The organism is Martinezella tropici, from assembly GCF_008370325.1.
Classification (GTDB): Bacteria; Pseudomonadota; Alphaproteobacteria; order Rhizobiales; family Rhizobiaceae; genus Rhizobium; species Rhizobium tropici_B.
In genome coordinates this window covers 280,530-337,861 of record NZ_VNIP01000001.1, presented here as the reverse complement: position 1 = coordinate 337,861, position 57,332 = coordinate 280,530, and the positions used below count along the sequence as shown (strand labels likewise).

54 protein-coding genes and 1 pseudogene (1 of these 55 only partly in view) are annotated in these 57,332 nt (G+C 61.3%); 24 read left to right on the top strand and 31 right to left on the bottom strand.

Features of this window, described 5'->3' with window-relative positions:
- Positions 1-73: 73 nt before the first annotated feature.
- The 16 genes from FP026_RS01675 to mutS form a co-directional block, all read right to left on the bottom strand.
- On the bottom strand, positions 74-1,246 hold the full coding sequence (locus tag FP026_RS01675) for a hemolysin family protein (RefSeq protein ID WP_149632900.1): 1,173 nt from the start codon (positions 1,244-1,246) through the stop codon (positions 74-76).
- A gap of 25 nt (positions 1,247-1,271) precedes the next feature.
- Positions 1,272-1,778: an rRNA maturation RNase YbeY gene (ybeY, locus tag FP026_RS01670; protein ID WP_149632899.1), complete on the bottom strand. Its 507-nt coding sequence runs from the start codon at positions 1,776-1,778 to the stop codon at positions 1,272-1,274.
- Between the two features lie 18 nt (positions 1,779-1,796).
- Positions 1,797-2,849 (bottom strand): PhoH family protein, encoded by a 1,053-nt coding sequence (locus FP026_RS01665; protein WP_149632898.1) that lies wholly within the window; start codon positions 2,847-2,849, stop codon positions 1,797-1,799.
- Positions 2,850-2,879: 30 nt separating this feature from the next.
- On the bottom strand, positions 2,880-4,292 hold the full coding sequence (gene miaB, locus FP026_RS01660) for a tRNA (N6-isopentenyl adenosine(37)-C2)-methylthiotransferase MiaB (protein WP_149632897.1): 1,413 nt from the start codon (positions 4,290-4,292) through the stop codon (positions 2,880-2,882).
- Between the two features lie 60 nt (positions 4,293-4,352).
- On the bottom strand, positions 4,353-5,150 hold the full coding sequence (locus FP026_RS01655) for a lysophospholipid acyltransferase family protein (protein WP_149632896.1): 798 nt from the start codon (positions 5,148-5,150) through the stop codon (positions 4,353-4,355).
- A 30-nt stretch (positions 5,151-5,180) separates the two neighbouring features.
- On the bottom strand, positions 5,181-5,609 hold the full coding sequence (locus tag FP026_RS01650) for a Fur family transcriptional regulator (RefSeq protein ID WP_112343661.1): 429 nt from the start codon (positions 5,607-5,609) through the stop codon (positions 5,181-5,183).
- A 120-nt stretch (positions 5,610-5,729) separates the two neighbouring features.
- Positions 5,730-6,224, bottom strand: coding sequence for a GNAT family N-acetyltransferase (locus FP026_RS01645; RefSeq protein ID WP_149632895.1), 495 nt, complete (start codon positions 6,222-6,224; stop codon positions 5,730-5,732).
- Between the two features lie 2 nt (positions 6,225-6,226).
- The gene (tsaB, locus tag FP026_RS01640; RefSeq protein ID WP_149632894.1) at positions 6,227-6,883 is read right to left on the bottom strand and encodes a tRNA (adenosine(37)-N6)-threonylcarbamoyltransferase complex dimerization subunit type 1 TsaB; all 657 of its coding nucleotides are present in this window, start codon (positions 6,881-6,883) and stop codon (positions 6,227-6,229) included.
- Between the two features lie 24 nt (positions 6,884-6,907).
- A complete protein-coding gene (locus tag FP026_RS01635; protein WP_120666417.1) occupies positions 6,908-7,474 on the bottom strand; it encodes a NifU family protein in 567 nt (188 codons plus the stop codon).
- 118 nt (positions 7,475-7,592) lie between these two features.
- Positions 7,593-8,084, bottom strand: coding sequence for a universal stress protein (locus tag FP026_RS01630; RefSeq protein WP_149632893.1), 492 nt, complete (start codon positions 8,082-8,084; stop codon positions 7,593-7,595).
- 185 nt (positions 8,085-8,269) lie between these two features.
- Positions 8,270-9,334, bottom strand: a complete 1,065-nt coding sequence (gene trpS / locus FP026_RS01625; protein WP_149632892.1) for a tryptophan--tRNA ligase — start codon at positions 9,332-9,334, stop codon at positions 8,270-8,272.
- 110 nt (positions 9,335-9,444) lie between these two features.
- A complete protein-coding gene (locus FP026_RS01620) occupies positions 9,445-9,837 on the bottom strand; it encodes a VOC family protein (protein WP_149632891.1) in 393 nt (130 codons plus the stop codon).
- A gap of 270 nt (positions 9,838-10,107) precedes the next feature.
- The gene (gene murJ, locus FP026_RS01615) at positions 10,108-11,715 is read right to left on the bottom strand and encodes a murein biosynthesis integral membrane protein MurJ (RefSeq protein ID WP_149632890.1); all 1,608 of its coding nucleotides are present in this window, start codon (positions 11,713-11,715) and stop codon (positions 10,108-10,110) included.
- Positions 11,712-14,627, bottom strand: coding sequence for a [protein-PII] uridylyltransferase (locus FP026_RS01610; protein ID WP_149632889.1), 2,916 nt, complete (start codon positions 14,625-14,627; stop codon positions 11,712-11,714). Before FP026_RS01610 ends, murJ begins: the two co-directional genes overlap by 4 nt.
- Positions 14,628-14,745: 118 nt before the next feature.
- Complete coding sequence (locus FP026_RS01605; protein ID WP_149632888.1) at positions 14,746-15,039, bottom strand: hypothetical protein; 294 nt, start codon at positions 15,037-15,039, stop codon at positions 14,746-14,748.
- Between the two features lie 28 nt (positions 15,040-15,067).
- Positions 15,068-17,725, bottom strand: coding sequence for a DNA mismatch repair protein MutS (gene mutS, locus FP026_RS01600; protein ID WP_432444081.1), 2,658 nt, complete (start codon positions 17,723-17,725; stop codon positions 15,068-15,070).
- A 196-nt stretch (positions 17,726-17,921) separates the two neighbouring features.
- Between mutS and FP026_RS01595 the strand changes: the two genes are divergently transcribed.
- Together FP026_RS01595 and FP026_RS01590 are read left to right on the top strand one after the other, a co-directional pair.
- Positions 17,922-20,210: an NADP-dependent malic enzyme gene (locus FP026_RS01595; RefSeq protein WP_149632886.1), complete on the top strand. Its 2,289-nt coding sequence runs from the start codon at positions 17,922-17,924 to the stop codon at positions 20,208-20,210.
- A gap of 167 nt (positions 20,211-20,377) precedes the next feature.
- Positions 20,378-21,787: an adenylate/guanylate cyclase domain-containing protein gene (locus tag FP026_RS01590; RefSeq protein ID WP_149632885.1), complete on the top strand. Its 1,410-nt coding sequence runs from the start codon at positions 20,378-20,380 to the stop codon at positions 21,785-21,787.
- Between the two features lie 6 nt (positions 21,788-21,793).
- Here FP026_RS01590 and FP026_RS01585 read toward each other — a convergent pair whose 3' ends face one another.
- The 5 genes from FP026_RS01585 to FP026_RS01565 form a co-directional block, all read right to left on the bottom strand.
- The gene (locus tag FP026_RS01585; protein WP_149632884.1) at positions 21,794-22,672 is read right to left on the bottom strand and encodes a GNAT family N-acetyltransferase; all 879 of its coding nucleotides are present in this window, start codon (positions 22,670-22,672) and stop codon (positions 21,794-21,796) included.
- Positions 22,673-22,903: 231 nt separating this feature from the next.
- The gene (locus tag FP026_RS01580; protein ID WP_149632883.1) at positions 22,904-25,192 is read right to left on the bottom strand and encodes a hybrid sensor histidine kinase/response regulator; all 2,289 of its coding nucleotides are present in this window, start codon (positions 25,190-25,192) and stop codon (positions 22,904-22,906) included.
- A 55-nt stretch (positions 25,193-25,247) separates the two neighbouring features.
- Positions 25,248-25,766 (bottom strand): signal peptidase II, encoded by a 519-nt coding sequence (gene lspA / locus FP026_RS01575; RefSeq protein ID WP_149632882.1) that lies wholly within the window; start codon positions 25,764-25,766, stop codon positions 25,248-25,250.
- Positions 25,763-26,623 (bottom strand): TrmH family RNA methyltransferase, encoded by an 861-nt coding sequence (locus tag FP026_RS01570; protein ID WP_149632881.1) that lies wholly within the window; start codon positions 26,621-26,623, stop codon positions 25,763-25,765. Before FP026_RS01570 ends, lspA begins: the two co-directional genes overlap by 4 nt.
- A complete protein-coding gene (locus FP026_RS01565; RefSeq protein WP_432444080.1) occupies positions 26,620-27,747 on the bottom strand; it encodes a class I SAM-dependent methyltransferase in 1,128 nt (375 codons plus the stop codon). The genes FP026_RS01570 and FP026_RS01565 overlap by 4 nt, the downstream gene beginning before the upstream one ends.
- A gap of 115 nt (positions 27,748-27,862) precedes the next feature.
- On the opposite strand from FP026_RS01565, the gene FP026_RS01560 reads away from it, so the two are divergent.
- Together FP026_RS01560 and FP026_RS01555 are read left to right on the top strand one after the other, a co-directional pair.
- Entirely contained in the window at positions 27,863-28,315 is a 453-nt protein-coding gene (locus FP026_RS01560) for an SRPBCC family protein (protein WP_149632879.1), read from the top strand.
- Positions 28,316-28,402: 87 nt separating this feature from the next.
- Positions 28,403-28,810 (top strand): GNAT family N-acetyltransferase, encoded by a 408-nt coding sequence (locus FP026_RS01555; RefSeq protein WP_432444070.1) that lies wholly within the window; start codon positions 28,403-28,405, stop codon positions 28,808-28,810.
- Here the strand turns inward: FP026_RS01555 and FP026_RS01550 are convergent.
- From FP026_RS01550 to sppA, 3 genes are all read right to left on the bottom strand, one after another.
- Entirely contained in the window at positions 28,802-29,134 is a 333-nt protein-coding gene (locus FP026_RS01550; RefSeq protein ID WP_149632877.1) for a LapA family protein, read from the bottom strand. The genes FP026_RS01555 and FP026_RS01550 overlap by 9 nt on opposite strands.
- Before the next feature lie 168 nt (positions 29,135-29,302).
- Positions 29,303-29,608 (bottom strand): integration host factor subunit beta, encoded by a 306-nt coding sequence (locus FP026_RS01545; RefSeq protein WP_004120746.1) that lies wholly within the window; start codon positions 29,606-29,608, stop codon positions 29,303-29,305.
- 26 nt (positions 29,609-29,634) lie between these two features.
- Positions 29,635-30,591 carry a signal peptide peptidase SppA gene (sppA, locus tag FP026_RS01540; RefSeq protein ID WP_149632876.1) on the bottom strand — a complete coding sequence of 319 codons (957 nt, stop codon included), beginning with the start codon at positions 30,589-30,591 and terminating at the stop codon, positions 29,635-29,637.
- A gap of 321 nt (positions 30,592-30,912) precedes the next feature.
- Here sppA and lptC point away from each other — a divergent pair, with 321 nt between their 5' ends.
- The 6 genes from lptC (at position 30,913) to ptsN (ending at position 36,208) form a co-directional block, all read left to right on the top strand.
- Positions 30,913-31,599: an LPS export ABC transporter periplasmic protein LptC gene (lptC, locus tag FP026_RS01535; RefSeq protein WP_149632875.1), complete on the top strand. Its 687-nt coding sequence runs from the start codon at positions 30,913-30,915 to the stop codon at positions 31,597-31,599.
- Entirely contained in the window at positions 31,596-32,249 is a 654-nt protein-coding gene (locus FP026_RS01530; protein WP_149632874.1) for an LptA/OstA family protein, read from the top strand. Before lptC ends, FP026_RS01530 begins: the two co-directional genes overlap by 4 nt.
- 37 nt (positions 32,250-32,286) lie before the next feature.
- On the top strand, positions 32,287-33,075 hold the full coding sequence (lptB, locus tag FP026_RS01525) for an LPS export ABC transporter ATP-binding protein (protein ID WP_041677789.1): 789 nt from the start codon (positions 32,287-32,289) through the stop codon (positions 33,073-33,075).
- A 195-nt stretch (positions 33,076-33,270) separates the two neighbouring features.
- Positions 33,271-34,830, top strand: coding sequence for an RNA polymerase factor sigma-54 (gene rpoN, locus FP026_RS01520; RefSeq protein WP_149632873.1), 1,560 nt, complete (start codon positions 33,271-33,273; stop codon positions 34,828-34,830).
- Between the two features lie 249 nt (positions 34,831-35,079).
- Positions 35,080-35,655 (top strand): ribosome hibernation-promoting factor, HPF/YfiA family, encoded by a 576-nt coding sequence (gene hpf, locus FP026_RS01515; RefSeq protein ID WP_149632872.1) that lies wholly within the window; start codon positions 35,080-35,082, stop codon positions 35,653-35,655.
- Between the two features lie 88 nt (positions 35,656-35,743).
- Positions 35,744-36,208 carry a PTS IIA-like nitrogen regulatory protein PtsN gene (gene ptsN, locus FP026_RS01510; RefSeq protein ID WP_120662806.1) on the top strand — a complete coding sequence of 155 codons (465 nt, stop codon included), beginning with the start codon at positions 35,744-35,746 and terminating at the stop codon, positions 36,206-36,208.
- A gap of 90 nt (positions 36,209-36,298) precedes the next feature.
- On the opposite strand, the gene grpE is transcribed toward ptsN, so the two are convergent.
- Positions 36,299-36,940, bottom strand: coding sequence for a nucleotide exchange factor GrpE (gene grpE, locus FP026_RS01505; RefSeq protein WP_149632871.1), 642 nt, complete (start codon positions 36,938-36,940; stop codon positions 36,299-36,301).
- A 215-nt stretch (positions 36,941-37,155) separates the two neighbouring features.
- Between grpE and FP026_RS01500 the strand changes: the two genes are divergently transcribed.
- Positions 37,156-37,590 carry a GFA family protein gene (locus tag FP026_RS01500; protein WP_149632870.1) on the top strand — a complete coding sequence of 145 codons (435 nt, stop codon included), beginning with the start codon at positions 37,156-37,158 and terminating at the stop codon, positions 37,588-37,590.
- A gap of 23 nt (positions 37,591-37,613) precedes the next feature.
- Here FP026_RS01500 and hrcA read toward each other — a convergent pair whose 3' ends face one another.
- On the bottom strand, positions 37,614-38,702 hold the full coding sequence (gene hrcA / locus FP026_RS01495) for a heat-inducible transcriptional repressor HrcA (RefSeq protein ID WP_149632869.1): 1,089 nt from the start codon (positions 38,700-38,702) through the stop codon (positions 37,614-37,616).
- A 171-nt stretch (positions 38,703-38,873) separates the two neighbouring features.
- On the opposite strand from hrcA, the gene rph reads away from it, so the two are divergent.
- From rph to hemW, 4 genes are read left to right on the top strand one after another with little or no spacing between them, the layout of a single operon-like run.
- Complete coding sequence (rph, locus tag FP026_RS01490) at positions 38,874-39,590, top strand: ribonuclease PH (RefSeq protein WP_149632868.1); 717 nt, start codon at positions 38,874-38,876, stop codon at positions 39,588-39,590.
- Positions 39,591-39,602: 12 nt separating this feature from the next.
- Positions 39,603-40,019, top strand: coding sequence for a VOC family protein (locus FP026_RS01485; RefSeq protein ID WP_149632867.1), 417 nt, complete (start codon positions 39,603-39,605; stop codon positions 40,017-40,019).
- Positions 40,020-40,030: 11 nt separating this feature from the next.
- Positions 40,031-40,675: an RdgB/HAM1 family non-canonical purine NTP pyrophosphatase gene (gene rdgB / locus FP026_RS01480; protein ID WP_149632866.1), complete on the top strand. Its 645-nt coding sequence runs from the start codon at positions 40,031-40,033 to the stop codon at positions 40,673-40,675.
- A gap of 36 nt (positions 40,676-40,711) precedes the next feature.
- Positions 40,712-41,887 carry a radical SAM family heme chaperone HemW gene (hemW, locus tag FP026_RS01475; RefSeq protein WP_149633141.1) on the top strand — a complete coding sequence of 392 codons (1,176 nt, stop codon included), beginning with the start codon at positions 40,712-40,714 and terminating at the stop codon, positions 41,885-41,887.
- A gap of 106 nt (positions 41,888-41,993) precedes the next feature.
- Here hemW and FP026_RS01470 read toward each other — a convergent pair.
- From FP026_RS01470 to mutM, 5 genes and pseudogenes are all read right to left on the bottom strand, one after another.
- A pseudogene (locus tag FP026_RS01470) lies at positions 41,994-42,194 on the bottom strand (EamA family transporter); the annotation flags it as partial.
- A 108-nt stretch (positions 42,195-42,302) separates the two neighbouring features.
- The gene (gene dnaA, locus FP026_RS01465; protein WP_149632865.1) at positions 42,303-43,853 is read right to left on the bottom strand and encodes a chromosomal replication initiator protein DnaA; all 1,551 of its coding nucleotides are present in this window, start codon (positions 43,851-43,853) and stop codon (positions 42,303-42,305) included.
- Between the two features lie 871 nt (positions 43,854-44,724).
- On the bottom strand, positions 44,725-45,000 hold the full coding sequence (rpsT, locus tag FP026_RS01460; protein ID WP_004108374.1) for a 30S ribosomal protein S20: 276 nt from the start codon (positions 44,998-45,000) through the stop codon (positions 44,725-44,727).
- A 192-nt stretch (positions 45,001-45,192) separates the two neighbouring features.
- The gene (locus FP026_RS01455; protein WP_149632864.1) at positions 45,193-45,966 is read right to left on the bottom strand and encodes an enoyl-CoA hydratase; all 774 of its coding nucleotides are present in this window, start codon (positions 45,964-45,966) and stop codon (positions 45,193-45,195) included.
- Positions 45,967-46,006: 40 nt separating this feature from the next.
- Positions 46,007-46,897, bottom strand: coding sequence for a bifunctional DNA-formamidopyrimidine glycosylase/DNA-(apurinic or apyrimidinic site) lyase (gene mutM / locus FP026_RS01450; RefSeq protein ID WP_149632863.1), 891 nt, complete (start codon positions 46,895-46,897; stop codon positions 46,007-46,009).
- 249 nt (positions 46,898-47,146) lie between these two features.
- Here mutM and ubiE point away from each other — a divergent pair, with 249 nt between their 5' ends.
- From ubiE to FP026_RS01405, 9 genes are all read left to right on the top strand, one after another.
- On the top strand, positions 47,147-47,923 hold the full coding sequence (gene ubiE, locus FP026_RS01445) for a bifunctional demethylmenaquinone methyltransferase/2-methoxy-6-polyprenyl-1,4-benzoquinol methylase UbiE (RefSeq protein ID WP_149632862.1): 777 nt from the start codon (positions 47,147-47,149) through the stop codon (positions 47,921-47,923).
- A gap of 62 nt (positions 47,924-47,985) precedes the next feature.
- Positions 47,986-49,560, top strand: coding sequence for a 2-polyprenylphenol 6-hydroxylase (gene ubiB / locus FP026_RS01440; RefSeq protein WP_149632861.1), 1,575 nt, complete (start codon positions 47,986-47,988; stop codon positions 49,558-49,560).
- 236 nt (positions 49,561-49,796) lie between these two features.
- Entirely contained in the window at positions 49,797-51,380 is a 1,584-nt protein-coding gene (locus tag FP026_RS01435; protein WP_149632860.1) for an aromatic amino acid lyase, read from the top strand.
- Between the two features lie 40 nt (positions 51,381-51,420).
- The gene (locus FP026_RS01430; RefSeq protein WP_149632859.1) at positions 51,421-52,803 is read left to right on the top strand and encodes a dihydroorotase; all 1,383 of its coding nucleotides are present in this window, start codon (positions 51,421-51,423) and stop codon (positions 52,801-52,803) included.
- On the top strand, positions 52,803-54,077 hold the full coding sequence (locus FP026_RS01425; RefSeq protein WP_149632858.1) for a Zn-dependent hydrolase: 1,275 nt from the start codon (positions 52,803-52,805) through the stop codon (positions 54,075-54,077). The genes FP026_RS01430 and FP026_RS01425 overlap by 1 nt, the downstream gene beginning before the upstream one ends.
- Positions 54,078-54,080: 3 nt before the next feature.
- Positions 54,081-55,181: a DUF917 domain-containing protein gene (locus FP026_RS01420; protein ID WP_149632857.1), complete on the top strand. Its 1,101-nt coding sequence runs from the start codon at positions 54,081-54,083 to the stop codon at positions 55,179-55,181.
- Positions 55,182-55,199: 18 nt separating this feature from the next.
- Positions 55,200-55,529 (top strand): TfoX/Sxy family protein, encoded by a 330-nt coding sequence (locus FP026_RS01415; RefSeq protein WP_149632856.1) that lies wholly within the window; start codon positions 55,200-55,202, stop codon positions 55,527-55,529.
- A gap of 42 nt (positions 55,530-55,571) precedes the next feature.
- On the top strand, positions 55,572-57,233 hold the full coding sequence (locus FP026_RS01410) for a urocanate hydratase (RefSeq protein WP_149632855.1): 1,662 nt from the start codon (positions 55,572-55,574) through the stop codon (positions 57,231-57,233).
- A gap of 69 nt (positions 57,234-57,302) precedes the next feature.
- A protein-coding gene (locus tag FP026_RS01405) for a spermidine synthase (protein ID WP_149632854.1) crosses the window boundary here: on the top strand, positions 57,303-57,332 show its beginning. 639 nt of this gene lie beyond the right edge of the window; the window shows 30 of its 669 coding nt (coding positions 1-30); it begins with the start codon at positions 57,303-57,305; the stop codon falls past the right edge of the window.

The following is a 57,332-nucleotide window of genomic DNA, read 5'->3' as shown; positions in this document are numbered from 1 at the left end:
AGCTCCGTTCAACCGCGAATCAACTGGCCGCAGTCTTTCAAAAATGGAGCGATTTGTCCCGCTCTCGCGCCATTTATTGGCCGGCGGCGTTGCGCTCGGTCGGCGGTTCCTCGGCGATCGCTTCCGGTGCCGGCAAATCGCGCTCGGGCACACCTGCCTCGCCTTCCAGCTTGACGGTCGGCCGGCGGCGAGCGGCATGACGTTTCCGCGTGATGCGAACCCGCTTGATGCGGCGGGGATCGGCATCGAGAATGTGGAATTCAAAGCCCGGAAGCGCCTGTACCACTTCGCCACGCACCGGAATGCGGCCAAGTGCTGAGAAGATCACGCCGCCGAGCGTGTCCACCTCTTCGACCTGCTCGGCGATGTCGAAATCCGAACCGATCGCCGCGGCGATCTCCTCGAGCTCGACGCGGGCATCGGCAACGAAAACGTCCTCGGAGACGCGCTTGAACATCACTTCTTCGTCATCGTGCTCATCGTCGATGTCGCCGACGACCATTTCCACGATGTCCTCATGCGAAGCCAGGCCGTCCGTGCCGCCGTACTCGTCGATGACGAGCGCCATCTGCGTGCGGTTGACCTGCATGCGGCGCAGGAGATCGGAGGCGAGCATCGAGGGCGGTACGAACAGGATCTTGCGGATGATGCCGGCCTCGGCCAGCGTCTTCTGCAGATCGACGCGCGAAAGATCGAAATTCGGCTTGGCCGCGCGCGCCGGCTTTTCGGCCGGAGGCGTACCCGTTACGACGGCTGACGCCTTGGCGCTGCCGCCGCGGCGCTTGTTGCGGGCTTGCTTGGCGACATAGGAGAGGAGGTCGCGGATATGCACCATGCCGCGCGGATCATCCAGCGTGTCGGCATAGACAGGCATGCGCGAGCGGCCGCTTTCCTCGAAGAGGATCATCAGCTCGCCTATGGTGATATTCTGATCCACTGCCTCGATGTCGGCGCGCGGGACCATGACATCCTCGACGCGCACCTCGCGGAAGCGCAGGATGTTGTGCAACATTGCGCGCTCATCGGGCGAAAAGGCATCATCGTCGGCCGCATTGGTCATCAACGCGTCGGCAAGGTCCTCGCGCAACCGCGCCGCGCCTTGCTGCGGGCGAAGGATGCGTGCAGCACGTGCCCAGAATGAAGAATGGGATCGCTTGCCGTTGCTACTACTGCCTACCTCGTCGGAGGAGGCTGCTTCGGCTCCGTCTTTGGCCTCAGGGGCCGATCTTGTCGTAAAGTCGCTCATTGTTCCTGGTCAGACAGGGTTCAGATCAAATGGGGTCTTGTCCCGCATAGGGATCAGATAGGCCAAGCTTCGCCAAAATGCGAGTCTCCAGCCCCTCCATTCTTTCAGCTTCGCTATTATTCATATGGTCGTAGCCGAAGAGATGCAAGAAACCATGCACCATCAAATGCGTCAGATGGTCGTCGAAACTCTTTTCGAGATCGATCGCCTCGCGCTCCACCGTCTCCCTGGCGATGATGATATCGCCCAGCATCGGACCGGGCTTACCGCCGGGCTGCAGCGGGAAGGCCGGGAAGGACAACACATTCGTCGCCTTGTCCTGCGAACGCCATTCCGCATTGATCTCGCGGATCGAGGCGTCGTCAGTAAAGACCAGCGACAATTCGGGCGCCATTTTTGGAAATGGCTGCTTTTCGTGTTTCTTGAGATAATTCGCAGCTTCGCCCATCACGCGCTCGGCAAGCGACTGCAATAGCTCTTCGGAGGGCCATTCGCCCTCCTCCACGCTGATCTGTATATCGAGTTCGGCCATGAGCTTTCGCACCGCAGATCAGATCTGCGGATCGCTTTCCTCTGCCTTTGCGGCATAGGTGGAATCATAGGCCCGGACGATGCGCGCCACCAGCGGATGGCGGACGACGTCCGTATCCTTGAAGCGGACTGTTGTGATGCCCTCGACGCCGTCCAACAGCTGCAGCGCTTCCACCAGACCGGACTTGACGCCGCGCGGCAGGTCGATCTGGCTTGGATCGCCCGTCACGATCATCCGCGAATTCTCGCCGAGACGGGTCAGAAACATTTTCATCTGCATGGATGTCGTGTTCTGCGCCTCGTCGAGGATGACGGCGGCATTGGCGAGCGTGCGACCGCGCATGAAGGCGAGCGGCGCGATTTCGATGACGCCTGCGGTGATGGCACGCTCGACCTTATCGCCCGGCATCATATCGTAGAGCGCGTCGTAAAGCGGACGCAGATAGGGATCGACCTTTTCCTTCATGTCGCCGGGCAGGAAGCCCAAGCGCTCGCCGGCCTCGACGGCCGGGCGCGACAGGATGATCTTTTCTACTGCGCCGCGCTCCAGAAGCTGGGCGGCATGAGCAACCGCGAGGTAGGTCTTGCCGGTACCGGCAGGGCCGACGCCAAGGACGAGCTCGGAACGCTCCAGCGCCCGCATATAGGCATCCTGGGTCGGCGTGCGAGCGATGATCGTCTTCTTGCGCGTCGAAATCTGCGCCATCGTCAACTTGGCTTTTCTCTCCATGGTCGGCAGCGTCAATTGATCGTCGGCGGCAACCGCCATGCGGATTGCCCCTTCCACGTCGGAACGCTCCACATTGCCGCCTTTTTGCAGCTTGTCATAGAGGTAATCGAGCGTGCGGCGCGCCTGATTGGTGGCGAGCACATCACCTGCTATGACGACGGAATTGCCGCGGGCGCGGGCGTCGATGCCGAGCCGCTCCTCGAGCAGCTTCAAATTCTGGTCGAATTGCCCGAAAAGTTCGCTGGCGAACCGATTATTCTCGAACGTCAGGGTGAAGTGATTGGCGTCGCTCGCGGTGCGGGGCTGGCGCGATGAAGAAGAAACCAATTCCTGTCCGTTCAAGCGGTGCGGCTCCTTGTGCCCGTCCGGAACCTAGAGCAATTCAGCAAAAAGGCTGTTGGTGCTGGTTCCGGTGATTCGTACGTTTATAATGTCACCGATTTGCGATGCTTTTGCATCAACATTCACAGATTGCAGCCACGGAGAGCGTCCAATCAACTGGCCCGGCATCCGGCCCGGCTTTTCCAGAAGGATATCCACTGTTTTGCCCACGCAAGCCTCGGCAAAAGCATGCTGCTGCTTCAGCAACAATGCCTGCAAACGCTCCAGTCGTTCGGTTTTGACCTCTTCGGGCACCTGGTCCTTCAACTCCGCACCGGGCGTACCCGGCCGCGTGGAATATTTGAACGAGAAGGCCTGTGCATAATTCACCTCCTCGATCAGTCTCAATGTATCCTCAAAATCCTGGTCTGTCTCCCCCGGGAAGCCGACGATGAAATCGCCTGACAGGGCGATATCGGGGCGTGCGGCGCGGATCTTCTTGATGAGCGCGAGGTATTCTACGGCCGTATGCCGCCGGTTCATGGCTTTCAGGATGCGATCCGAGCCGGCCTGAACGGGCAGATGCAGGTAGGGCATCAGCGTGCGCAGGTCGCGATGCGCGCCAATCAGGCGATCGTCCATGTCGCGCGGGTGGCTGGTGGTATAACGAAGTCGTGCGAGGCCGGGAATCTCCGACAGCCGATAGAGGAGATCGCCGAGGCTCCAGGCTTCGCCGTTCGGGCCAGCGCCATGCCAGGCATTGACGTTCTGGCCGAGCAGCGTGATCTCGCGCACGCCGCCATCGACCAGCTTCTCGGCTTCCTCGACGATCTGCGAGACCGGGCGGGAGACCTCGGAGCCGCGGGTATAAGGCACGACACAGAAGGTGCAGAACTTGTCGCATCCTTCCTGCACCGTCAGGAAGGCGGTGACGCCGCGGGCGCGGATCTTCGTCTTTTCAGCGATCGGCAGATGCTCGAACTTGTCCTCGATCGCATATTCGGTGTCGACGACGCGCTGGCCTTCCTTGGCGCGGCGAAGCGCGTCGGGCAGGCGATGATAGGTCTGCGGACCGATGACGACATCCACGGCAGGCGCGCGGCGCAGGATTTCCTCGCCCTCGGCTTGTGCAACGCAACCGGTGACGCCAATCATCATCTCGCGGCCGTCGGCTGCCTTGCGCTTCTTCATCTCGCGCAGGCGGCCGAGCGCGGAATAGACCTTTTCGGCCGCCTTCTCGCGGATATGACAGGTGTTCAGCAGGACAAGATCGGCCTCTTCCATGTCCTCGGTCGGCTCATAGCCGTCGCGGGAAAGCGCATCGCTCATCCGCGTGGAATCATAGACATTCATCTGGCAGCCGTAGGTCTTGATGAAGACCTTGCGGCTGTTGGAGCCGTCGCGGGAACCGAGCTGCAAAGCGTCGGCCATCGGGGCGTCGAGGGTCAGGCTGTCCTTGGTCATGGCCGCTATGTAGTGGCTTTTGCTTTCGGAGAAAATGGAAAAGTTGGAATCACCTGGAAATCAGGCGATCTCGCGGCCCAGCAGCCGGCTGGCGAGCATCGCTCGGATGCGCCGCGCAATGGTGGCGCTGACTTCCTTGCGGTTGGTGCCGGCGCGATAATCGACCGCTTGGCCGAAGCAGACATCGACATCGATGGCGCCGCACTGGACGATGCCCTTCAGGTGCGGCACGAGCTCGATATCGCCGGGCCATGCCGTCAGCGGGCGGTAATAGCGGCCCATGGCCGTGCCATGGACGCGGGTATAGGCGACCGCGACCGGCTGGACATGCACGACGGCATCCGGCGCCTTCGGCAGCGCCGCGGCGGCGGCGCCGAACAGCGAGGACTTGACCTCGAGTAACCGATTGCCGTCCGATGTGGTTCCCTCCGGAAACAGCACCATGATTTCGCCATCGGCCATACGGTCGGCGATCTCGTTCACCTGCTCGCCGGTCTTGCGCTTCTGCTCGCGCTCGACGAACACGCTCTTCTGCCACTGCGCGAACAGGCCGAAAATCGGCCAATCCCGCACTTCCGACTTGGCGATGAAGGCAACGTCGGCCACCGCCGAGAGGACGAGGATATCGAGCCAGGACGAATGGTTGGACGCCAGCATCAACGGCCGGCTCGTCTCCATCTTGCCGACCACATGGATGCGCACGCCAAGCCAGTAGCAGACGATGCGATGCCAATAGCGCGGCAGATAGCGCCTGAGCTTCCAATCGAAGCGCAGGCAGAGGATCTGCAGCGGCAGCATCACGGCGCTGACGACGCCAATGACCACGGCCGCACAGCCGATGCGCAGCCAGGTCACCAAATCATTCGCTCCTGCATGAAAGCCTTCACGTCAACCTTCGTCCTTCTTCAGCGGGATGCCGTAAAGCTCCAGCCGGTGGTCGACGAGTTTAAAGCCGTGTTCGCGGGCAATACGCTCCTGCAGCGCCTCGATCTCCGGTGAGTGGAATTCGATCACCTTGCCGCTCTTCAGGTCGATCAGATGGTCATGATGCTCTTCCGGCACGGTCTCGTAACGGGACCGCCCATCGCGAAAATCATGGCGGGCAAGAAGGCCGGCATCTTCGAACAGCTTGACGGTGCGATAGACCGTGGAAATCGAGATTTTCGCATCCACCTCGACCGACCGCCGGTAGAGCTCTTCGACATCGGGGTGATCCCCGGAACTCTCGATGATGCGCGCAATGATCCGGCGCTGCTCTGTCATGCGCATGCCGCGCTCGGCGCAAAGCTCCTCCAGGGATTTTACGGCGTCTTCCATCAATCTCTGTCTTCGGTCGATTTGGACTGTGGCAAGGGACCAGAGCGCCGATGCCGCTCTATCTATTTGTTTTGCTGCATTTGTGCGGCGCCAGGTGATGCCACCTGGCTGCAAAATGCTCTAGCGAAGAACGCGGCGCATGACAAGCGCCGTCGATTTCTGGCCGTTTTCGCCGACATAGTAGGCCTTACGCTCACCGACGGTCTCGAAACCGAGCTTGCGATAGAGGCCGAGCGCCGCCTGATTGCCGCCGTCGACCTCCAGGAACATGGTTTCGCCGCCGCGACTGCGGGCTTCACGAAGGGCGGCCTGCATCAGCCTCCAGCCGAGGCCGGAGCGTCCGAGCTTGGCGTTGACGGCGATCGTCAGGATTTCGCCCTCGCCCGCCACATGCCGCGCCAGCACGAAGCCGGGAAGCGCCTTTTTCAGGATGGCGTTGGTCTGGCGGGCGACGAAACCGAAGGTCGTTTCCTGCCCGAGGAGGCTCTGAAATTCACTCTCGTCCCAGACCCGCGGGAACCGTTCGCCATGCAGGAGCGCCACCTCGGCGCAATCCTTCAGCTCCATCGGGACGATTTCGTATTCGGCTTTCAAGGTCAGGTAGGATTCGAGCATATCTATTGCCTGGCAACTGCGTATCCGGCCTGCGGTCTGGCATCGGGTCCGCGAAGATAAAGCGGCTTCGGCTTTTCGCCGGCAGGCTTGCCAGCGCCCAGCCGGGCGACGACGGCAATCGGAAATGCGTCTGGCCGCTCCGCCGGCGGCGCATCGCTCAACCGGGCGACAGCCGTGCCGGTGACAATGCCGTCGAAGGCGCTGGCAATCGCCCGCGCTTCGTCGATCGTCACGGCCCGGGCCTCGTCCAGCGGGTTGCTATCGGCATCGAAGCTCTGGAGATAGATCTCCTCGCGCTTGGCGTCGATGGCAGCCAGAACCGACTTGCCCGGATTCTGTGCTCCGGCAGTCGCCGCCATGACCTCGAGGGTCGTGACGCCGACGGCTGGAACATCGAGGGAGAGTGCAAAACCGCGAGCGGCTGCGACGCCGATGCGGATGCCGGTGAAGGAACCGGGGCCGACCGTTACAACGATACGCTCGATCGCCGAAAGCGCCGTGCCGGCTTTCGCCAGCGCCTGGTCGACAACGTGCATCAGATGCTCGGCATGCCCCCGTCCGATCGTTTCCGTGACCTCCCCCATCACAGAATCACTGCCGCTATCATACACAGCGGCAGCGCAATCCACACCTGCCGTGTCGAGCGCCAGTACGATCATGTCAATTTTTCCGCTAGGCCGGGATTAGACGGCTTCGACTTCCTGCACTTCCGGGACGAAATGGCGCAGCAGGTTCTGCACGCCATGCTTCAGCGTTGCCGTGGAAGACGGGCAGCCGGCGCAGGACCCCTTCATGTTCAAGTAGACCTTGCCGTCGCGGAAACCGCGGAAGGTAATGTCGCCGCCATCCTGGGCAACGGCCGGGCGCACGCGCGTATCCAGCAGTTCCTTGATGGTCAGCACGATCGCCTCATCGCCCTCATCGAAGAATTCGCCGCCGGCATCCTGTACTTCCGAAGACACCGAGGAAGAGCCCATAACCGGCTTGCCGGACATGAAATGCTCCATGATCGAACCGAGGATGGCCGGCTTCAGATGCTGCCATTCCTGACTTTCCTTGGAAACAGAGATGAAGTCGTAGCCGAAATAAACGCCGGTTACGCCCGGGATCTCGAAGAGGCGGGCGGCAAGCGGCGAAGCCTCGGCCTCCTCGGCACTGCGGAATTCGGCCGTGCCACTTTCCATCACCACCTTGCCCGGCAGGAACTTGAGGGTCGCGGGGTTCGGCGTCGCTTCGGTCTGAATGAACATCTTGATCTCCATGCGGCGGGCGAAAGCCTCTGTCCCGACTTTAGAATATTTCAAAAGAAAATAGGCTCTTTGGCCATTCTATTCAAGAGAATGTTTCTCAAGAAATGCCCTGCGTCTGTCAGCTGAGAGCGTCAATTTCCTCGTTGCTCAGCGTATCCGGAAGCACCGTCACCGGGATTGGAAAGGCGGCCGCGCGACCGGCAATAGACGAGACGAGCGGGCCTGGGCCTTCCTTGGCCGAACCGGCGGCAAGCACGAGAAGCGCGATGTCCCGGTCATCCTCGATCACCGCATTGATCTGCTCGACGGCCGATCCCTCGCGAATGACGATCTCCGAGTCGATGCCGATATTTTCGCGGACGGCCTGCGCTGCCTTTGCAGTCGCCGACTCGGCCTCCTCGCGCGCTTCCGCCCGCATGATCTCCTCGACACCAAGCCATTGCTGGAAGTCGCCTTCAGGGATCACATAGAGCAAGACGAGGCCGCCATTGGAATTCTTGGCGCGCCGGCCGGCATAATGGACGGCGCGCTGGCATTCGGGCGTGCCATCGATGACCGCCATGAACTTACGGCGATGACCTTCGAGCCGTGAGAGACGTTTTGAAACCATGCGGCGACTCTGACACCTGAAGGCGGCGTTTTGCAAGCCCCGTTTCCGAGCATGATGCCGAAAAGCGTATACGGTTTTCGGACGACATCATGCTCTACTTAATTTGATTTTAGAGCTCGACGATCTGAGGCTGATCCGGCCTCAGATCGTCGAGCTCTAAGTGGGAGTCCTCTATTACGACATGATCAATAGAGAAAACCGATAATGTCGCGAACCTGCTTCATGGTCACGTCGGCGCGGGCGCGGGCGCGGGCACTGCCATCGCGGAGCACCGCGTCGATATGGCCGGGATCGGCCATCAAACGGCGCATTTCCATCGTGATCGGCGAAAGCACATGCACGGCAAGATCGACCAGCGCCGGCTTGAAGACGGAGAATTGCTGGCCGCCGAACTCGGACAGAACATCCGCTTTCGACTTGTCGGCAAGGGCCGCATAGATGCCGACCAGATTGTCGGCCTCGGGGCGGCCGGCGAGACCGGCGATTTCGCTCGGCAAGCCATCCGGATCGGTCTTGGCCTTGCGGATCTTCTTCGAGATGTTCTCCTCGTCGTCGAGCAGGTTGATGCGCGATAGATCCGAAGCGTCGGATTTCGACATCTTCTTCGTGCCGTCGCGCAGCGACATGACGCGCGGCGCCGGGCCATCGATCAGCGGCTCGACCATCGGGAAATAGGCATGCACCGGCTCGTCGCCGACCGTGATATCGATGCCGTAGCCGGTGCGGCGGATATGCTCCATGTAGTCCAGATTGAACTTCATGGCGATGTCGCGGGTCAGCTCCAGATGCTGCTTCTGGTCGTCTCCAACAGGAACATGCGTGGCGCGATAGAGCAGAATGTCGGCGGCCATCAGGCTCGGATAGGCGTAAAGACCGAGCGAGGCCTGCTCCCGGTCCTTGCCGGCCTTGTCCTTAAACTGCGTCATGCGGTTCATCCAGCCGATGCGCGCGACGCAGTTGAATATCCAGGCAAGTTCGGCATGGCCGGGCACGGCCGACTGATTGAAGACGATATGCTTTTCCGGGTCGATGCCGGCGGCAAGGAAGGCCGCGGTGATCGAGCGTGTCTGATTCGGCATGTCATCATGCACGAGTTGGGCCGTCAGCGCGTGCATGTCGACGACGCAATAGATGCAGTCGTTGTTTTCCTGCAGGGCCACGAACTTGCGAATCGCGCCGAGATAATTGCCGAGATGGAGATTGCCTGTGGGCTGAACGCCGGAGAATACGAGCGGCTTGAATTCGGTCATGTCGTCCTCGAAAGGCTTGTGGAGGGCCCGGGTGAGCGGCGCTCGACCCTTGGTTCGAGCGGCTTATGCACGCGGCATCGACGGGGATCAAGAGGCTACGTGACAGAGTCTCACGAAGAATGCTGGATGAGGTCCCAGGTGTTGCCATAGGGATCAGCAAAGACCGCCACGGTGCCATAGACTTCATGGCGCGGCTCCTCCAGAAAGTGCACTCCTTTTGCCATCATCGCAGCATGGTCGCGGGCGAAATCGTCGGTCTTGAGGAAGAAGCCGACGCGGCCGCCGGTCTGGTTGCCGATCGCGGCGCGTTGGCTGTCGTTTGCAGCCTGGGCCAGCAGGAGCGCGGCGCCCTCCGTGCCTTTCGGCTTGACGACGACCCAGCGCTTGCCCTCCGGCTGTACTTCGTCAGCCAAGCAATCGAAGCCGAGGGCATCGCAATAAAAGGCCTTGGCTCGGTCGTAGTCATCGACAACCAGGGCGACGAGGAAGAGGGATTGGGACATGAGAGGGCTCCAGGATCAACTTGATTGCGAGTTTGTGGAGAGTGCACACCCTCCTCTGTCACTTCGTGACATCTCCCCCACAAGGGGGAGATCGGTAACGCGTGGCAGCCTCTCGCACCAAACAAACATCGCATCTGTTTATGCCTGAGTTTGTCGCTCTAATGGAGAGTGCGGCAAACTCCCAACGATCTCCCCCCTTGTGGGGGAGATGTCCCGAAAGGGACAGAGGGGGGTATCAGAGGCTCCAAATGCACTGAGATTGGATACCCCTCACTCCCCGTTCACAACCTCGGCATCCGGAGCAGTGGTCGTCGCCGGACGTTTGCGATTGATGTTGCGGCGGATCATGCCGAGATCGGCGCCGCCGATCAGGAAGGCGACCACAAAATAAATTGTCATGGCGATCGCGATCAGCAGGCCGAGCGCGCTCACCTTTGTCAAGAGCGAAGCGCCGGAGGCAAGATACGGTTCCCAGCGGTGCTGCAGATAGATGATCGCCCCAGTCATAACGGCGGCTGAGACGAGAAGGAGGGCGGCGCGGCGGGCAAGGCCCCATTCCCAGGTCAGGTGGCCGCGGCGCAGCAGCGTCGTGAAGAGCAGAACCGTGCTGATCCAGCCGGCCGTCGCCTCCGCGACCGCAATGCCGGGCGCGCCCATATAAGGAAAGAGGCTGAGCGCGATGGCGCAATTGGTGGCGACTGCAATGCCGGAGAAGCGCATCGGCGTCTTGGTGTCCTCGCGGGCATAGAAACCAGGCTGCAGCGCCTTGATCAGCACGAAGGCCGGCAGGCCAAGCCCGTAGATCGCCAGGATCGAGCCGACGATCAGGGTGTTTTCCTGATGGAAGGCACGGCGCTCGTAGAGCACCCGGATGATGTCGTCGGAGAGGACCCAGAGTGCCATAGCCGCCGGTATGGTCAGGAACAGCACGAATTCCATCGAGCGGTTCTGCAGATTGCCGGCTTCCTTCAGATGACCAGATTTCAAGGCGCGGGCAAGCTCCGGCAGCAGGACGACACCGACGGCGACGCCGACGACGCCGAGCGGCAGCTGGTAGATGCGGTCGGCATATTGCAGGGCGGCGATCGCGCCTTCGCGGCTGGAGGCGATCGCCTGGCCGATCATCTGGTTGATCTGGGTGATGCCGCCGGTGACGGCGGCGGGAATGGCGAGGATCAGCAGCCGCTTGACGTTCGGCGTGAAGCGCGGCCAGCGAAAGCCGATATTGATGCCGGCAAAGCGCACGCCGATATAGACGACGAGCAATTGCAGGATGCCGGCGGCAAGCACGCCCCAGGAGAGATACCAGGCCGTCTGCAGCGGCAGCGCGCCGAAATACAGCGAATAGAACAGCGCGGCGATCATGACCACATTCAGGAAGATGGGCGCCACCGCGGCTGCGAAGAAATGATGCAGCGAGTTCAGCATGCCGCTCATCATCGCCGTCAGCGACATGCACATGAGATAGGGGAACATGACGGCTGCCATGCGCACCGTGATCGTGAATTTCTCTGGATCGTCGGCGAAGCCCGGCGCGATGATCCAGCGCACGATCAGCGGCATGCCCAGTTCCATGACGACGGTGATCAGGAACAGGACCGAGAAGAGGACGCCGAATACCTCCTCCGAGAAACGCTTGGCGCCGTCGATGCCGTTCGCCTCGATTTCCTTGGCAAAGAGCGGCACGAAAGCGGCATTGAAGGCGCCTTCGGCAAACAGCCGACGGAAGAGGTTCGGAAAGCGGAAGGCGGCGTAGAAGACGTCGGCCATCGGCCCGGTGCCGAGGGCGGCGGCCATCAGCGTTTCGCGGGCGAAGCCGAAGATGCGGCTGCCAAGCGTCGCGCCACCGACCGTGATGAATTTCTTGACTAGGCTCATGCGGCGGAACCGGCTTTCTTCTCGGGGTCTGACTTTTCGACGGCGACGCTGCGCGTGGCGGCGGGCGCGATGATGCCGGATGGCATGCGCTCGCGCATTTCATCCTCCTCGCCCGCCATGACCGCCTTCAGGCGCGCGGTGATATAGGCCCGCTTGTTCTCGTTGGAAATCTTCTGCCCGACGAGATCGGTGACATAGAAGGTGTCGATGACCTTTTCGCCGAAGGTGGTGATGCGCGCCGATTGGATATCGAGCGACAGGTCCGAAAGGACGGCTGTTATTTCCGACAACAGGCCGGTGCGATCGAGGCATTCGACCTCGATGACCGTGAACTTGTTGGAGAGGCTGTTGGTGATGATCACCGACGGCGGGATGACGAAGGCTTTGTTCTTGCGGCGGTTCTTCGTGCGCGTCGCAATGACCTCCGGCAGGCGTTTGCGGCCGGCCAGAACATCCTCGATCATCTTGCCGATGGTAGCGGCACGGCGCAGCTCGTCGGCATCATTGGGGAATTCGCGGCTCACATGGATGGTATCGAGAGCGCGGCCATCAGATGTCGTGAAAATTTGCGCGTCTGCAATGTTGGCGCCGGCCGCGGCGCAAGCGCCGGCGATCACGGTCAAGAGACGCGGATGGTCGGGCGACAGAACGGTAATCTCGGTAATGGCGTGGAAGCTGTCGGTGCGCACCATTGTGGCAAGCACCTTGCCTGCCTTGTCCGACTGGCGAATGAACTGCGTGTGGCGGATCTGATCCTCCAGCGGCACGGACAGCAGATAGGGCTGGTAGTGCAGCTTGACGTAGGCCTTGCGGTCCTTGGCGCTCCAATCCGCTAACGCCTGTTCCAGCGCCTCGGCCGCAGCTTCCGCCCGCTCCTTGCGCGACACTTCGGAGAAGCCGCCAGCGAGCAGCAGTTCGGTCTCGTAATAGAGCGTGCGCAACAGCTGGCCTTTCCAGCCGTTCCAGACGCCCGGGCCGACGGCACGGATATCGCAGACGGTCAGGATCAGCAGCATCTTCAGCCGGTCGAGCGACTGTACACGATCGGCGAAGTCGATGATGGTCTTGCGGTCGGTCAGGTCGCGCGTCTGGGCAACCATCGACATGGTCAGGTGCTCGGCGATCAGCCAGACGACAAGCTCGGTCTGCTTCGGCGAAAGGCCGAAACGCGGGCAGAGCTTGCGTGCGACCGCGGCGCCGGCTTCCGAGTGATCTTCCTCGCGCCCCTTGGCAATGTCGTGCAGCAGCACGGCGACATAGAGCGCGTCGCGATCCTCGATATTGGGCATCAGCTTGTTGGTGAGCGGATGGATATCCTCGGCCTTGCCCTTGTCGATCTCCGACAGCACCTCGACGGTGCGGATCAGATGCTCGTCCACCGTATAGTGGTGATACATGTTGAACTGCATCATCGAGACGATCTTGCCGAATTCCGGGATGAAGCGGCCGAGGACGCCGGCCTCGTTCATGCGGCGCAGGATCAGCGCGGGATCGCGCTTCGAGGTGAGGATCGCCAGAAACAGGCGGTTCGCCTCTTCATTCTCGCGCAGATCATTGTCGATCAGGTTCAGAGACCGCGTGACCCGTTTCAGCGCATCCGGATGGAATTCCAGGCCGTTGATGTCGGCGACGAAGAATAGTCGGATGAGACTGACCGGATCGCGCTTGAAGACATCGGGATTGGCAAGCGCGATGCGACCGCGATCCTCGACGAATTCGACAGTGCCGGCGATCTTGCGCGAACGGTTGGCAAACCGGCTGATGACGCCGGTAAGCCCCGGCGTCGCCTTAGCCTGCTTGTCTTCGAGCGCGGCGCAGAGGATGCGGGTGAGATCGCCGACATCCTTGGCGACGAGGAAATAGTGCTTCATGAAGCGCTCGACCGCCGAAAGGCCGGGGCGCGCGTGATAGCCAAGGGCTTCGGCGATATCGCGCTGGATATCGAAGGAAAGCCGCTCTTCCGCCTTGCCTGTCAGGAAATGCATGTGGCAGCGCACGGCCCAGAGGAAATCCTCGGCCTTCTGGAAGAGACGATATTCCTGTTTCGAAAGCACGCCGAGCTTTACCAGTTCGGCTGTGTCGCGGACGTGGTAATAATATTTCGAGATCCAGAACAGCGTGTGCAGGTCGCGCAGACCGCCCTTGCCTTCCTTGACGTTGGGCTCGACCAGATAGCGGGTGTCGCCGGCCTTGCGGTGGCGCTCGTCACGCTCGGCGAGCTTGGCGGCGATGAATTCTGGGCCGGTATTGGTGACGATTTCCTTGTCGAAGCGCGCCTGCAATTCGCGCTCCAGCGGAGCGTTGCCGCAGATATAGCGGGTTTCGAGGACGGCGGTGCGCACCGTCATATCGGACTTGGCCTGGCGGATGCACTCCTCGACCGTGCGCGTGGCGTGGCCGACCTTGAAGCCCATGTCCCAAAGCATATAGAGGATGAATTCGACCGCCTTGTGCGTGTCGCTCTCCGGCTTCGGCTGGAAGAGGAAGAGAAGATCGATATCGGATCCCGGCGCCAGCGTATCGCGGCCATAGCCGCCGACCGCCGTCACGGAGAAGGCGCCCGCCTGCTTTGGATAGACGTGACGGACGGTGAAGTCGTAGAGAATGGTGATGATCTGGTCTTGCAGCCAGGAAATCCGGTATGCGCAATCGAGGCCGCCGCCTTCCGTGATCAGCGACCGCCGCGCTGCCTCTCGCCCTTCCTGGCTCGCCTTTTTCAACAGCGCGAGCAGAGCGGAGCGCTCCTCATTCTTGTCCAGGCCGCGTTTGGCGAGAGCCTCGCATTCCGCCCTTAGCGCGGAGACATCGAGAATGGTCGAAAAATCGATATGATGCGTTTCCATGCTCTGCCGATCGGCTTTCTGTTCATTGACAGCGGCCCGTTGCCGGTGCGCCTGTCTTCTCGTCTCCATGCGCTATAGCCTCTTTGGCCCGCGATTAACACAGGCATTCTAGGCCCGGTCTTTCCATGATTTTTATCGGGCCAAAGTTGACGAAGCGTGACGGCAATCGACGCAGAAACCGGCAGTTTTAGGGCCTCGCCGGCTCGATCACCCGCCTGAGCTCGTTCAAGCTATATAATATGTTGCGCGACTGTGCGCCGATCTGCGTCACCATTTCGCGTTCACATTCCCAATAGCCGGCCTTTGCGATCTTCGAGCAGATGTCGGAAATTCGGCTGCAGGACAGAGTGATGTCGAGCAGACCTCGATCGGATTCACAGTCCGGGGCTTCACCCTCGCCACAAATCTTGCCACGCGCGGCAATCGGGGAGAAACGCTCGCCCAGAACGCGGACTTCGGCGAGAAGTACTTCGAGATGCATCGTATTGTCCTTGGAATATCGCCTGTGATCAGCTGGTCTTGATGAGGTTTTTTTTCAGCTCGTAGAGCACGTCGAGGGCGGCTCGTGGCGTCAGATCGTCGAGATCGAGCGTCTTCAGCCGTTCCTCGACCTTGGAGGGCTCTCGCCGGCCGCTCGCCTCTTCGCGGCGGACCGCAACCTGGAACAGCGGCAGATCGTCGACAAGCTGGCTTGCTGGATTTTTGCGATCGGCATCTTCAAGCCGCGTCAGAACGTCGCGGGCGCGCGCCACCACCGAGGCCGGCAGGCCGGCGAGACGTGCCACCTGAATGCCGTAGGAGCGATCGGCAGCCCCCGGTCCGACTTCATGCAGGAAGATAACGTCGCCATCCCATTCCTTGACGCGCATGGTGGCATTGGAGAGCCGGCCGAGCTTCTCCGACAGGACGGTCAGCTCGTGGAAATGGGTAGCGAAAAGGCCACGGCACCGGTTGGCTTCATGCAGATGCTCGACGGCGGCCCAGGCGATCGAAAGACCGTCGAAGGTCGCGGTGCCGCGGCCGATCTCATCGAGAATGACAAGGGAACGTTCGGTCGCCTGATTGAGGATCGCCGCTGTCTCGACCATCTCGACCATGAAGGTCGAGCGCCCCCGGGCCAGGTCGTCGGAAGCGCCGACGCGCGAGAACAGCCGATCGACGATGCCGATATGGGCTGACACGGCGGGCACGAAGGAGCCCATCTGCGCGAGAATGGCGATCAGGGCGTTCTGACGCAGGAAGGTGGATTTACCGCCCATGTTCGGGCCGGTCAGGAGCCAGATGGCGCCATCCTTGCCGTCGGATTTCGGCGAAAGATCGCAATTGTTGGCGACGAAGGGGCCGCCGGCCTGGCGACGCAGTGCCTGCTCGACAACCGGATGACGGCCGCCTTCGATCGCGAACATGCGGCTGCCATCGACGATGGGCCGGCAATAGGCCTGTTCCTCGGCAAGCAGCGCAAGCCCGGCCGCAACATCGATGACCGACAGTGCGCGGGCGCCTGTCTTGATCGCCTCGGCGGCAGCAACAGCGGCTGCGACCATACGGTCGAATGCCTCGAGCTCGATGGCAAGCGCCTTGTCGGCGGCATTGGCGATGCGGCTTTCGAGATCGGCAAGTTCGGTCGTGGTGAAGCGCATGGCGTTCGCCATGGTCTGGCGGTGGATGAAGCGCGCCTTGGCCTCGCTGGTGTCCGTCATCGGACCGGCATTGCCGGCCGTGACCTCGATGAAATAGCCAAGCACGTTGTTGTGTTTGATCTTCAGCGACTTGATGCCGGTTTCATCGGCATATTGCAGCTGCAGGCCGGCGATGACGCGGCGCGACTGGTCGCGCAATGCCCGCACTTCGTCCAGCTCGGCATTCGCCCCTTCCCTCAAAAAACCGCCGTCCCGCTTCAGCAGAGGCAGTTCTTCGGCAAGGGTGGCTGCGAGCATCGCTTCAAGATCGGCAGGCAGGGCGCGCAGGCCGGCAAGCGCAGCAGCAAGCTCTTCCGGCAGCAAGGCGCTGCCGAGCAGGCGGGCGAGATCGGCGGCTGCGGCCAATCCCTGCCGGATCGCCCAGAGATCGCGCGGACCGCCACGATCGAGCGCCAGGCGCGACAGGGCGCGCGGCATGTCGGGAACATGCTTCAGCGCCGAACGCAGATCGCCGCAGAGCGACGGTTCTTCCGCCAGGAAGCCGATCGAATCCAGGCGCTCGTTGATGCGCTGGGGGTCGGTCAGCGGCGACATCAGCCGTTCGGCGAGAAGCCGGGCGCCACCACCGGTCACGGTGCGATCGATCGCCTTCAGGAGCGAACCGTTGCGATCGCCGGAGAGCGTACGCACCAGTTCGAGATTGGCGCGTGTGGCAGGATCGATGAAAAGCGTGGAGGCGCCGCTTTCGCGCTCCGGCAGCCCGAGCGGCGGCCGCTCGGCAAGCTGGGTCTTCTCGACATAGGCGATCGCGGCAGCGGCAGCGGCCAGTTCGGCCCGGGTGAACGTGCCGAAACCGTCTAGCGTCGACACGCCAAAGTAACGGGTGATTCGTCCCTCAGCGCTGGCGCTATCGAAGAGCACGGCCGGTTGTGGAACCGCGGTCCGGCCGAGAATATCGAAAACCGGCTTCAATTCCGGATCGTGGAACATCGTATCCGGCAGGATCAGCTCTCTGGGATCGATGCGCAGGATATCGGCGAGCAGCCGCGAAGCTTCCGTTTCGGCGAGGCGGAAGACGCCCGTCGAAATATCGATCCAGGCGAGCGCCAGCTGTGGTTCGGCGCCGCCGCGAATGCGGGTGAGCGCCATCAGATAATTGGACTCGGAAGGCGAGAGCAGCTTTTCTTCGGTGATCGTGCCAGGCGTGACCAGACGCACGACGTCGCGCCGCACCACCGACTTGCCGCCCCGCTTCTTGGCTTCGGCCGGATCTTCCACCTGCTCGCAGACGGCGACGCGGAAGCCAAGCGCGATCAGCTTCTGCAGATAATCGTCGGCGGCGTGAACCGGCACGCCGCACATCGGGATATCCTGCCCCATGTGCTGGCCGCGCTTCGTCAGCGTGATGCCGAGCGCACGCGAGGCATCGATGGCGTCCTCGAAGAACAATTCGTAGAAATCGCCCATGCGATAGAACAGCAGCGAACCGGGATTGTTCGCCTTGATCTCGATATATTGCTCCATCATCGGAGTAGCCGAGGCGCGGCTTTCCTCCGAGGCAAGCTCGGCGGCCGAGAAAGCATCGATGCTGGCGTTGATACGTTCGTTCACGGAGGTGCAGTTTTTCCAAAAAATGAGGTGCCACCCTATCCGCGCGCCGCTATAGAAGACAACAGCTATCGGGCAAGAGGGACCGGTCGCCCACAGGAGGTTTGGAGGAACTATGGCTGACAGCAAGAGCAAGTCGCGTCCGGGAACGGGGATCACCGATCAGGAAGCACTGGACTTCCACAAAAACGGACGCCCCGGCAAGCTTGAGATCAACCCGACCAAGCCGATGGCGACCCAGCGCGATCTTTCCCTTGCCTATTCGCCCGGTGTCGCCGTTCCCGTAAAGGCGATCGCGGCCGATCCGGCTACCGCCTACGACTATACCTCGCGCGGCAACATGGTCGCCGTCATATCCAACGGTACGGCCATTCTCGGTCTCGGCAATCTCGGCGCGCTCGCCTCCAAGCCGGTCATGGAAGGCAAGTCGGTTCTTTTCAAGCGCTTTGCCGACGTCGATTCGATCGACCTCGAGATCGATACCGAGAATGTCGACGAATTCATCAATTGCGTGCGCTATCTCGGCCCCTCCTTCGGCGGCATCAATCTGGAAGATATCAAGGCACCTGACTGCTTCATCATCGAGCAGCGCCTGCGTGAGCTGATGGACATCCCGGTATTCCATGACGACCAGCACGGCACCGCCATCATCGCCGCCGCCGGCCTGATCAACGCGCTTGAGCTGACGGGCCGCGACCTGAAGACCACCAAGCTCGTCTGCAACGGCGCGGGTGCTGCGGCCATTGCCTGCATCGAACTCATCAAGGCCATGGGCTTCAACCCGGAGAATATCGTCCTTTGCGACACGAAGGGCGTGATCTACCAGGGCCGCAGCGAGGGCATGAACCAGTGGAAGTCGGCGCATGCCGTCAAGACCGACAAGCGCACGCTGGCTGAAGCGATGAAGGGTGCCGACGTGGTTCTCGGCCTTTCGCAGAAGGATGCCTTCTCCGAAGAGATGATCCGCGCCCTGGCGGACAGACCGATCATTTTCGCGATGGCCAATCCCGATCCGGAAATCACGCCGGAGGAAGTCGCCCGCATCCGTGACGACGCCATCATGGCGACCGGGCGTTCGGACTATCCGAACCAGGTCAACAACGTCCTCGGCTTCCCCTATATCTTCCGCGGCGCGCTCGACGTGCGCGCGACCACCATCAATGACGAGATGAAGATCGCCGCCGTCAATGCGCTGGCAAGTCTGGCGCGCGAAGACGTGCCGGACGACGTGGTCGCCGCCTATCAGGGAGCAAGGCCGCGCTTCGGCTCGCAATACATCATCCCCGTGCCGTTCGACCCGCGCCTGATCTCCGCCATCCCTGTGGCCGTTGCCAAGGCGGCGATCGAAAGCGGCGTCGCCCGTCGCGAAATATCGGATATGGCCGCCTATGCGCGCGAACTCTCGGCCCGGCGCGATCCGATCGCCTCGACGCTCGCGCAACTCTACGAGCGCGTCCGGAGACATCAGAAACGCATCGTCTTTGCCGAGGCGGAAGAAGAGCAGGTCATGCGCGCCGCCCTCTCCTATGCCAATCAGGGGCTCGGCACGGCAATCCTGCTCGGCCGCGAGGATCTGATCGAGGCCACCGCCGAACGCGCCGGCATCGATCTCAACCGCCCGGGCCTCGAAATCGTCAACGCGCGCATTTCCAAGCGCGGCGATTCCTATATCGACTATCTCTATGCCCGGCTGCAGCGCCAGGGCTACTTGCATCGTGATGTGACGCGCCTCATCCACAACGACCGCAATCACTTCGCCGCCTGCATGGTGGCGCTGGGAGACGCCGACGGCATGGTGACCGGCGTGACGCGCAACTATTCGACGGCGCTCGGAGACGTGCGCCGCTGCATCGACGCCAAGCCCGGGCATCGGGTGATCGGCATATCGATCGTGCTTGCCCGCGGCCGCACCGTCTTCGTCGCCGATACCGCCGTACATGACATGCCGACCTCCGAAGAACTGGCCGATATCGCCGAGGAAGCTGCCGGCTTCGCACGGCGCATGGGCTATGAGCCGCGCGTGGCCATGCTCGCTTATTCCACCTTCGGCCATCCCCCGGGCGAACGCTCCGAGCGGGTGCGTGAAGCGGTGAACATTCTCGACAAGCGCTACGTCAATTTTGAATTCGACGGCGAAATGGCGGCGGACGTGGCGCTGGACCGCAAGCTCATGGAAAGCCTCTATCCGTTCTCGCGGCTCTCGGGACCGGCAAACGTACTCGTCATGCCGGCATTTCATTCGGCGGCGATCTCCACCAAGATGCTGCAGGAACTCGGCGGCTCCACGGTGATCGGACCATTGCTCGTCGGCCTCGACAAGCCGGTGCAGATCACCTCCATGGGCGCCAAGGATTCTGACATCGTCAACATGGCCGCCATCGCAGCCTATGGTGCCGGCACCTGACTCTTGCCATTAGAGCAATTTCCAGGAAAAGCGCGCAGCGGTTTCCGTCCGGAATTGCGAGACAACAAAAAGATAGAGTGGTTCAGAAATTCGGTGAAAAGCTGAACCACTCTGGGGCCGCCGAACAAAGATGATGGCTGCCCTATGAATTAGGTGTAGAATGGGGGATGACTGAAGCTCAGCCCCTGTTCGAAGTGCTGCGCCATTCAGCGCGGCCTGAAATCGTCGACGCAATCGAGCGGATGGTGCTTGAGGCGCCCGACCGCAAGCTTAACCGCATGAATGCGCTCGCCTTCGCTGGCGACCATGGCTTCGACGAAGAACAAACCATCAGTGCCTTTCTCCACGCCGCACGCCTTGGCCTGTTCGAGATGTCCTGGAACGTATTGTGCCCGGGATGCGGCGGGGTGCTGGATGCCAATACATCGCTGAAGTCAGTCCAGAGCGAAACCTATAGCTGTACCTTATGTGCAGCCGGCTATGAGCCGACACTCGACGAGATGGTCGAGGTCACCTTCACCGTCAGTCCGCGCTTGCGCCATATCGGCGCCCACAATCCGCATGATTTGCCGCCTCATGAATATTTTCGCCAGATATACTGGAGTTCGGGCGTCGACCTTCCGGAGGATGGCTATGAGGAAAAGGTCGATGAATTCATGTTGGAAGTCTTGGAACTGCCGGCTGGCGAAAAGGCCGTCGTATCGCTGCAGCTTCCGGCCGAATTCATCATTATTTTTGAACCGGTTACCCATAGCGCGCAGTTCATCGACGTAAAGGGCGAACCAACCAAGGAGCGGCAAAGCATTTCGCTCGTCTTCGATCACATGCATCGGCACCACGAGACGATCGAGCTTAGACCCGGCCCGCTGCGCATCATCATAGAGAACCACACAGAAGTCCGCACCCTGCCATCGGTGTGCGTCGCCAATGACGCTCTTCATACGTTGCTCGGCCAACGCCGGCCATTCCTGACCGCCAAGCGGCTGCTCTCCAACCAAACCTTCCGCGATATATACCGGACTGATACGATCGACATCAACCAGCGGCTGAAAATCGCGAGCCTCACCTTTCTCTTCACCGATCTTCGTGGTTCGACGGAGCTCTATGAGCGGGTCGGGGATCTTGCCGCCTTCGATCTGGTCAAGACACACTTCAGCATCCTGCACGAAATCGTAGGTGCGGAGGCCGGTGCGGTCGTCAAAACCATCGGCGACGCCGTCATGGCCACTTTCCCGACGCCGGACCGGGCGCTCGCCGCGGCGATGCGGATGCGCGAGGCCATGTCCAGCCTCAATGAGGAACGCGGCAACGACGATCTTCTTCTAAAGATCGGCATCCACGAAGGACCGTGCATTGCGGTCAGCCTGAACGAGCGGCAGGATTACTTCGGACAAACGGTCAATATCGCCTCACGCGTGCAGCATCTGGCGACATCGAGCGAGATATTTGCCACAGGTGCGGTGCTGGAGAATGCCCGCGCCGCCGAACTGCTGACGACGCGCGGCTTGAAACCGCAATCACATCATGTCGCGCTGCGCGGCATCACGGATGCGATCGACATTTATGTGATCCCTTGAGCTCTATCAGCTTGCGAAGCGACCGGCATCCGCACCGTAATAATTGACGTAGCGGTCCGAGATGCTGGCGATCGGCAGGACGATCAGCACATCAGTCGTGTTGAAGGCGTGATCGACAACAGCGGTAGAACCGACCATGGCACCGAGGCGCAGATAGCCCTTGATCAGCGGCGGCATCGCCATGAGCGCCTTTTTCGGATTGACGGCTTCGACCGGCATCAAGTCCATGTTGCGGGCAAGAGACGGTAAAGCACCGACTGTCCATTCGTCCTTGGCGACAACATTGTGATAGAGGAAGGACAGGGCCAACGCATGCTGCTCCGGCAGAATGCCGGGGAAAGAGGCGCAACCGATCATCGCGCCCATGCCGTGCTTCAGGGCATAGGCCCAATTGCCTTGCCACAGCAATTCCACCGTGCGCTTGTTCCGGTAAGCCGGCAACACGCAGGAACGGCCAAGCTCCATGAAGCGCTTGTCCGGATGGCGGGCCAGCAGCATGTCGATGTCGAATTCCGAAGAGGAATAGAAGCCGCCATTGGCCATGGCCACTTCCTGGCGCAGCAGGCGATAGGTGCCGACGATCTGGTCTTCCGGATCGCCCTCGATCGAACGGTCCAAAACCAGAAGATGGTCGCAAATGGCATCCCAATTGTCGATATCACGCTGGCGACGCATGGCGTCGGCCGGCAGTTGCGCGTTCATCTCCTCGACGAAAACGCGATAGCGGACGGCCTGAGCGGCATCGATTTCACGCGCCGTGCGGGCAAGGCGCGTTTCTAAATTTCCGATGCGTCCGAGCACATCGCTGGCAACCGGTGCAACCGTTGCCTTTGAAGACTGAACCATTTCGCCCTGAGCTTCGCGATTCAAGATTTCGATGGACATGGCGATTCTCCCCCTGCGGGCCGATATAGCGCCATAAACCAAATTCGTGCGACAGGAAAGTGACACGCAGCTTTGCTAAAAGCAAGAAGTGTGCCCATTTCAATTTTCGAATGAACGCACCGTCCCCAACTTAGCAGCGGCAATTGCCATAGGTTGAGCCGTATTGCCAGCCGCTATCGAGCATTGATGAGCCGGCTTCCTTAACCTTCATACGAAGATGCGTGACGATGTCTAGGCGCGTTCGAAAACCGACCTCGACAGGCCATGCAGCGTTGCCGACAGCTTTTCGGGATCGACCGGCTTGACGATGACGGCATCGGCCCCGGCCAGCAAAGCCTGGCGGCGGACCGAATCGCGGCTGTCCGCGGTCAATACGACGATCGGAAGCGGCGGCAAACCGTGCCGACGCTCATAGGCCCGCAATTGCGCAAGCACGGCAGCACCCGAGCCGCCGGGCATGTTGAGATCCATCACCAGCACCTCGGGCCGCGTTTCGGCGTTTTCGACGCGAACGCGAAGACCGTCGAAATCCTCGACGAGGCGAACCCTGTGGCCGGCCTTGGAGAGCATGGCCCTGACCAGCATGGCATTGACCGGGTCATCCTCGCCAAGCAGGATATCCAGCGTGCGATCCTCCGCCTCAGGCGTCGTTATGCCGATCTCGGAGACCGCTTCGATAAAGGCATCGCGCTTTTCCATGCCGCGCATGCGGCCCCTCAGCACATCGATCAGCGATTGCTCGCGCAGCGGCCGGATGAGCCAGGCATCGAAGAGATCGAGCGGATGGGTGTTGCGCTCCTCCGGATTGACCAGAAAGATCTTGCGCAGGCCGGGCACGGCAAGCGCATTTCCCTCACTGAAATACCAAGGCGCCATGCGGTGGTCGACGATGAGATCCGTCCATATCCCTTCCTCGCCCATCGGGAACGAGCGCAGCAGATCGTCCATCTCGCCGACGTCGATCAGCCTGCAGTGACCGCCAAGGGTCCGGATTGTTTGCGTGATCGCCTCGCTTGCGGCCCCTTCGGGCGCAAGCAGCAGGACGCGCGATCCTTTGAGCATGATGTCGCGCCACTCATGTCCGCTCTCCTCGGCATCCAGGCCGACCGGAAAGGAAATGATGAACTCGCTGCCCTTGCCACGTTCGCTGGCGACGCTGAGCCTGCCGCCGAATTCGCGCAGGATGCGAGCGGAAATGGCCAGACCCAGGCCGGTGCCGGCGCTTTTTTCCACGATCGTACCGGCCTGTTCGAACTCGCCGAAGACACGCGCCTGTTCTTCCTCGGTCATGCCGGGGCCGCTATCCCGCACCGATATCGTCAAATCCCGTTCCCGGAGGTCGACACGGACAAGCACACCGCCGGTCTGGGTGAATTTCACGGCGTTGCCGATGACATTGAACAGGATCTGGCGCAGACGGGCCGGATCGAATTCCATGCTCTCGGGGACCTTTGCCGCAACGCTCGCAGCGATTTCGATGCCCTTTTCATGAGCTCGATGGGCGAGCATCTCGATGACGCCTTCCAGCAAGGGGCGCAAAGCCTCCTTGCGCGGATGCAACTGGAAGCGACCGACCTCGATCGTGGAGAAATCAAGCAGGTCTTCGACCAACTGCACCAACGCATGACCCGACTGGCGAATACCCGTCAGGTAATTTGCCTGTTCCAAGGTCAACGGAGTCTGAGCAAGCAGATGGTTCATGCCGAGAATGCCCGACAGCGGCGTGCGAATCTCATGGCTGACGGTGGCGAGCAGCCGCGACTTGGCCGCGCTGTTATATTCGGCCTTCAGCCGCGCATCCTCGCGCATGCGGGCCGCCTGCCGCTCTTCCGTCACGTCGCGCGCAATGCTCTGAATGCACAATTGCCCCGTCGTCGGATCGCGGAACATGACATCGTGCCAGGCAAAGACGCGCCGCCCCTCGGGCGTGGCGATTTCGGCGTCCTGATGTTTTGCGTCGGTGACGGCACGGAATACGAGGCCGGCTTCTTCCAGCGTCAGGCCTTCCGGATGCGGTTTGCCCGTCAGTTTGCGGAAAGTGGCGTTGGCATGCAGAATCCGGCGATCGATGCTGCGCGTGACCGCGATGTCGCCAAGCGCATCGTGGATGGTGGCAAGCAGGCCGGTGCTTTCCCTGTGTTCCCAAAGACGATCGTGCTCGCTTTCGCTGAAATCGGCTGGGATGACCGCAGGCTCGCGCGATGCGCTGCGGGCATTGAAGATGCCGACAGCGGCAAGCATAAGTGCAATAAGACCAAGAACGCCTGCAAGCGTCAGCGGCCCTCCGGCAAAGCCGATCGCAAGAAGCGCTGCGCCAGCCAGGACACCGCTGCCATTCAGCCAATGGCCTTCCAGCCACCACACCTTTATCGGTGACGCCGGCTCGCGGAGTGCATCCTGCGATGGCGCGATCGGTTTCGCGAGCGACGGCTCGTTTTCGGCCGCTCCTTCGATCGGTCCCATGTGGCCGCGGATTTGGGCTGCGGCAAGCTTTTGCTGCAGATTTGCCAGAGTGCTCATGCAATCTGGCTAACACATGCACCCTTCCCGATGCCTTCAGGGATTCGCTAGAATTTTAAGCTTTTGCCCTTTTCGGCATCAGAAGCTCGTCGAGAATGACGCAGCCTGCCCCGACGGTGATGAAACTGTCGGCGAGATTGAACACCGCAAAAGACCATGTCTGCGTGTGGAAGAGGATATAGTCGATCACATGACCGTAGAGAAAGCGGTCGATCAGATTGCCGAGCGCCCCGGCGATGATCAGGGCAAAGCCCATATGGGCAAGCCAGCGATGATCGGGCGTTCGGCGCCAAAGCCACAGCACGAAGGCGACGATGACGAGCCGCATGCCGACGATGAACCAGCCGTCCATGCCTGATAGCATCGAGAAGGCCACGCCGAGATTGTAGGTACGATAGAGCGCCAGCATCGGAATAACGGGCACCATCTCCTGCAGCGGCAGCCAGTGATCGACCATGATCTTGATGGCCTGGTCGAGAATGACCGCAACCACGATGAAGATCAGGATCGGCAGGGGCCGTGAAAACAGGGCCGGCTTCGCAGTCGGCTGTTCGTTGGTCTCGCTTTCGGTCATCGCGTCTCGCTCAATGTCAGGATATGGCGGCGGGCCTCGAACAGCATGACTGCCGTCGCGACCGCCAGATTGAGGCTATCGGCGCGGCCGGTCTGCGGGATGCGGGCAAGTGCGTCGGCCTCTTTCGCCAGGGCATCCGGCAGGCCGGACTGCTCGTTGCCCATCAGGATGACGACGGGCTTCCTCTTGTAATCGATGGTGCGGTAATCGACGGCGCCGGCCAGATGGGTGGCGACGACGGCAACACCGGCCGTCTTTTTCCAGGCGAGAAACTCCTCTGCCGTCGCCTTGACGACAGGAACGGCAAAGACCGAGCCCATGGTGGCGCGCACGGTTTCCAGCGAAAACGGATCGGTGGTCTCGCCGACGAGGATGACGCCGGAGGCGCCGGCCGCATCGGCCGTGCGGATGATGGTGCCGAGATTGCCGGGATCACGCACGCGGTCGAGCGCGACCCAGGTTTCGCCCATCTTCGGCTTGACGTCCCGAAGCTGTCGCCAGCGCTGCTCGAAGACGCCGACCACCATCTGCGGATTGTCGCGGCGGGTGATGGAGCCGATGATCTTTTCGCTGACCTCGAGCACCAGCCCGCCAGCGGCGACCGTCTTGGCGGCGACCTGCTCGACCAGCGGCTTGCCCTTGGCGGCCTTGGCATAGACCAGCGTGCGGATCGTCCAGCCGAGCTCGAGCGCGTCGATGACGAGCTTCAGGCCCTCCGCCAGGAAGGCGCCGCTTTCCTCGCGGGACTTCTTGACCGTCAGTGCCTTGATGTCCTTGACGATCGGATTGGCAAGCGAGGTGACCTCCTTGACCTGTCCGACCTTGCGCGGGCCGTCATTGCGGAAATCCTGGTTCATTTCGGCACCCAGCGGCTGAAGAGAGAGGTGGAAAGCGCCCTGCCCGGCGTGCGGCCGTCGAGACCTGCCTCGCGGATGACCAGCTCGCCGGATTCGACGGCGCCGCCGGCGCCGCGCATCGTCTCGCGCATCAGCTCATGGATCGAATAGAAGCTGGCACGGATGGAATAGGCCGTCAGCACGAGGCCGAGCGCCTTCGGCGACAGGATCTCGCGGCAGATATCGAGCATCAACGGCAGGTGCTCGAACAGATGCCAGACCTCGCCATTCGGGCCGCGGCCGAACTTCGGCGGGTCGGTCAAGATGATGTCGTATTTGTTGCCGCGCCGCTCTTCACGCAGGATGAACTTCATCGCATCCTCGCAGATCCAGCGGATCGGCAGCTTTTCCATGCGGCCCAAGGCCTGGTTTTCGCGCGCCCACCCGATCGCCTTCTTGGAGGCGTCGACATGGGTCACTTCCGCGCCCGCAGCGGCCGCCACCAGCGACGCGACGCCGGTATAACCGAAGAGGTTCAGGACCTTCAGCGGCCTTTTCGCCGCCTCGACCTGCTCTTTCATCCAGGCCCAGTGCACGATCTGCTCCGGGAAGACGCCGACATGGCGAAAGGCGGTGAAACGGCCGAGAAAATCGACGCCGAGCAATTGCAGCGGCCAAGTTTCGCCGAGCGCCTCGCGCGGGAAACGCCAGCGGCCCATACCGTCCTCATCCGTATCGCCGGTGAAGATAGCATCGGCATTGTCCCAAACATGGGAGGCAAGCGACGGCGGCCACAGTGCCTGCGCTTCCGGCCGGACGATGCGATAGGGACCGTATTGCTCGAGCTTCAGGCCGTTGCCGCTGTCGATGAGGTGAAAATCCCCGGCACCCAGCGATTCCAGGATAACGGGCACACGTTCGGCCGGCCGCTCGCCGCTTCGCGTCATCAGCGGGCGTTCAGGCGCCGCAGGAGCGGTCGCCGCATCACGCGGCTCGGCCGCACGCTCGCCATGATCGCGCGAAGGCTTGGCTGGCCTTGAAGCATGCGCGGCCTTTACCGGCGGCTTGCCTGATATGTCGCGCCGGGGTTTTGCCCCAAGACCGCCGGCGGCCTTTTGGCCGTGGCGGTTTTCCCTGTGTTTCACCATGCTTGTCTCAAAATTGATATGTGCGTGCAAATAGCATCTGGCCGCCACTTGGCAAAGCGCTTTCCGATCTGCGATGATCCATGCACAAAATGTCACATTGGGAGGATTGCGCATGGACATGACCGGCGAGGAGCGGATCGCGGCACCCAGGGACGTGGTGTGGGCGGCACTGAACGATCCCGAAATCCTCAAGCAATGCATTCCCGGCTGTCAAAGCCTGGAGAGGATTTCGCCGACGGAACTCACCGCGACCGTGAAGCTGAAGATCGGTCCGGTTTCCGCCTCCTTCAACGGCGAGGTCACGCTTTCCAATATCAATGAGCCGGAGAGCTACACAATATCAGGCGAGGGAAAGGGCGGCATTGCCGGCTTCGCCAAGGGCGGGGCCGACGTCGTCCTCAAGCAAGATGGCGACGAGACGATCCTGCAATACGAGGCCAAGGCACAGGTCGGCGGCAAGATTGCCCAGCTCGGCTCGCGGCTGGTGGATTCCAGCGCCAAGAAGCTGGCGCAGCAATTTTTTGCCGATTTCACCGCCGCTATCAACGGTCAGGCCAACGCCTGATTGCCGCAAGAACATCTGGCACCCATATAGTCGATCATGATATCGAAATCCGAGAGCTGGGCTGTCCGGCCGGCACGCGAACAAGACATGAGGGACCTCGCGGAGATCTATCTCCGCGTCCGCCGCGAGACATTCCGATGGGTCGATCCCGACCGCTTCAGCCTTGAGGACTTCGCCATTCATACGAATGGCGAGCGCCTGTTCGTCTGCGAAAACGAGAATGGTTTGGTTGTCGGCTTTGCCGCGGTGTGGGAGCCGGACGACTTCATCCATATGCTCTATATATCGCCGGTCTTCCAGGGGCGCGGCGCCGGCAAGGCCCTGCTCGCCGCCCTGCCGGACTGGCCGACGCGCCGCTATAGGTTGAAGTGCCTGGTCAAGAATACGCACGCCATGACCTTCTATCGAAAACTCGGCTTCGAGATCATCAGCGACGGCGCCTCGCCAGAGGGCGACTACAAGGAGATGCGGCTTAACGGCAATCCGTCATTTTGATGGAAGCTGGCCGGCAATCTCTTCGGCACGGGTGCGGTGCTTGTCGGCCTCTGCCTGCCAGCGTACTGCCTCCCGAGACTGGTTGCGGGCGCGCTTGCGGTGTTTTCCCTGATTGAACCAGGTCACCGCGGCGCCGACGACCATGCCGAGGATCAGAGCGACAAACAGCAGGGCGAATAGAGGCGCATTCAGCGACAGAACCTGATCGTCCGGCCGGAACGGGTTGAGAGCCAACGTCACGGATTGCCTGTTGGCAACGCAGAATATGATGAGGATGATGCCGAGCGGCAGCAATATCAGCAGATTGACGATCTTCTTGGCCATTGCGCAGCTCCTTTATCCGCAGCCATGGATGCCCGCATCCAAGCCGCCTTCAGCCGCAGAATAGAAATTAGAGGCGGCTGAATTCAAGTGCCACCGCGTCGCGGCACAATCATGTCCGACGCTATTGCGCCGGAGCATTTTCGGGAAAACTCGGCGCGATCGGGCCGATCAGTTGTCGTCTTCCTCGTCGCCTGCACCCGGATTCAGGCGCTCGCGCAGCTCCTTGCCCGTCTTGAAGAAGGGAACCCATTTTTCCTCGACGAAGACCGTATCGCCGGTGCGCGGGTTGCGGCCGGAGCGCGAAGGCCGGTTCTTGACGGAAAAAGCGCCGAAGCCGCGAAGCTCAACCCGGTTTCCCGCGGCGAGTGCATCGGTGATCTCATCCAAGACGGCATTGACGATATTTTCGACGTCACGGTGATAGAGATGCGGGTTACGGGCGGCAACAATCTGCACCAGTTCCGACTTGATCACGGCTATCCCCTTAAATCATTGATTTATCAATTGGCTGCACCCTGCCAAACAGAAAGCAGGCCGTCAAGAAACAACTTATCGGTCATGATTTTCTGGAGACTCTCTCCTTTAATGAAATCATCATAACCAAGACGATTTAGCAACCAGGAAGCGGCGCCCGGCCAAAAGAAGGACGAAGTTTTGTCTTCCGGCTTCCAATCGATGATCGGCAGATCTTTCTTGACCTTGCGTGTTTCGAGATAGGCGAGAATTTCGTCTTCGCCGCCGAGCGTATCGATCAGCTTGTTCTGCAGCGCCTGTCGGCCGGTGAAGATGCTGCCGTCGGCGAGCTTCAATACGTCTTCGCGCGGCAGCTTGCGGCGATCCGCTACCAGATCCACGAACCAGCCATAGCTGTCCATGACCATGTTGCGGATCATGTTCCTGGCTTCTTCGCTTGCCGGATGGAAGGGCGAAGGCTCGGCCTTCAGCGGCGCCGACTTGATCTCGTCGAGGGAAACGCCGAGCTTGTCGAGCAGATCCTTGAGCTGCGGATACTGGAAGATGACGCCGATCGACCCGGTGATGGAGGTATCGCCGGCAATGATAGTGTCGCCGGCGGTCGCTATCATATAGCCGGCCGAGGCGGCGACCGTGCGAATGTCCGATACGACGGGCTTCTTGGCGGCGACAGCGCGGATCGCCTTGAAGATGCGCTCGCCGCCATAGGTGGTCCCGCCGGTCGACGAGATCGAGACGATCAGCGCCTTGACCTGGTCATTGTCGCGGATCTTCTTCAGCCGTTCGAGGAGCTCCGGATCGTCCTGGATAAGCCCGGAAATCTTGACACGGGCAATTTGCGGGCCGCGGGTGTCGGGGAGGTCCCCGGCGACGAAGCGATAGAGCGCGAAGCCGAGCCCCACAAGGAGCAAAACGGCAACAATGCGCCAAAAACCAAGCTTGCGGCGCAATTGTCGCCGATCCGCGATTGCAGAACTGTCCATCACGCCTTATTTCTCCCTGCAATAAATCGAATGCGCTACGAACCGGACAATGACACCTTGAAACGGGCACAATCCTCAGAGAAAAGCGTCTCCCGTTCTCGATGTCGTCGGCGGGAGGCCGCAGTGCTGTTCATCAGATAGGACATTGCCCGACCTGATGAAACGGGCCAATCGGATATTTTTCTGCCGAAATTCATCGGCTGCGGGAAAAAATCCATATTGGCAAGCCAGTGCAATAATGCGAAACGATCCGATGGGCTTTTGGCGCAGCCTCGCATTAGCGTGAATGCGGTTCCCGGATCAAAAAGACGGACCTGTTGCATGCTCAATACGATCGAGACCTCCGGCGAGGCAATCCGCCCGGTGCCGGAACGGAATGTGTATAAGGACGCAATCTTCCACTCTGCGCGCGTGAAGCGGCTGAGGGTATTGTTGCCGGTCGCCGCCCTTATCGTCTCGCTCATCTTCATCACCGTCTCGTTGATCCGCGCCTATTTGCCGGCGGACATACAGATCGAGGGCGCCAAGATCGAGGACGGCAAGGTGGTCATGGAGCGTCCCGCCATCGCCGGCCGCAACAAGGACGGCATCAATTATTCCCTGCTGGCGGAGAAAGCGCTGCAGGATATCAAGAACCCGAACATGATCACGCTCAAGGCCATCAAGGCATCCATGCCCGTCAATACCGACGTGATCGCCCATGTGACGGCCCAGAGCGCGGATTTCGATCGCCAGGCCGACACGCTGAAGCTGACCGAGCCCTTCGTCGTCCAGATGGACAATGGTCTGCGCGCGGAGTTCAAGACCGCGTTCCTCGATGTCAAGAAAGGCGACCTGTCCAGCCAGGATGAGGTTGCAATCAACCGAGGCGGCATGTCGGTTGTTGCGCGTTCGCTCAAGATGACGGATAAGGGGAGCGTAATCGAATTCGACGGGCAGGTTCGGATGCATATCGAACCGTCCGCTCTCCACAATTCAGCTAGCGAACAGAAGCCGGGCGGTTCATGATAAAGTATTGGCCAAATTCAATTTTCAACTCCGGCCTGCGCAAGGCGGGTCTTCTTGGCGCCTTCAGCGCGCTCGCCTTCTTCGCAGCCGCAGAGGCAGGCGCGCAGTCGACGACCAGCTCCATGCCGGGCCTTGCCCTCTCCAGCGATCAGCCGATCCAAATCGAGAGCGACAAGCTGGAAATCCACGATCAGGAAAGCCAGGCCGTGTTCACCGGCAACGTCAAGGTCGTTCAGGGCACCACGACGATGCAGGCGGGCAAGATGACGGTCTTCTACAAGAAGAAGCAGCCGACGGATGCCAAGCAGGCCGACAATCCTGTCGCCAAGGCCGCCAAGGAGCAGAACCAGTCGCTGGTATCAGGCGATGCCAACATCGACCATATTCTGGTCACCGACAAGGTTTACCTCGTTTCCGGCACGCAGACGGCGACGGCGGAAGATGGCTCCTTCGACATGGCCAACCAGCTTGCAATCCTCAAGGGCAAGAAAGTGGTTCTGACCGACGGGCCGAACGTTTTCACCGGCTGCCAGCTCACCGTGCACATGGCGACGGGCGAAGCGCAGCTGGATTCCTGCGGAGGCCGCGTTCAGATCCAGCTCGATCCGAAGTCGCAGCAAGTGCAGCAGCAGCAACAAAAGAAAAATTGATACCGGCCTTCCCGTGACCACATCGACCACTTCCACTTTGCCCGGCGTGCCCGGGCCATCTTCCGCGGCATCGGGCGCACCGGCCGCGGACAAGGCACGCTATAAGGGCACCCTGATAGCGCGCGGCCTCACCAAAACCTACGGCAGGCGGCGCGTCGTCAACGGCGTTTCGCTGGTGGTACGGCGCGGCGAAGCCGTCGGCCTGCTCGGGCCGAACGGCGCCGGCAAGACGACGTGTTTCTACATGATCACCGGTCTGGTGCCGGTCGATGAGGGCACGATCGAGATCGACGGCAACAATGTTACCTCGATGCCGATGTACCGCCGCGCGCGGCTCGGCGTCGGCTACCTGCCGCAGGAAGCATCGATCTTCCGTGGCCTGACGGTGGAAGAAAACATCCGCGCCGTGCTCGAAGTCCACGAAAAGGACAAGACGAAGCGGGAGCGCAAGATCGACGAATTGCTGGAGGAATTCCACATTCGCAATCTGCGCACCGTGCCGGCCATCGCGCTTTCGGGCGGTGAGCGGCGGCGCCTTGAAATCGCCCGCGCGCTGGCGACCGACCCGACCTTCATGCTGCTCGACGAACCTTTCGCGGGCGTCGACCCGATCTCGGTCGCCGACATTCAAAACCTCGTGCATCACCTGACGGCACGCGGCATCGGCGTGTTGATCACTGACCACAATGTTCGCGAGACGCTCGGCCTGATAGACCGCGCCTATATCATCCATGCGGGTGAGGTGCTGACCCATGGCAGGGCGAACGATATCGTCAGCAATCCCGAAGTACGCAAGCTCTATCTCGGTGATAATTTCAGCCTCTGATAGGCTGAAATTCGATCCTTTCATCCAGCAATATTACCGGGCACCGGCGCGCGCTGGAAATTTACTTTCACTTCACAGTTCCGCTTGACCAAATCCCATAAAAAAGCAATTTTTGGGCCAGTTGGAATTTCGCGAAGATTTTATTAATAGAAGACGCGGAATCCCGAGGAGTTCAAGGGGAGTCCCGCGTCCGCCATGGCATTATCGGCCAATCTTTTCCTGCGCCAAAGCCAGAGCCTGGTAATGACTCCGCAACTGATGCAATCCATTCAGTTGCTGCAGATGACCCATTTCGAGCTGAGCCAGTTCATCGCGCAGGAAGTCGAGAAAAATCCGCTGCTGGAATTTGCGTCAAATGACGAAGATCTGGGCAGCAACGGCGAACGCGAAGCCAAGGACGATCATTTCGAGGCCCAGGAAGAACCACACGGGGAAGATGGCTTCGAACGCGGTGCCGGCGAGCTTGCGAGCGACTGGTACGAAAACGACAATACCGGCAATGCCAAGCGGCTGAGCGACGAGCTCGATACCAATTTCAACGATGTCTTTCCGGATGATGGCGCGCCGCCGCGTGCCGACGCGCCGGAATTGCTGAGCCAATGGAAATCCATGCCTGGTGGCGAGGCCGGCGAAAGCTACGACCTCGACGACTTCGTCGCCGGCCAGGTGTCGTTGCGCGATCATCTCAACGAACAGATCCCCTTCTCGCTGCCCGCCATGGCCGACCGGCTGATTGCCCAGCATCTCGTCGACCAGCTCGACGATGCTGGTTATCTGCGCGCCGATCTTGATGAAACGATCGGGCGCCTCGGTGCCACCCCGGAAGATATGACGCGCGTGCTGGATGCCCTGCAGCAGCTCGATCCGCCTGGCGTCTTTGCCCGCAACCTTAGCGAATGCCTGGCAATCCAGCTCCGGCAGAAGGATCGCTTCGACCCGGCGATGGAACGCCTCGTCCAGAACCTGGAACTGCTCGCCCGGCGCGACTTTGCGGCGCTGAAACGGCTCTGCGGCGTCGACGAGGAAGACCTGCTCGACATGATGACGGAAATCCGCCAGCTGAACCCCAAGCCAGGCAGCGGCTTCGAGACCGACATATCCGAGGCGATCATGCCCGATATCGTCGTGCGCCCGTCCGCCGACGGCGGCTGGCTGGTGGAGCTAAACCCCGATGCGCTGCCGCGCGTGCTGGTGAACCAATCCTATTTCGCCTGCGTTTCCAAGACCGGGCAGGACCACGCCTTCCTGTCGGAATGCCTGCAGAATGCCAACTGGCTGACCCGCAGCCTGGACCAGCGCGCCAAGACGATCATGAAGGTGGCAAGCGAGATCGTGCGGCAGCAGGATGCATTCCTCATCCACGGCGTCGATCATCTGCGGCCGCTCAATCTGAAAACCGTGGCGGACGCCATCAAGATGCACGAGTCCACGGTCAGCCGCGTGACCTCGAACAAATATATGCTGACGCCGCGCGGGCTGTTCGAGCTCAAATATTTCTTCACGGTTTCGATCAGCGCCGTCGAGGGCGGCGACAGCCACTCCGCTGAGGCCGTGCGCCACAAGATCCGCCTGCTGATCACCAACGAGAGCCCGGATGCGGTGCTGTCCGACGACGATATCGTCGATACGCTGAAGAAGGGCGGGATAGAGCTTGCTCGCCGCACGGTTGCAAAGTACCGGGAAGCCATGAACATCCCCTCCTCCGTTCAACGGCGCCGGGAGAAGCGGGCGCTGGCCAAAGTCTCCGGTTTCTGACGACCACTCGGCATCAACCACAAGATGCATATCTCCTAACAGTCCGTTAAGATGCAGTTGACTTTCGCATGCGGCAGAGCTAGAAGCCCGCCGCAATCGCTGCAGGACAGCACGACCATGAAACTTATCCCCACCACCCAAAGGCGGTCGATATACGCAATTTGCCTTTGACTGCGTGAAGTGCTTGGATGAGCTTGAGGCTTGGCGTAAACTGATACGCGCAATAACCACTACAAGAAGGGAAACTCCATGAGTGTGCGTGTCTCCGGTAAACATATGGAAATTGGTGATTCCTTCCGCCAACGGATTGAAGACCAGATCGGTATGGCCGTGACGAAATACTTCGACGGGGGGTATTCGGGTCAGGTAATTGTTCAGAAGTCCAGCTCGCGCTTTGCGGCCGATTGCAAGCTTCATCTCGACAGCGGCGTGGTACTGCATGCCGCCGGGGAAGCCATGGACCCGCAGCTTGCTTTCGACGCCGCGTCCGAGCGCATCGAGAAACGCCTGCGCCGCTACAAGCGCAAACTCAAGGACCATCAGGCAGGCAATCATGTGAACGGGCAGGCCGAGGTCGCCTATACCGTGATGGACAGCGTGCCGGATGACGACGAGGAAATTCCCGCCGATTTCGCACCGGCGATCGTCGCCGAAAGCACGAAACAATTGAAGACCATGTCGGTGGCGACTGCCGTGATGGCACTCGACATGACCGACGAACCGCTGCTGCTCTTCCGCAGCCCCGGCAACGAACACTTGAATATCGTCTACCGCCGTCAGGACGGTAACATTGGCTGGATCGACGCGGCCAATATCAAAGGCTGAGAATAGAAGATAAGCGGCGGCTGCGCATCATCGCAGCTGGCCGCCGCTTGCCCGTCATCGGTTCTCGGCGACACGAAGGATAAAGAGAATGGCATTGGCAGATTTGCTACAGCAAGATGCGATCATCCCCGCCTTGAAGGCAAATTCCAAAAAACAACTGCTTCAGGAGTTGGCCGCCAAAGCCTCCAAACTGACCGGATTGCCGGAGCGAGAAATCTTCGATGTCGTATTGCAGCGTGAGCGCCTCGGCTCGACCGGCGTCGGCAACGGCATTGCCATTCCCCATGGCAAGCTTGCCAGCATCAGGTCCATCGCCGGCATTTTCGCGCGCCTCGAAGCGCCTGTCGATTTTGAAGCCCTGGACGATCAGCCCGTCGATCTCGTCTTTTTGCTGCTTGCGCCGGAAGGCGCGGGTGCAGACCACCTGAAGGCGCTCTCGCGCATCGCCCGCGTTCTGCGGGACCAGGATCTCGTCGCGAAGCTCCGCGCCACCGATTCCGCCTCCGCTATCTACGCTTTCCTCAACGAGGAACAGGCATCCAACGCCGCGTGACGACCTGCGTCGCATCGGACCGAGGCAAAAATAAGAGCCGGATGATCACAGATCATCCGGCTCTGTCTTTTTCGCTATCGCTCTGAAAGATCAGGCGTCTTTTTCATCCAGCGGGCTATTGGCGCCCTGATCGGCGTTCTCGACGATCTTCGGGCCACCCTTGGCGACGCCGACCATGGCCGGACGCAAAACGCGGTCGCCGATGGCGAAACCGGCCTGCACGACCTGGACGACCGTGTTGTTCGGCACCTCGGGATTGGGCACTTCGAACATGGCCTGATGGAAATTGGGATCGAACTTCTGTCCGACCGGCTCCAGCTGGCGCACGCCGTGGCGCTCAAGAGCGGAGAGCATGGAGCGCTCGGTCATCTCGACGCCTTCGATCAGCGTCTGCAGGCCGGCATCACCGCCGGCGCGCGCTTCAGCCGGGATGGCATCCAGCGTACGGCGCAGATTGTCCGCCACCGAGAGCATGTCGCGGGCAAAGCTTGCCACGGAATAGGACTTTGCATCCTTCACATCGCGCTCGGTGCGGCGACGGAGGTTGTCCATCTCCGCAGCGAGGCGCAGGTAGCGATCACGCAGTTCGCCGTTCTCGGCCTTCAGCAGCTCAACCGGATCCGGTTGGGACGGCTCGGCCGTATCAACGGTTTCCGCCGCGTCCTGCGCGAAATCCGCTGATGTGTCGGCCGCCGTAGCGTCAGGTCCGTTTTTTGTTGTTTCGTCGGTCATGACGGTCTCCGAATTGCTTGGTCTTTGGATGTGCCCGATATCGAGGTTTGCCCGGAAAAAATCAAGCCTTTGTCGAGAAGAACAGCCAATTCGCGGCTTTGCGGCGGCAGCAATATGCCTCCCCGCTCTTGAATACCGTTCGAGACGTCGACTGTTCAGCTCTCCTCCCCGGTGGTATGCTGACATGCATCTCAGCACAGCGTGGGGTGAGATCAATGTCTAATGGCAAATCCCTTTCAGGCAAGTGTTTCTGTGGGGCAGTGGAAATTGCAGTCGACGGCGAACCAATGGCAATGGGCTACTGTCATTGCGACTCCTGCCGCGAATGGTCGGCAGGCCCGGTCAACGCCTTTTCGCTCTGGCCGCCGCAAGCGGTTCACGTCACCAGAGGTGCGGACAAGATCGGCAGCTACCAGAAAACCGAGACGAGCGTGCGCAAGTGGTGCACGGTCTGCGGCGGTCATCTTTTGACCGAGCATCCGCCCTGGGGCGTGACCGATGTCTACGCCGCCGTCCTGCCCGGCCTCGATTTCCAGCCGGCGCTGCACGTCAACTATGAAACGACGGTGCTGCACCTGAGCGACGGGCTGCCGAAGCAGAAGGACCTTCCGGCTGAGATGGGCGGATCTGGGATGCTGCTTCCCGATTGACCGTCGCCGTCAGATCCGTCTCGTCAAATCCCCGCCCGGGTCAGCCGGGAAATCAGCTGCGCCGTATAATCGACCATGGGCACGATGCGGGCATAGTTCAGCCGCGTCGGGCCGATGACGCCGACCGCGCCGACGATACGATCGTCGTCGTCGCGATAGGGCGCGACGATCAGCGAGGAACCGGACAGCGAGAAAAGCTTGTTTTCCGAACCGATGAAGATGCGCACGCCCGGCCCGCTTTCGGCGAGATTGAGGATCTCGATTAGGCTGTCCTTCTTTTCGAGATCGTCGAAAAGAAGGCGCAGGCGATCCAGATCCTCGGCACCGCCGATCTCGGCGAGCAGATTGGAGTGACCGCGCACGATCAGCTGCGTCGGCTTGCCGTCGTCATCGCCGCCCGACCAGACGGCAATGCCGCGCTCGACCAGCTGGTGAGACAGACTGTCCAGTTCCTGGCGAACGCTCTGCTTGAGGCTCTGCAATTGCCGGCGCAGTTCCGGCAGCGTCTGGCCGGTCATATGGGCGTTGAGGAAGTTGGCGGCTTCCGTCAGCTGTGACGACGTCGTGCCGGCAGGCAGTTCGATGATGCGGTTTTCGACCTGATCGTGATCCCCGACGAGCACGGCAAGCGCCTTGGTGGGCTCCAGGCGAATGAATTCCACGTGCTTCAGCACCGGGTCGCTCTTGGAGGTGATCACGAGACCGGCGCCGCGCGAAACGCCCGACAGCACCCGGCTTGCCTCCGACATGATCGATTCCATCGGCTGATCGCGATTGCTGCCGCGCACCTGCCGGTCGATATTGGCTCGATCCTCGGCGGAGAGATCGCCGACCTGCATGAAGGCATCGACGAAGAAGCGCAGGCCCACCTGCGTCGGCAACCGTCCCGCGCTGACATGCGGCGAATAGATGAGCCCGAGCTCCTCCAGATCGCTCATGACATTGCGCACCGAGGCCGGCGACAAGGACATGGGTAACAAGCGCGAGAGATTGCGCGAACCAAGGGGTTCGCCATTTTCCAGATAGCCTTCGACGATGCGACGGAAGATTTCCTTGGAGCGTTCGTCCAGTGCGGCAATGACATCCGAGACCGACGATGTCGTGAATACCATTTCGCTGTGAGATCCATTCCGTTGAGCCTTAGGCAAAATATAATCATTCGGTTAGCAATGGCAAAAGGGAAAATGCCGCTGGAGGCGCGGACAGGTCTCGCAACCTGCTTTTCCTTTGCAAAAGCGCCCTGTGGGTCGTAGAAGCGGTCAACGAACATTCAGGAGAGTGGAATGCGGCCTTCAGGCAGAAAAACCGACCAGATGCGCAAGGTATCGTTCGAGCGCAATTTTTCCAAGCATGCGGAAGGCTCCTGCCTGGTGAAATTCGGCGATACGCATGTGCTCTGCACGGCGAGCCTGGAGGAGAAGACGCCGCCATGGCTGCGCAACAGCGGCAAGGGCTGGGTCACGGCCGAATACGGCATGCTGCCGCGCGCGACCGGCGAGCGCATGAAGCGCGAAGCCGCTGCCGGCAAGCAGGGCGGCCGCACGCAGGAAATCCAGCGCCTCATCGGCCGGTCGCTGCGCGCCGTCGTCGACCTCAAGGAACTCGGCGAGCGCCAGATCACCGTCGATTGCGACGTCATCCAGGCGGATGGCGGCACGCGCACGGCCTCGATCACCGGCGGCTGGATCGCGCTTTACGACTGCCTGAAGTGGATGGAAAGCCGCAACATGGTGAAGGTCGAGCGCGTGCTGAAGGACCACATCGCCGCCATCTCCTGCGGCATATTCGCCGGTCAGCCCGTCATCGATCTCGACTATCTTGAGGATTCCTCGGCCGAAACCGACGCCAATTTCGTCATGACGGGCAAGGGCGGCATCGTCGAGATCCAGGGAACGGCTGAAGGCGCGCCCTTCAGCGAAGAGGAATTCGCCACGCTGATGCACCTTGCCAAGACCGGCATTGCCGAACTGGTGGAACTGCAGAAGCAGGCCATCGCCTGAGGATATTCTGGAATGGCTGACCCGGCCCTCGCAGGCGTCCTTGAAACCGCACTTTATGCGGACGATCTCGATGCGACCGAGGCCTTTTATGGCGGTATTCTCGGGCTGCAGAAGATATCGCGCGGCGGCAATCGCCATGTTTTCTATCGCTGCGGGCCGGGCGTGTTGCTCATCTTCAATAGCGAAGAGACGGTCAAGCCACACGAACCCGGCGCCCTGCCCGTGCCGCCGCATGGCACGAAGGGGCATGGTCACGTGTGCTTCCGCATCGACAACGACGAGATCGAGGCCATGGCGCGAAAGCTGAAAGCTGCCGGTATCGATATCGAAGCCGATTTTCACTGGCCGAACGGCGGCCGTTCGATTTATTTCCGCGATCCGGCCGGCAACAGCCTGGAATGCGCCGAACCCCGCATCTGGGGCCTATGACAGGACAGCACATGCGCAAGCTCGAAACCAAGACCATCGTCGTCGCCAGCCACAATGCCGGGAAGATCCAGGAAATTCGTGATCTCATCGGCCCGCTCGGCTTTACCGCCAAGTCTGCCGCCGATCTCAATTTCATCGAACCGGACGAGACGGGCACGACCTTCGAGGAAAATGCGACGATCAAGGCGCTCGCCTCCGCGCACGCTTCCGGTCTGCCGGCACTCTCGGACGATTCCGGCTTGGTCATCGATGCGCTTGGCGGCGATCCCGGCGTCTATACGGCCAACTGGGCGGAAAGGCCCGACGGCACGCGCGACTTCGCCATGGCGATGCAGAAGGTCGAGACCGCTCTGGAAAAGGCTGGCGCGACCTCGCCGGAGAACCGCACGGCGCGCTTCGTCAGCGTACTTTGCCTTGCCTGGCCGGACGGACACACCGAGCTTTTCCGCGGCGAAGTCGAAGGCACCGTCGTCTGGCCGCCGCGTGGCACCCAAGGCTTCGGCTATGATCCGATCTTCCAGCCGCGGGGATACGGGACCACATTCGGCGAGATGAGCGGCGACCAGAAGCATGGCTGGAAGCACGGCGATCAACACGCACTGTCGCATCGCGCCCGCGCCTTCAAGACCTTTGTCGAAACTTGCCTGGAGGCGTAAGCTAACCCCGTGGAAATCGTGGACACACAGGACCTGATGCGCGGGGCGCAATTGCTGCCCGATACCGGTGAACCCGGTTTCGGCGTCTATGTGCATTGGCCTTTTTGTGCAGCCAAGTGTCCTTACTGCGATTTCAACAGCCATGTCCGCCATCAACCGATCGATCAGGAGCGCTTTGCTGCCGCCTTCCTGAAAGAAATGGCGACGATGCGGATGATCAGCGGGCCGAAGACGGTCACCAGCGTCTTCCTCGGCGGCGGCACGCCTTCGCTGATGAAGCCCGAAACCGTCGCCACGATCCTGGACGGCATCGCCAAGGCCTGGCATGTGCCCGACGGCATCGAGATCACCATGGAGGCCAATCCGTCGAGCGTCGAGGCGGAGCGCTTTCGCGGCTATCGCGCCGCCGGCGTCAATCGCGTATCGATGGGCGTGCAGGCGCTGAACGACCGTGACCTGAAATTCCTCGGACGTCTGCACAATGTCAAGGATGCGCTGAAGGCGATTAGGCTGGCGCGCGAGATCTTCCCGCGCATGTCCTTCGACCTCATCTATGCCCGCCCGAACCAGACTATCGAGGAGTGGGAGCGCGAGTTGAAGGAGGCTATCTCCTATGCGGTCGATCATCTCTCGCTCTATCAGCTGACGATCGAGGAAGGCACGCCCTTCTACGGTCTGCACAAGGCCGGCAAATTGATCGTGCCGGACGGCGATCAATCCGCACTGCTTTATGAAGCGACGCAGGAGATTACCGAGCGCGAGGGCATGCCGGCCTACGAGGTTTCCAATCACGCGCGTCCCGGCGCCGAGAGCCGGCACAACCTCACCTATTGGCGCTATGGTGACTATGCCGGGATCGGCCCCGGCGCGCATGGCCGCCTGACCAGAGGCCCGCAGAAGCTTGCGACGGCGACCGAGCGAAAGCCGGAAAGCTGGCTCGAGATGGTCGAGCGCGATGGCCACGGCATGGTCGACCAGGAAATGCTCGGGTTCGACGAACAGGCCGACGAATTGCTGCTGATGGGCCTGCGGCTGCGGGAAGGCGTCGATCTCGCCCGCTGGCAGCAGCTTTCCGGCCGCGACCCCGATCCGCAGCGCGAAGCCTTTTTACTGGAACACGGTTTCATAGAGCGGATCGGCAATTCCCGCCTGCGCTGTACGCCGGCAGGGATGCTGGTTCTCGATTCTGTGGTCGCCGATCTCGCTTGTTAATCACCTCACCCTTGAGGGGGAGGTCGCCGCGAAGCGGCGGGTGGGGGTGATTGCTGAAGGCATAATTGAGTCTTCAGTTCCAAACAGGATCACCCCACCCCGGCACTTACGTGCCGACCCTCCCCCTCAAGGGGAGGGTGAGTAAGCGTCCATCGATTGCCGCCAGACCCGCCGCGATCAGGGCCATGCCGATGAAATGCTTCGGCTGCAGGCTCTCGCCGAGAACGAGCGCGCCGAGCAGGATCGCACTGACGGGAATGAGGAAGGTCACCAGCATCAGCTTGGTGGCGCCGGCCGCCGGAATGATCGGCGCCAGCCCCATGCGGCGGAAACGATGCCCGAGACACGGACACATAAAAGAAACGGCCGGCGGTTAGGCCGGCCGTGAAACACGGAGTAAATGCTATCCGCGCGCCTACTCGTTGATGAGGCGCTTCAGCAGCTCGATCTCGTGCGACAGCTTGCTGTCGCCGGAGATCAGTTCCTCGATCTTGCGGACGGCGTGCAGCACGGTCGTATGATCGCGACCGCCGAAACGTCGGCCGATTTCCGGGAAGGAACGCGGCGTCAGGGTCTTCGACAGATACATGGCGATCTGGCGCGGCTTGACGATGACGCGCGTGCGGCGGTTCGAAACCAGCTCCTGGCGCGAGACATTGTAGTGACGCGCGACGATGCGCTGGATGTCCTCGATGCGGACACGGCGCGGCTCACCTGAGCCGACCAGATGTGCCAGCAGTTCGTCGACGCGCTCGACCGTCAGGTTCGGCTCGAACGAGCGGCGGAAGATGAGCTGGTTGAAGGCTCCTTCCAGCTCGCGGCCGCTGGCGGTGACGTTGCGAGCGACATGCGAGAGAAGCTCGGCCGGGATTTCCAGCGACGGATCGTCCTGACGGGCAGCATCGAGGCGCCGCTTGAGGATCTCAAGGCGCATTTCATAGTCCGGCGCCTCGACTTCGATCGCCACACCGCCCTGCAGGCGCGACCGCACGCGCGGGTCGAGTGATTCCAGCTCCCAGGGGGCACGATCGGCAGCAACGACGACCTGCTTGGCGCTGTCGAGCAGCATGTTCAACAGATGGCAGAATTCGTGCTGGATCATCTTGCCCTGCAGGAACTGCATGTCGTCGATGATGAGCAGGTCGATGTTGCGCAGCGAATCCTTCAGCGTCAGCGCATCATTGTCGCGGATCGCGGTTGCGAAGCGCCACATGAAATATTCCGCCGTCAGATAGACCACGCGCAGGGCGCGCGGGTTCTGCACGGCGGCATTGGCGATCGCCTGCAGAAGATGCGTCTTGCCGAGGCCGACCGTCGCATGGACGAAGAGCGGATTGAAGCGCACGGCGCCCGTACCGGCTTCGGCGATGGTCTTTGCAGCGGCAAGGCCGACGCGGTTCGAGCTGCCTTCGACGAAGGTATCGAAGGTGAAGCGGGAATCGAGCGGAGAGCCGAACAGCGGCGTGCCTGCCGTTGCGGGCCGCGTGGCGGCGACAGCATTCACGGCCTGCGCCACCGCATGGCCCGCCGGCTGTGCGGCGGGACGACGGATCGGCGCCACAGCCGCCTGATCCGGCATCGCGGGCTGCTCGTCGACGGAAGGCTTCACGCCCTGCCGCGTCGCGGTGCGGACCAGAATTTCGACTTTCAAAATCTCGGCATCCTCAGCCTGGAACAGGCTGGTGATCAGATCGAGATAACGATTGTTGATCCACGACTTTAGAAAGGTCGTCGGAACTGTGAGACGAACGACGCTCTTCGATACCGAATGGAGCTTGAGCCTTGCGAACCAGCTGGCGTAGACATCGGGTCCGACCTGGGCCTTCAAGCGCGCGCTGACGCGCTCGAACACATTATTTTGCGCCACGTCGCCCTTTTCCCCCGCCGCTTCTAAGCAAACCGCACCGAACGCCTGCGCATTGTCCCCATTCTCCAACGCACCCGTCGTCCTCGTATGTATCTGCATATAATGCCGCCTTCCACAGTCTCTTATAGGGCGGGAGAGCAATGCACCGCCGCCCCTAGGTTCTTCGCCATAGCATGACAATCGCGCCCGTTGTCCCAAGCCGCGCCGCATACCGGTTCATCAGCCATGCCCGGCCAACGGGCGTTACAGAAAGACCTGACGAAAACCGCTCTTAAAGCAGCCTTCACCCGTGTCCCTGCAACTGGGGCATCGATCGGCCCTCGTATTCCGACCGTTGCCCCGATGGTTGTCAATTTTTCTCCCCTCCCCACAGCCACGCCACTAACTCCGGCTGCAAAGGACAGACAAGCTACCTCGTTCCGCAAGCGTTGCCGCTTCCAGCTTTAACTCGTCAACTGTTTGAAAAAACGGAGCTGAACTGCTCCGTCACAAGAGACAAAACCACCCACGCCGCCGCGAATGACGGTGTTTGCCGAAGCCGTTTAAGGTGAAATCCGCGCCCCTTGTTGAAATGCATTTAGGCAGGATCGCGGGCAGATATCAACGATGAATTTTACACAAAATTAAGAGGCAGCCATTGACTCTGGAGGCCATTTTTGACTGTCACAAGCCCTTCAAAAAAGAATCGCTGTTGAATCAAAGAGATTCCCGACAAATGCGATTCCCACAGCTTTCAAAACAAAAAAAATAAAAAATCCCTTGACTCACTTGTGAGCCGGCAATGCGTCATGCAGATCACCCAGCGCTGAGATATCCTGCTGTAAGCCTTTGTTTTTAAAAGCATATTTCTGTCACGCCAGTGACATGAACGGCCAGTCATTTTTGGCAATACGGCAATTTTTTGGCCGAATCCAAAAAGCCCGGCACGAGGGCCGGGCTTAAGTCTAACGACGAAATCGTTAATGGAAAGTTACGCGGTCGGGGCCGAAAGGGCCTTCACACGCTTGGCAAGGCGCGAAACCTTGCGGGAAGCAGTGTTGGCGTGAAGCACGCCCTTGGTGGCTGCGCGAGCCAGTTCCGGCTGGGCAGCAACGAAAGCTGCCTTTGCGCGATCCGCATCACCCGATGCGATGGCTTCTTCGACCTGGCGAACGAACGTGCGAACGCGCGAGCGACGAGCCTTGTTGACATCGGTGCGGCGGGCGATCTTGCGGGTCGCTTTTTTCGCCGAGGTAGTATTGGCCATGTATGCCTCTCTTAGAATTCGAACAAAACTCCATCGTTGCGGCGCGGGCCTTGCGGCGACTTCATCCAGCAATGCGGGAGCAATTGCGGAAAACCAGAGCGGCTTTCCAAACTGTGGCGGGCATATAACCGGAATGAGCCCCGTCGTCAACGCGGATTCTCGCCAAACCCGCGTAATTCCGGATTCTCGGCCTCACCGGTTCTTGAACTCCGGCTTGCGCTTCTCGATGAAGGCGGCCATGCCTTCCTTCTGGTCCTCCGTGGCGAACAGGCTATGGAACAGGCGGCGCTCGAAGCGCAACCCCTCCTCGAGGGTAGTCTCCAGGGCGCGATTGACCGCTTCCTTGGCCATGAGCACGGAAGGACGGGAATGAGAGGCGATCTTGGCGGCGGCGGCCATTGCCTCATCCAAGAGCTTGGCGGCAGGCACGACGCGCGCCACCAGGCCCGAACGCTCGGCCTCGGCCGCATCCATCATCCGGCCGGTCAGCACCAGATCCATCGCCTTTGCCCTGCCGACGGCGCGGGTCAGGCGCTGCGAGCCGCCCATGCCCGGGATGACGCCGAGGGTGATTTCCGGCTGGCCGAACTTGGCCGTCTCGGCAGCGATGATGAAATCGCACATCATGGCCAATTCGCAGCCGCCGCCAAGCGCAAAGCCGCTGACCGCCGCGATGACAGGCTTGCGGGCGTTGGCGATATCAGCCCAGCCGCTGAAGAAATCATTCTTGTAGGCGTCGACGAAATCGAGCGACTGCATTTCCTTGATATCGGCGCCGGCGGCGAAGGCCTTTTCCGAACCGGTCAATACGATCGCGCCGATGGCATCATCCTGGTGAAAGGCGGCATAGGCCTGCTTCAACTCGGAAAGGACGGTGGAATTCAGTGCATTCAGCGCCTGTGGCCGATTGAGCCTGACAAGGCCGACAGCCCCATGAGTTTCGACGATGAGGGTTTCGTAAGCCACCTGTCTCTCCCTTTTCTATTGAATCAGCTTCGGCCTTCAATCAGCTTTGGCAGGAGGCGCAATAGAAAGAAGAGCGTCCCGCCTGGACGATGCGACTGACCGTACCGCCGCAGCCGGGCGTCCTGCAAGGCTCAGCCTCGCGATCGTAGACGGAAAAGGAATGCTGGAAGTAGCCGAGCGAGCCGTCCGTCTGGATATGATCGCGCAGCGACGAGCCGCCCGCGGCGATCGCATCGGCAATGACCTCGCGGATGGCGTCGACCAGCATCAGCAGCGCCTCCGTCGGCTTGCCGCTATCGGCGACCAGCGTGCCGGCGGCGCGCAGCGGCGACAGATGGGAGCGCCACAGCGCCTCGCATACATATATATTGCCGAGACCGGCGATATTCTTCTGGTCGAGAAGCGCGCTCTTCAGCGGCTGCGCCTTGCCGGCAAAACGCTTAGCCAGGTAATCAGCGCCGAGTTCGTTGCCTGTCGGCTCCGGCCCGAGATCGCGAAAGAAGGGGTGGCTGGCCATATCGGCCCGCCTGACGATATCCATGAAGCCGAAACGGCGCGGATCATTATAGATGACACGCGCATCGCCGCCGCCGCCCGCCAGATGAAAGATGACGTGGTCGTGCTTCTCGTCCTTCGAACGGGGATGATGGAAGGTTCCGGGCGTATCGGCCGTAACGCCCGCCTCGACCCGGAACGAACCGGACATGCCGAGATGAGAGACGATCGTTTTACCATCATCGAGATCGATCAGCAGGTATTTGGCGCGACGCGACAGCGACGTGATGCCGCGCCCCGAAACCGTCCGGGCGAAGTCGATCGGGAACGGAAAGCGCAGATCGTTGCGGCGCAGCTCCAGCTCCTTCAGAACAGCGCCCTCCATGGAAGGCGCGAGCCCCCGTCTGACGGTTTCGACCTCTGGTAATTCCGGCATGGCTATCCATCTTTATGTTTCAACCGCTTATGATCTGAGCTATAGCCCAAGACATTACAGCTGGTGATCAGGCTGATGAGATAGCGTGGCAAACGCGATTTCGCTATGGTCCGCCGCTGAGTACTGCATAATTCCTTAAACCGGAATCGATTTAAGGAAAAATTATGCGGCAAATTTAAAGTGCTACAGCGACCTTTGCGCGTCACATATGACGCGCAAAGGTCGCTGTGGTGTAACGGAGTTGAGCCGATGGCAGAAAGCCGCACCTCCGCCGATGGCGGCATGGAAACATCCTATGGCTTCCGCGAAGTGGCCGATGGCGAAAAGCAGGGCCTCGTCAACGAGGTGTTCCACAAGGTCGCCAAGCGCTACGACGTCATGAACGACGTCATGTCCATGGGCATGCATCGTGCCTGGAAGGATGCGATGGTCGCGGCGCTCAACCCGCGCAAGGATCCCGGCTACAAGATCCTCGATGTTGCCGGCGGCACGGGCGACATCGCCTTCCGCATCGTTGAGGCCTCGAATCGGTTGGCGCATGCAACCGTGCTCGATATCAACGGCTCGATGCTTGCCGTCGGCGCCGAGCGAGCGGAAAAGAAGAAGCTTTCAGACAACCTCACCTTCGTCGAGGCGAATGCCGAAGAGCTTCCCTTCGAGCCGAACTCCTTCGACGCCTATACGATCGCTTTCGGCATCCGCAACGTGCCGCATATCGATGTCGCGCTGAAGGAAGCCTATCGCGTGCTGAAGCGCGGCGGCAGGCTGCTCGTGCTCGAATTCTCCGAAGTCGATCTGCCGCTGCTCGACCGCGTCTACGACGCCTGGTCCTTCAACGCCATTCCAAAGTTCGGCAAGGCGATCACAGGCGAGGCCGAGCCCTATCAGTATCTGGTGGAATCGATCCGCAAGTTCCCGAACCAGCAGGACTTCGCAACGATGATCCGCGAGGCCGGCTTCTCGCGCGTGAGCTTCACCAATTACACCGGCGGCATCGCCGCACTGCACTCCGGCTGGAAGCTCTGAAGCATGATGTCGAGCCATGTCATGCGGCTGACGGCCTCCTCTCTTCGAGACCTTGAGACGCTATGAGTGCTTTCAGCGCATATTTCGGCCTTGTCCGGGTCGGCTGGGTGCTCGTGCGCGAAGGCGTGGTCATGGCGCTGCCATCGGAAGGATTGCCGCCCTCCGTCAGCCTTGCCAAATCCTTCGTCAGCATCTTCGCCCGCAGGAAGGCGAAGAGCCAGGCCCGCAGCGACCGGCTTGCCAAGGCGGTCGAGCGGCTCGGGCCATCCTATGTGAAGATCGGCCAGTTCCTGGCAACGCGCCCCGATGTCGTCGGCGTCGATATGGCCAACGACCTGTCGCAGCTTCAGGACCGCATGGCCTTCTTTCCGCATGATACGGCAACGGCGGCCATCGAAGCCTCGCTCGGCCGGCGGATCGACGATCTCTATGTCAAATTCGACGAGCCGATCGCCGCCGCTTCGATAGCGCAGGTGCATCCGGCCGAAATCGACACGGCCGAGGGCCGCAAGCGCGTCGCCGTCAAGGTGGTCCGGCCGGGCGTACGCCAGCGTTTTTCCAACGATATCAAGGCGATGTATCTTGTCGCCGGGATGCAGGAGCGCTTCATGCCTTCCAGCCGGCGTCTTCGGCCGGTGGAAGTGACCAAGACGCTCGAGCAGACCACCAAGGTCGAGATGGATCTGCGGCTCGAAGCCGCCGCGCTTTCCGAGATCGCCGAGAACACCGAGAAGGATCCGGGCTTCCGCGTTCCGAAGGTCGATTGGGAGCGCACGGGCCGCGACGTCATCACCATGGAGTGGATCGACGGCGTGAAGATGTCCGATGTCGAGGGGTTGAAGGCCGCCGGCCACGATCTCAACGTGCTTGCCGACACCCTGATCCAGTCCTTCCTTCGTCACACGCTGCGCGACGGCTTCTTCCACGCAGATATGCATCCCGGCAATCTTTTCGTCGATCCCACGGGCATGATCGTCGCCGTCGACATGGGCATCGTCGGGCGGCTCGGAAAGAAGGAACGCCGCTTCCTCGCCGAAATCCTCTACGGCTTCATCACCCGCGATTATATCCGGGTCGCCGAGGTGCATTTCGAAGCAGGCTATGTGCCCGCCCATCACAATACGGAGAGTTTTGCGCAGGCCATCCGCGCCATCGGCGAGCCGATCCATGGCCAGCCGGCCGAAACCATCTCCATGGGCAAGCTGCTGACGCTGCTCTTCGAGGTCACTGAACTCTTCGACATGGAAACACGGCCCGAGCTGGTGATGCTGCAGAAGACCATGGTCGTGGTCGAAGGCGTGTCACGCATGCTCAATCCGCGCTTCAACATGTGGAAGGCTTCCGAACCTGTCGTCGGCGACTGGATCCGCACCAATCTCGGCCCGAAGCGGATCATGACCGATCTGCGAGATGGCCTGAAGGCAGCCGTGAAGCTCGCCGAAGCAGCACCCGAGATCGCCGCCAAGACCGAGAAATTCCATTACGAACTTCTCGCCATGAGCGAAAACGGCCTGCGTTTCGACCCGCAGACCGCCGAAGCGATCGGCAAGGCGGAAGCCAAACACAGCCGCTCCGGCCGTTTCGCGCTCTGGGTGATCGCGCTGACGCTTCTCTACATCGCCTGGCATCTGAGCTGACCGGCGAGGCTTGCCCCTGCAGCAGTCGAAATGACATGAGCTGATGCAGGAGCGGCGTTTGTCTTTGCTGCCTTTCTCCTTGCCGAAGCTATATACCCGGGCAAACACAGAGTTGCGCGACGGCCGGACTCGCCCCAAAATTCAGCCGCCTGCCATCCGACCGAGGTGTTCGCTATTTGGGATATCCCATTAGCGTTAGGGCTCGCGTAGCCTTGCGGAAAAGGAGAACAACGGACATGGAGCGTCAGAGAGCTGGCATCGAACTCAGCGGCCAACCCTTAGGGTTCAGCGACCTGGTGCGGATCGGAGCCGGCGTTGCCCTGCCCTGGGCATCGGAAACCGGCATGGCCCGGGTGCGGCTTGCGCGCGGCGTTCTCGAAAACACGATCCAATCCGGCATGCCGGTCTATGGCTCCACGACAGGCGTTGGTGCCATGAAGGACGTGGAGTGGTCGCCGGAAGACCTCGATACCTTCAATCTCGGCCTCGTGCGCGCCCATCATTTCGGTACGGGTGCGCCCTTCTCCATGTCGGTCGTTCGCAATGCGATGGCGATCCGGGTCAATACCGCGCTCACCGGCAAGGTCGGGTGCTCACAGGAGCTGATCGAGGCCTATCTGCAGCTGCTTGAGGCCGATGTCATTCCCGTCGTTCGGCGGACCGGCTCGATCGGCTGCGCGGATATAGGCCTGATGGGTCAGATCGGCGCGGTTCTGACCGGTGTGGGAGAGGCCGTCTATCGCGGCCGCCGCATGCAGGCCGCCGATGCCTTCGCCGCCGCCGGCATCGCTCCCGTCCGCATGATGCCGCGCGACAGCCTGGCCTCGCTTAGCGTCAATGCCGTCAGCTTCGCCGCCGCCGCGGAAACGACCCGCAATGCCGCCGCCTCGATCCGCGTCCTGCTTGCGACCGGCATGATGGCAGCCGGCGCGCTCGGCGCCTCGCGCGATCCCTGGATTTCCGTGCGCCATGTCGGCACCGCCCGCGAAGCCCTGATCGGCGCCTGGCTCTGCAATGCCTCCGATGAATGGCCCTGGCCGGTCGCGACCCATGTGCAAGACCCGCTGAGCCTGCGTATGATCGCCCAGGTCTTCGGCGCCGTCATCGAGAACCTTTTGACGGCGGGCCACAAGATTCTCGCCGCCACCGGCCGCTCCGATGACAATCCGGTCATTGTCGACGGTCGCGTGATGACCTCGGGCGGCTCGTTACCGCTTGATGTCACCATTCTGCTGGAGGCCGCAGTGATCTGCATGGCCCATGCCGCCCGCAACGCTTTCAACCGCTGTGTCTTGCTCGGCAACGGCCAACGGCGTGGCCTGCCGGTCAATCTCGTGCCGGAAGGGAAGATCGCGACCGGTTTCGGTCCGATCATCAAGCTTGCCGGCGAGATCTTCTCGCGTGTTCTGTCCATGTCCAACCCGGTCTCGGCGCAGTCACTCGTCGTGGCGGCGGGCATGGAGGACGAGGCTGCCTTCCTGCCGCTTGTCATCGAGCGTTTCGAACGGCAGATGCGGGCACTGAAGCGCCTGGCGGCCCTGGAGGCCCTGCTATCGGCCCAGGCGATGGACATTCTCGGCGACAAGCCGGAAGGCGTCGCGCGCATGCTCTACGAGGTCGTGCGCAAGCATGCGGATTTCTACGTGGTCGACCGTCCCCTTTCGGCCGAAGTCGAGGCGATCGAGGAGGAACTGGCCTCCGAGGCTTTCGTCTCGGAAATGATCGCCCACAAGCCGATCCTCGCCTATGATGATTTCTTCGCGCTGGGCTCGCTGGAGCGGGTCGAAGAGCGGCTTTACCACGACACCGTTGCCATCTGAACCAACCGACTGAACCAACCGACCGGCGGAGAGAATGCACATGGCCGATTTCGATCTTGTCCTGCAAGGCACCGTGGTTTTGCCTGATCGTATCGTGGAAGCCGGCTATGTCGCCGTGCGCGACGGCAAGATCGCCGAGATTGGCATCGGCGTGCCGCCGGCGGCACGCGAACGGCATCTGCTCGGCAAAGCGCTGATCCTGCCCGGCGCGATCGATGCGCAGGTCCATTCGCTTTCTCAGAAGGACCAGGAGGATTTCATCTGGTCGACCCGCTCGGCAGCAGCCGGCGGTGTCACCACCATTGTCGACATGCCCTATGACGAAGGCAACCTCGTCTGCTCGGCAGCGGCGGTGAAGAAGAAGATCGACCATGCCGCGCCGCAATCCCGCGTCGACTTTGCCCTCTACGGCACGATCGATCCGGAAGAAGGCCCAGGGCGCATCGCCGAAATGGTCGAGGCCGGTGTTGCCGCCTTCAAGTTCTCCACCTTCGGCACCGATCCGAAGCGCTTCCCGCGCATTCCGCCCGCCCTCCTCGATGCCTGCTTTGCCGCGATCGCACCGACTGGCCTGACCGCTGGCGTCCACAACGAGGACGATGAAGCGGTGCGCACCTATATGGAGCAGGTGAAGGCGAGCGGCGTCACCGACTATCGCGCCCACGGCCTTTCCCGCCCGCCGATCACCGAACTGCTCGCCATGCACACGATCTTCGAGACGGGTGCTGATACCGGCTGCCCGGCCCATGTGGTTCATTGCTCGCTGGGACGCGGCTACGACATCGCCCGCGCCTATCGCCGCGACGGCTTCGAAGCGACGGTCGAATGCTGCATCCATTACCTGACGCTCGACGAGGAAAACGATGTGCGGCGCCTTGGCGGCAAGGCGAAAATTAATCCGCCCATCCGCCCGCGCGCCGAAGTGGAAACCTTGTGGCGCAAAGTGACGGAAGGCAATGTCTGGCTGGTCTCGACCGACCATGTCAGTTGGTCGGAAAACCGCAAAACCAATCCGGATATGCTGGCGAATGCTTCCGGCGTGCCGGGACTGGAGGTCATGGTGCCGCTCTTCGTCAAAGGCGCTCTGGAACGCGGCGCGCCGTTGACGTGGGCGGCGAAGCTGATGGCGGAAAACCCGGCTAAGCATTTCCGCCTCGATCATATCAAGGGCGCGCTGACCCCGGGTAGAGACGCCGACATCGTCGTGCTGGAACCGCGCGAAATGGTCTACGACGCAGCCGCCAGCGGCAATAACGTCGTCGGCTGGAGCCCCTATAACGGCATCCGCCTGCCCTGGACGGTGTCCGCCGCCTATCTCAGGGGCAAGCAGATCGCTGACGGAAACAAAGTGCTGGCCGAGCCGGGCAGCGGCAGATTTGTCCGCCCACTTCCTCGCCAGATTATCGCCGGAGAGACTACCTGATGACCGACCCCAAACGCCACAACCTGCCCGTCAACGCCGACCGCATCGCCGAGGATATCGATGCGTTGGCCGGCATTACCGATCCGGGCCATCCCTGGACGCGCCGCGCCTTCTCGCCCCTCTTCCTCGAAGGGCGTGCCTATATCGAAGCACGGATGAAGGCCGCGGGACTTGAGACGCGCATTGATGCCGCCGGCAATCTGATCGGCCGGCGCGCGGGCGCAAAATCTGGCCTCGGCACGATCCTTGTGGGGTCGCATTCCGACACCGTCCCCGATGGCGGCCGCTTCGACGGCATCGCCGGTACGATTGCGGCGCTTGAAGTCGCGCGCTCCTTGAAGGATCGGGGCATCGAGCTCGATCATGATCTGGAGATCGTCGATTTCCTGGCCGAGGAAGTCAGCATCTTCGGCGTCTCCTGCATCGGCAGCCGCGGCATGACCGGACAGATCCCCGAGGCGTGGCTCTCCCGCGTGAGCGGCGACCGCACGCTTTCGCAAGGTATTGCCGAAGTGGGCGGCGATCCTTCGGTGCTGCTCTCCCAGAAGCGGCCGGATCTCGCCGGCTTCCTGGAGCTGCATATCGAGCAGGGTCCTGTGCTGGAAGCCGAGAACAAGGATATCGGCATCGTCACCGCGATCGCCGGCATCACCCGCATCGAAATCACCGTGGAAGGCCGCGCCGACCATGCCGGCACGACGCCGATGGATCGCCGCGCGGATGCGCTGGTGGCCGCTTCGCAATTGGTCCTCGACATTCGCCAGCGCGCGGCTGAACAGGCAAAGACGCCGGGGCATTTCGCAGCGACCGTCGGCGAATTCCGCATCGAGCCGAATGCCGCCAATGTCGTGCCGTCCAAGGTGGTGCTGCTGATCGATGGCCGTGCTGAAATCCGCGGCGACATGGAAGATTTTCTGGCCTGGATCGACGGTGAGGTGAAGACGATCGCCGCCGATTATGGCGTGACGATCAATATGCCGGTCCGCGTCTCCGACAATTTCCCGACACCGGGCGCTCCGGTCCTGCTCGAAACGCTCGAGCGTGCCTGCGACACGGTCGGCGCCAAGCATCGCCGCATGGCGTCTGGCGCCGGCCACGATACCGCCTGGATCGCCAAGGTCGCGCCTGCCGCCATGATCTTCGTGCCCTGCAAGGAAGGCCGCAGCCATTGCGCCGAGGAATGGGCTGAAAATGACGACATCGCCATGGGCGCCGCCGTGCTTTTCGAAGCCGTGCGCGACATGGACAAGAACCTCAAACAGAACCGGGAGTAGCCAATGGGACGCGTACTCGTTGCCAAGGATGTGGAAGCGGCCGTTAAGGGTGGCTCCGTTTATGCCGCCGGTGGCGGTGGCTGGGCCGATCACGGCCGCATGCTCGGCTATGCGGCCGTCAATGTCGGCAAGCCGGAACTGGTGTCGATCGATGAACTGAACGACAATGACTGGGTCGCGACGGCCGCCGCCATCGGCGCACCGGCCTCCACCACTCCTTGGGAAATGCAGGGCATCGATTACGTGAAGGCCGCGCAGCTGCTGCAGGACGAGCTTGGCGAGAAGCTTTCCGGCCTGATCATCGGTCAGAACGGCCGCTCCTCGACGCTGAACGGCTGGCTGCCATCGGCCATCCTCGGAACGAAGGTCGTGGACGCGGTCGGCGATATCCGCGCCCATCCCACAGGCGACATGGGTTCGATCGGCATGGCGGGTTCGCCCGAGCAGATGATCCAGACCGCCGTCGGCGGCAACCGCGCCGAGAATCGCTATATCGAGCTGGTCGTGAAGGGCGCGACGGCGAAGATTTCGCCGATCCTGCGCGCGGCCTCGGACCAGTCCGGCGGCTTCATCGCCTCCTGCCGCAACCCCTTGCGCGCCTCCTATGTCCGCACGCATGCGGCGCTCGGCGGCATCTCCATGGCGCTTTCGCTTGGCGAAGCGATCATCGAGGCGGAAAAGAAGGGCGGCAGCGCCGTCATTGACGCCATCTGCAAGACGACTGGCGGCCATATTCTGGCCGAGGGCACGATCACCGGCAAGGATGTCGTCTATACGAAGGAAGCCTTCGACATCGGCACCATCACGGTCGGCAGCGGCGACAAGGCCGTCATCATGCATGTGATGAACGAGTACATGGCCGTCGAGGATACCGGCGGCAAGCGTCTGGCGACCTTCCCCTCCGTCATCACCACGCTATCGCCGGAAGGCGAACCCTTGAGCGTAGGCCAGTTGCACGAGGGCATGCATGTCTTCATCCTGCATGTGCCGATGGACATCATTCCGCTGTCTGCCAGCGTGCTCGACCCTACAGTCTATCCCTCCGTCGAAAAGGCCATGGGGATCGAAATCGCGAAATACGCTCTGGCCGGCAGGAAAGGCTGAAAAGCGCGGGAGGCGCAGATGGCGCGTGACGCAGGTCTCGAAGAGTTGCTGAGAGAAGAGCTCGGACCACGGCCCGGGCTCAGCGAAAAAGGAATGTTCGGCGGCCGGGCCTTTCTGCTCAACGGCCATCTGCTTTGCGGCGCTCGCGAAGACGGCATGCTGATCCGCCTCGGCAAGGGCAACGATGCCTGGGCGCTGGAACAGCCTGATATCAAACCCATGCTGTCAGGCAGCCGCGAAATGCAGGGATGGGTGCGCGCCGGGCCGGAGGCCTATGGCAACGACATGCTGCGCAAGCGGCTGCTTCTAGCCGCGCTGAATTTCGTCGAAGGCCTGCCGCCGAAATAGCCGGGCCGCCGAAACAACAACTAAAGCAGGGAAGGGAAGCCTATGCCGAAAGCCAATCCACGTCATCCGAAATTCCCCATTCCGGGCGGTCCGGAGCTGCGTGCCAAGGGCTGGCGGCAGGAGGCACTGCTGCGCCTGCTCGAAAACGTGCTCTCGGTCGGCGAAGACCCGGATAATCTCGTCGTCTACGCAGCCCTCGGCAAGGCGGCCCGTAACTGGGCGGCACACAAGGGCATCGTGAAGGCGCTCACCGAAATGGATGAGAACCAGACGCTGCTCATCCAGTCCGGCAAGCCGATCGGCCTCATCCGCACACATGACAAGGCACCGCTCGTCATCATGGCGAACTGCAACATCGTCGGGCAATGGGCGAAGGCCGAGGTCTTCTACGAGCTGCAGCGCAAGGGCCTGATCTGCTGGGGTGGCCTGACGGCCGGCGCCTGGCAATATATCGGCAGCCAGGGCGTCATCCAGGGCACCTACGAAATCTTCATGCGCATTGCCGAGCGGCGGTTCGGCGGCGATCTCTTCGGCCGTTTCGTGCTGACGGCCGGCCTCGGCGGCATGGGCGGCGCGCAGCCGCTCGCCGGCCGCATGGCGGGTGCTGCGATCCTCTGCGTCGATATCGATGCGGAACGCGCCAGGAAGCGCCAGGAAATCGGCTATCTGCAGGAAATCGCACCCGATCTCGATTCCGCGCTGGCGATGATCGACGCTGCGGTCAAGGAGAAGCGGGCGCTTTCCGTCGGGCTCGTCGGCAACGCGGCTGAGATCTACCCCGAGATCGCGCGGCGCGGTATCGTGCCCGATATCGTCACCGACCAGACTTCCGCTCACGATCTCGTCTATGGATACGTGCCGAAGGGCATGAACCTGCAGCAGGTTAGGGATTTACGCGACGACGGCCAGGGCCAGCTCATGGCGGCAAGCCGCGCCTCGATCGTCGAGCATGTGAAGGCGATGCTGGACTTCCAGAAGAAGGGTTCCGAAGTCTTCGACAACGGCAATCTGATCCGCACCCAGGCGAAGGAAGGCGGCGTCGCCAACGCCTTCGATATCCCGATCTTCACCGAAGCTTATCTCAGGCCGCTCTTCTGCCGTGCCATCGGTCCGTTCCGCTGGATGGCACTTTCCGGGGAGGAAAGCGACATCGCCCGCATCGACGATCTGCTGCTTGAGATGTTCCCGGACAACAAGATCATCACCAACTGGATCAAGCTTGCCCGCGAGCATGTGCCGTTCGAAGGGCTGCCGGCGCGTATCGCCTGGCTCGGCCATGGCGAGCGCACGGCGCTTGCCCGGCGCGTCAACGAGCTTGTGGCAAGCGGCGAGCTTAAGGGGCCGATCGCCTTCTCGCGCGATCATCTGGATGCCGGCGCCATGGCGCATCCGAACATCATGACCGAGGGCATGAAGGACGGCTCCGACGCCATCGCCGACTGGCCGCTGATCGACGCTATGATGCTCTGCTCGTCGATGGCCGATCTCGTCGTCGTCCATTCCGGCGGCGGCGGCTATGCCGGCTATATGACCAGTTGCGGCGTCACCGTGGTCGCCGATGGCACAGCTGCCGCCGACGAACGGCTCGACCACGCCCTGACCAACGATACCGCGCTTGGCGTCATGCGCTATGCCGATGCCGGCTATGAGGAAGCGCTGGACGAAGTTGCGAAAAAGGATGTGCCCTATATCCGTTTGGGATAGGCGCGTCTATTCTTCCCGACATTGAAAGACTATGGTCCCGGGCAGCTTGAGATGAATTGAGAGTTGCCCGTGATCCCCTGGACCTTGCTCGACACTGCG

Bases quoted from the DNA above. Each gene is read 5' to 3' on its own strand.
- miaB (WP_149632897.1), bottom strand. From the start codon at position 4,292: ATGACCAAGGACAGCCTGACCCTCGACGCCCCGATGGCCGACGCTTTG.
- FP026_RS01630 (WP_149632893.1), bottom strand. From the start codon at position 8,084: ATGGTTTCAAAACGTCTCTCACGGCTCGAAGGTCATCGCCGTAAGTTC.
- FP026_RS01415 (WP_149632856.1), top strand. From the start codon at position 55,200: ATGGCGCGTGACGCAGGTCTCGAAGAGTTGCTGAGAGAAGAGCTCGGA.
- murJ (WP_149632890.1), bottom strand. From the start codon at position 11,715: ATGAGCCTAGTCAAGAAATTCATCACGGTCGGTGGCGCGACGCTTGGC.
- rdgB (WP_149632866.1), top strand. From the start codon at position 40,031: ATGCGCAAGCTCGAAACCAAGACCATCGTCGTCGCCAGCCACAATGCC.
- ptsN (WP_120662806.1), top strand. From the start codon at position 35,744: ATGGCATTGGCAGATTTGCTACAGCAAGATGCGATCATCCCCGCCTTG.
- rph (WP_149632868.1), top strand. From the start codon at position 38,874: ATGCGGCCTTCAGGCAGAAAAACCGACCAGATGCGCAAGGTATCGTTC.
- lptC (WP_149632875.1), top strand. From the start codon at position 30,913: ATGCTCAATACGATCGAGACCTCCGGCGAGGCAATCCGCCCGGTGCCG.
- FP026_RS01580 (WP_149632883.1), bottom strand. From the start codon at position 25,192: ATGAGCACTCTGGCAAATCTGCAGCAAAAGCTTGCCGCAGCCCAAATC.
- ubiB (WP_149632861.1), top strand. From the start codon at position 47,986: ATGAGTGCTTTCAGCGCATATTTCGGCCTTGTCCGGGTCGGCTGGGTG.
- FP026_RS01585 (WP_149632884.1), bottom strand. From the start codon at position 22,672: ATGTCCATCGAAATCTTGAATCGCGAAGCTCAGGGCGAAATGGTTCAG.
- FP026_RS01425 (WP_149632858.1), top strand. From the start codon at position 52,803: ATGACCGACCCCAAACGCCACAACCTGCCCGTCAACGCCGACCGCATC.
- hrcA (WP_149632869.1), bottom strand. From the start codon at position 38,702: ATGGTATTCACGACATCGTCGGTCTCGGATGTCATTGCCGCACTGGAC.
- grpE (WP_149632871.1), bottom strand. From the start codon at position 36,940: ATGACCGACGAAACAACAAAAAACGGACCTGACGCTACGGCGGCCGAC.
- FP026_RS01555 (WP_432444070.1), top strand. From the start codon at position 28,403: ATGAGGGACCTCGCGGAGATCTATCTCCGCGTCCGCCGCGAGACATTC.
- FP026_RS01635 (WP_120666417.1), bottom strand. From the start codon at position 7,474: ATGTTCATTCAGACCGAAGCGACGCCGAACCCCGCGACCCTCAAGTTC.
- tsaB (WP_149632894.1), bottom strand. From the start codon at position 6,883: ATGATCGTACTGGCGCTCGACACGGCAGGTGTGGATTGCGCTGCCGCT.
- hpf (WP_149632872.1), top strand. From the start codon at position 35,080: ATGAGTGTGCGTGTCTCCGGTAAACATATGGAAATTGGTGATTCCTTC.
- FP026_RS01650 (WP_112343661.1), bottom strand. From the start codon at position 5,609: ATGGAAGACGCCGTAAAATCCCTGGAGGAGCTTTGCGCCGAGCGCGGC.
- FP026_RS01430 (WP_149632859.1), top strand. From the start codon at position 51,421: ATGGCCGATTTCGATCTTGTCCTGCAAGGCACCGTGGTTTTGCCTGAT.
- FP026_RS01550 (WP_149632877.1), bottom strand. From the start codon at position 29,134: ATGGCCAAGAAGATCGTCAATCTGCTGATATTGCTGCCGCTCGGCATC.
- rpsT (WP_004108374.1), bottom strand. From the start codon at position 45,000: ATGGCCAATACTACCTCGGCGAAAAAAGCGACCCGCAAGATCGCCCGC.
- FP026_RS01530 (WP_149632874.1), top strand. From the start codon at position 31,596: ATGATAAAGTATTGGCCAAATTCAATTTTCAACTCCGGCCTGCGCAAG.
- hemW (WP_149633141.1), top strand. From the start codon at position 40,712: ATGCGCGGGGCGCAATTGCTGCCCGATACCGGTGAACCCGGTTTCGGC.
- FP026_RS01485 (WP_149632867.1), top strand. From the start codon at position 39,603: ATGGCTGACCCGGCCCTCGCAGGCGTCCTTGAAACCGCACTTTATGCG.
- FP026_RS01410 (WP_149632855.1), top strand. From the start codon at position 55,572: ATGCCGAAAGCCAATCCACGTCATCCGAAATTCCCCATTCCGGGCGGT.
- FP026_RS01570 (WP_149632881.1), bottom strand. From the start codon at position 26,623: ATGAACCAGGATTTCCGCAATGACGGCCCGCGCAAGGTCGGACAGGTC.
- ybeY (WP_149632899.1), bottom strand. From the start codon at position 1,778: ATGGCCGAACTCGATATACAGATCAGCGTGGAGGAGGGCGAATGGCCC.
- FP026_RS01595 (WP_149632886.1), top strand. From the start codon at position 17,922: ATGGCTGACAGCAAGAGCAAGTCGCGTCCGGGAACGGGGATCACCGAT.
- rpoN (WP_149632873.1), top strand. From the start codon at position 33,271: ATGGCATTATCGGCCAATCTTTTCCTGCGCCAAAGCCAGAGCCTGGTA.
- FP026_RS01590 (WP_149632885.1), top strand. From the start codon at position 20,378: ATGACTGAAGCTCAGCCCCTGTTCGAAGTGCTGCGCCATTCAGCGCGG.
- FP026_RS01645 (WP_149632895.1), bottom strand. From the start codon at position 6,224: ATGCTCGAATCCTACCTGACCTTGAAAGCCGAATACGAAATCGTCCCG.
- sppA (WP_149632876.1), bottom strand. From the start codon at position 30,591: ATGGACAGTTCTGCAATCGCGGATCGGCGACAATTGCGCCGCAAGCTT.
- FP026_RS01620 (WP_149632891.1), bottom strand. From the start codon at position 9,837: ATGTCCCAATCCCTCTTCCTCGTCGCCCTGGTTGTCGATGACTACGAC.
- FP026_RS01675 (WP_149632900.1), bottom strand. From the start codon at position 1,246: ATGAGCGACTTTACGACAAGATCGGCCCCTGAGGCCAAAGACGGAGCC.
- ubiE (WP_149632862.1), top strand. From the start codon at position 47,147: ATGGCAGAAAGCCGCACCTCCGCCGATGGCGGCATGGAAACATCCTAT.
- FP026_RS01605 (WP_149632888.1), bottom strand. From the start codon at position 15,039: ATGCATCTCGAAGTACTTCTCGCCGAAGTCCGCGTTCTGGGCGAGCGT.
- trpS (WP_149632892.1), bottom strand. From the start codon at position 9,334: ATGACCGAATTCAAGCCGCTCGTATTCTCCGGCGTTCAGCCCACAGGC.
- mutM (WP_149632863.1), bottom strand. From the start codon at position 46,897: ATGCCGGAATTACCAGAGGTCGAAACCGTCAGACGGGGGCTCGCGCCT.
- FP026_RS01560 (WP_149632879.1), top strand. From the start codon at position 27,863: ATGGACATGACCGGCGAGGAGCGGATCGCGGCACCCAGGGACGTGGTG.
- lspA (WP_149632882.1), bottom strand. From the start codon at position 25,766: ATGACCGAAAGCGAGACCAACGAACAGCCGACTGCGAAGCCGGCCCTG.
- FP026_RS01500 (WP_149632870.1), top strand. From the start codon at position 37,156: ATGTCTAATGGCAAATCCCTTTCAGGCAAGTGTTTCTGTGGGGCAGTG.
- FP026_RS01435 (WP_149632860.1), top strand. From the start codon at position 49,797: ATGGAGCGTCAGAGAGCTGGCATCGAACTCAGCGGCCAACCCTTAGGG.
- FP026_RS01610 (WP_149632889.1), bottom strand. From the start codon at position 14,627: ATGGAGACGAGAAGACAGGCGCACCGGCAACGGGCCGCTGTCAATGAA.
- dnaA (WP_149632865.1), bottom strand. From the start codon at position 43,853: ATGCAGATACATACGAGGACGACGGGTGCGTTGGAGAATGGGGACAAT.
- FP026_RS01420 (WP_149632857.1), top strand. From the start codon at position 54,081: ATGGGACGCGTACTCGTTGCCAAGGATGTGGAAGCGGCCGTTAAGGGT.
- mutS (WP_432444081.1), bottom strand. From the start codon at position 17,725: ATGATGGAGCAATATATCGAGATCAAGGCGAACAATCCCGGTTCGCTG.